The sequence below is a fragment of the Shinella sp. HZN7 genome, assembly GCF_001652565.1.
In the GTDB taxonomy this organism is placed as follows: Bacteria; Pseudomonadota; Alphaproteobacteria; order Rhizobiales; family Rhizobiaceae; genus Shinella; species Shinella granuli.
In genome coordinates this window covers 57,672-115,342 of record NZ_CP015739.1, presented here as the reverse complement: position 1 = coordinate 115,342, position 57,671 = coordinate 57,672, and the positions used below count along the sequence as shown (strand labels likewise).

General features: G+C 65.1%; 52 protein-coding genes (2 of these 52 cut by a window edge). 23 read left to right on the top strand and 29 right to left on the bottom strand.

Annotated elements, in window-relative coordinates:
- Both shn_RS27740 and shn_RS27735 read left to right on the top strand, forming a co-directional pair.
- Positions 1-5 carry the end of a glycosyltransferase family 2 protein gene (locus tag shn_RS27740; protein WP_064333772.1) on the top strand. It extends 829 nt beyond the left edge of the window, so the window shows 5 of its 834 coding nt (coding positions 830-834); the start codon falls outside the window, past its left edge; its stop codon occupies positions 3-5.
- 138 nt (positions 6-143) lie between these two features.
- Entirely contained in the window at positions 144-737 is a 594-nt protein-coding gene (locus shn_RS27735) for a putative colanic acid biosynthesis acetyltransferase (protein WP_064333771.1), read from the top strand.
- On the opposite strand, the gene shn_RS27730 is transcribed toward shn_RS27735, so the two are convergent.
- Genes shn_RS27730 through shn_RS27720 form a run of 3 tightly spaced genes read right to left on the bottom strand, consistent with a single transcriptional unit; the run spans position 738 to position 4,398 of the window.
- Entirely contained in the window at positions 738-1,904 is a 1,167-nt protein-coding gene (locus shn_RS27730) for a glycosyltransferase (protein ID WP_064333770.1), read from the bottom strand.
- Complete coding sequence (locus shn_RS27725; protein ID WP_064333769.1) at positions 1,901-3,142, bottom strand: glycosyltransferase family 4 protein; 1,242 nt, start codon at positions 3,140-3,142, stop codon at positions 1,901-1,903. The genes shn_RS27730 and shn_RS27725 overlap by 4 nt, the downstream gene beginning before the upstream one ends.
- A complete protein-coding gene (locus shn_RS27720; protein WP_064333768.1) occupies positions 3,139-4,398 on the bottom strand; it encodes a glycosyltransferase family 4 protein in 1,260 nt (419 codons plus the stop codon). The genes shn_RS27725 and shn_RS27720 overlap by 4 nt, the downstream gene beginning before the upstream one ends.
- A gap of 258 nt (positions 4,399-4,656) precedes the next feature.
- On the opposite strand from shn_RS27720, the gene gmd reads away from it, so the two are divergent.
- From gmd to shn_RS27690, 6 genes are all read left to right on the top strand, one after another.
- Positions 4,657-5,727 (top strand): GDP-mannose 4,6-dehydratase, encoded by a 1,071-nt coding sequence (gene gmd / locus shn_RS27715; protein ID WP_064333767.1) that lies wholly within the window; start codon positions 4,657-4,659, stop codon positions 5,725-5,727.
- Positions 5,720-6,691: a GDP-L-fucose synthase gene (locus shn_RS27710; protein ID WP_133034956.1), complete on the top strand. Its 972-nt coding sequence runs from the start codon at positions 5,720-5,722 to the stop codon at positions 6,689-6,691. The genes gmd and shn_RS27710 overlap by 8 nt, the downstream gene beginning before the upstream one ends.
- A gap of 308 nt (positions 6,692-6,999) precedes the next feature.
- Complete coding sequence (locus shn_RS27705; RefSeq protein WP_245337503.1) at positions 7,000-7,704, top strand: response regulator transcription factor; 705 nt, start codon at positions 7,000-7,002, stop codon at positions 7,702-7,704.
- A 153-nt stretch (positions 7,705-7,857) separates the two neighbouring features.
- Positions 7,858-9,195, top strand: a complete 1,338-nt coding sequence (locus shn_RS27700) for a glutamate-1-semialdehyde 2,1-aminomutase (RefSeq protein ID WP_064333765.1) — start codon at positions 7,858-7,860, stop codon at positions 9,193-9,195.
- 109 nt (positions 9,196-9,304) lie between these two features.
- Positions 9,305-10,375, top strand: a complete 1,071-nt coding sequence (locus shn_RS27695) for an NAD(P)-dependent oxidoreductase (protein ID WP_064334028.1) — start codon at positions 9,305-9,307, stop codon at positions 10,373-10,375.
- A 9-nt stretch (positions 10,376-10,384) separates the two neighbouring features.
- Entirely contained in the window at positions 10,385-11,716 is a 1,332-nt protein-coding gene (locus shn_RS27690; RefSeq protein WP_064333764.1) for a DUF4910 domain-containing protein, read from the top strand.
- Here shn_RS27690 and rfbC read toward each other — a convergent pair.
- On the bottom strand, positions 11,708-12,238 hold the full coding sequence (rfbC, locus tag shn_RS27685) for a dTDP-4-dehydrorhamnose 3,5-epimerase (protein ID WP_064333763.1): 531 nt from the start codon (positions 12,236-12,238) through the stop codon (positions 11,708-11,710). The two genes, shn_RS27690 and rfbC, sit on opposite strands and share 9 nt — an antisense overlap.
- A gap of 286 nt (positions 12,239-12,524) precedes the next feature.
- Here rfbC and shn_RS27680 point away from each other — a divergent pair, with 286 nt between their 5' ends.
- The 6 genes from shn_RS27680 (at position 12,525) to shn_RS27655 (ending at position 19,662) form a co-directional block, all read left to right on the top strand.
- A complete protein-coding gene (locus shn_RS27680; RefSeq protein WP_064333762.1) occupies positions 12,525-13,820 on the top strand; it encodes a class I SAM-dependent methyltransferase in 1,296 nt (431 codons plus the stop codon).
- Complete coding sequence (locus tag shn_RS27675) at positions 13,817-14,629, top strand: glucose-1-phosphate cytidylyltransferase (RefSeq protein WP_064333761.1); 813 nt, start codon at positions 13,817-13,819, stop codon at positions 14,627-14,629. Before shn_RS27680 ends, shn_RS27675 begins: the two co-directional genes overlap by 4 nt.
- On the top strand, positions 14,626-15,279 hold the full coding sequence (locus shn_RS27670) for a PIG-L deacetylase family protein (protein ID WP_064333760.1): 654 nt from the start codon (positions 14,626-14,628) through the stop codon (positions 15,277-15,279). Before shn_RS27675 ends, shn_RS27670 begins: the two co-directional genes overlap by 4 nt.
- 191 nt (positions 15,280-15,470) lie before the next feature.
- The gene (locus tag shn_RS27665; RefSeq protein WP_064334027.1) at positions 15,471-16,181 is read left to right on the top strand and encodes a response regulator transcription factor; all 711 of its coding nucleotides are present in this window, start codon (positions 15,471-15,473) and stop codon (positions 16,179-16,181) included.
- A gap of 25 nt (positions 16,182-16,206) precedes the next feature.
- Entirely contained in the window at positions 16,207-18,393 is a 2,187-nt protein-coding gene (locus shn_RS27660) for a polysaccharide biosynthesis tyrosine autokinase (RefSeq protein WP_064333759.1), read from the top strand.
- Between the two features lie 12 nt (positions 18,394-18,405).
- The gene (locus tag shn_RS27655) at positions 18,406-19,662 is read left to right on the top strand and encodes a polysaccharide biosynthesis/export family protein (RefSeq protein ID WP_064333758.1); all 1,257 of its coding nucleotides are present in this window, start codon (positions 18,406-18,408) and stop codon (positions 19,660-19,662) included.
- Between the two features lie 104 nt (positions 19,663-19,766).
- Here the strand turns inward: shn_RS27655 and shn_RS27650 are convergent, their stop codons facing one another.
- From shn_RS27650 to shn_RS27635, 4 genes are all read right to left on the bottom strand, one after another.
- Complete coding sequence (locus shn_RS27650) at positions 19,767-20,438, bottom strand: class I SAM-dependent methyltransferase (RefSeq protein ID WP_064333757.1); 672 nt, start codon at positions 20,436-20,438, stop codon at positions 19,767-19,769.
- A gap of 166 nt (positions 20,439-20,604) precedes the next feature.
- On the bottom strand, positions 20,605-21,576 hold the full coding sequence (locus shn_RS27645) for a glycosyltransferase family 2 protein (RefSeq protein WP_064333756.1): 972 nt from the start codon (positions 21,574-21,576) through the stop codon (positions 20,605-20,607).
- Positions 21,577-21,579: 3 nt separating this feature from the next.
- Positions 21,580-23,109, bottom strand: coding sequence for an oligosaccharide flippase family protein (locus shn_RS27640; RefSeq protein WP_084438594.1), 1,530 nt, complete (start codon positions 23,107-23,109; stop codon positions 21,580-21,582).
- A gap of 102 nt (positions 23,110-23,211) precedes the next feature.
- Positions 23,212-24,426, bottom strand: coding sequence for a polysaccharide pyruvyl transferase family protein (locus shn_RS27635; protein ID WP_064333754.1), 1,215 nt, complete (start codon positions 24,424-24,426; stop codon positions 23,212-23,214).
- 199 nt (positions 24,427-24,625) lie between these two features.
- On the opposite strand from shn_RS27635, the gene shn_RS27630 reads away from it, so the two are divergent.
- On the top strand, positions 24,626-25,816 hold the full coding sequence (locus tag shn_RS27630) for a glycosyltransferase family 4 protein (RefSeq protein WP_064333753.1): 1,191 nt from the start codon (positions 24,626-24,628) through the stop codon (positions 25,814-25,816).
- 44 nt (positions 25,817-25,860) lie between these two features.
- A complete protein-coding gene (locus shn_RS27625) occupies positions 25,861-27,204 on the top strand; it encodes a DUF4038 domain-containing protein (protein WP_168168983.1) in 1,344 nt (447 codons plus the stop codon).
- A 12-nt stretch (positions 27,205-27,216) separates the two neighbouring features.
- On the opposite strand, the gene shn_RS36600 is transcribed toward shn_RS27625, so the two are convergent.
- The 4 genes from shn_RS36600 to shn_RS27610 all read right to left on the bottom strand — a co-directional run bounded on the left by shn_RS36600 (position 27,217) and on the right by shn_RS27610 (position 30,899).
- Positions 27,217-27,387: a hypothetical protein gene (locus shn_RS36600; RefSeq protein WP_168168982.1), complete on the bottom strand. Its 171-nt coding sequence runs from the start codon at positions 27,385-27,387 to the stop codon at positions 27,217-27,219.
- Positions 27,388-27,820: 433 nt separating this feature from the next.
- Positions 27,821-28,324 (bottom strand): HPP family protein, encoded by a 504-nt coding sequence (locus tag shn_RS27620; protein WP_064333751.1) that lies wholly within the window; start codon positions 28,322-28,324, stop codon positions 27,821-27,823.
- 71 nt (positions 28,325-28,395) lie between these two features.
- Complete coding sequence (locus tag shn_RS27615; protein ID WP_064333750.1) at positions 28,396-29,601, bottom strand: NAD-dependent formate dehydrogenase; 1,206 nt, start codon at positions 29,599-29,601, stop codon at positions 28,396-28,398.
- A gap of 299 nt (positions 29,602-29,900) precedes the next feature.
- Positions 29,901-30,899 (bottom strand): LysR family transcriptional regulator, encoded by a 999-nt coding sequence (locus tag shn_RS27610; protein WP_064333749.1) that lies wholly within the window; start codon positions 30,897-30,899, stop codon positions 29,901-29,903.
- Positions 30,900-31,140: 241 nt separating this feature from the next.
- Between shn_RS27610 and shn_RS27605 the strand changes: the two genes are divergently transcribed.
- A complete protein-coding gene (locus tag shn_RS27605; protein ID WP_064334026.1) occupies positions 31,141-31,590 on the top strand; it encodes an NUDIX domain-containing protein in 450 nt (149 codons plus the stop codon).
- A gap of 27 nt (positions 31,591-31,617) precedes the next feature.
- Positions 31,618-32,829 carry a DUF2325 domain-containing protein gene (locus tag shn_RS27600; protein WP_064333748.1) on the top strand — a complete coding sequence of 404 codons (1,212 nt, stop codon included), beginning with the start codon at positions 31,618-31,620 and terminating at the stop codon, positions 32,827-32,829.
- Between the two features lie 11 nt (positions 32,830-32,840).
- Here the strand turns inward: shn_RS27600 and shn_RS27595 are convergent, their stop codons facing one another.
- Genes shn_RS27595 through shn_RS27585 form a run of 3 tightly spaced genes read right to left on the bottom strand, consistent with a single transcriptional unit; the run spans position 32,841 to position 37,471 of the window.
- A complete protein-coding gene (locus shn_RS27595) occupies positions 32,841-33,875 on the bottom strand; it encodes an XdhC family protein (protein WP_064333747.1) in 1,035 nt (344 codons plus the stop codon).
- 15 nt (positions 33,876-33,890) lie between these two features.
- Positions 33,891-36,653 carry a molybdopterin cofactor-binding domain-containing protein gene (locus tag shn_RS27590; protein WP_064333746.1) on the bottom strand — a complete coding sequence of 921 codons (2,763 nt, stop codon included), beginning with the start codon at positions 36,651-36,653 and terminating at the stop codon, positions 33,891-33,893.
- The gene (locus shn_RS27585) at positions 36,650-37,471 is read right to left on the bottom strand and encodes an FAD binding domain-containing protein (RefSeq protein WP_064334025.1); all 822 of its coding nucleotides are present in this window, start codon (positions 37,469-37,471) and stop codon (positions 36,650-36,652) included. The genes shn_RS27590 and shn_RS27585 overlap by 4 nt, the downstream gene beginning before the upstream one ends.
- 129 nt (positions 37,472-37,600) lie before the next feature.
- On the opposite strand from shn_RS27585, the gene shn_RS27580 reads away from it, so the two are divergent.
- Together shn_RS27580 and shn_RS36595 are read left to right on the top strand one after the other, a co-directional pair.
- A complete protein-coding gene (locus shn_RS27580; RefSeq protein WP_084438590.1) occupies positions 37,601-38,599 on the top strand; it encodes a LysR family transcriptional regulator in 999 nt (332 codons plus the stop codon).
- 282 nt (positions 38,600-38,881) lie between these two features.
- Positions 38,882-39,028, top strand: coding sequence for a hypothetical protein (locus shn_RS36595; RefSeq protein WP_168168981.1), 147 nt, complete (start codon positions 38,882-38,884; stop codon positions 39,026-39,028).
- A 48-nt stretch (positions 39,029-39,076) separates the two neighbouring features.
- Here shn_RS36595 and shn_RS27575 read toward each other — a convergent pair whose 3' ends face one another.
- Entirely contained in the window at positions 39,077-40,288 is a 1,212-nt protein-coding gene (locus shn_RS27575) for an IS256 family transposase (RefSeq protein WP_064332381.1), read from the bottom strand.
- A gap of 19 nt (positions 40,289-40,307) precedes the next feature.
- Here shn_RS27575 and glp point away from each other — a divergent pair, with 19 nt between their 5' ends.
- Positions 40,308-41,543, top strand: coding sequence for a gephyrin-like molybdotransferase Glp (gene glp, locus shn_RS27570; RefSeq protein WP_064333745.1), 1,236 nt, complete (start codon positions 40,308-40,310; stop codon positions 41,541-41,543).
- Between the two features lie 85 nt (positions 41,544-41,628).
- On the opposite strand, the gene shn_RS27565 is transcribed toward glp, so the two are convergent.
- Positions 41,629-42,204, bottom strand: coding sequence for a DUF2478 domain-containing protein (locus shn_RS27565; RefSeq protein WP_084438586.1), 576 nt, complete (start codon positions 42,202-42,204; stop codon positions 41,629-41,631).
- Between the two features lie 231 nt (positions 42,205-42,435).
- Here shn_RS27565 and shn_RS27560 point away from each other — a divergent pair, with 231 nt between their 5' ends.
- Both shn_RS27560 and shn_RS27555 read left to right on the top strand, forming a co-directional pair.
- Positions 42,436-43,335, top strand: coding sequence for a LysR family transcriptional regulator (locus shn_RS27560; protein ID WP_064333744.1), 900 nt, complete (start codon positions 42,436-42,438; stop codon positions 43,333-43,335).
- A gap of 112 nt (positions 43,336-43,447) precedes the next feature.
- Complete coding sequence (locus shn_RS27555) at positions 43,448-43,948, top strand: nucleoside deaminase (protein WP_064333743.1); 501 nt, start codon at positions 43,448-43,450, stop codon at positions 43,946-43,948.
- Between the two features lie 78 nt (positions 43,949-44,026).
- On the opposite strand, the gene hisN is transcribed toward shn_RS27555, so the two are convergent.
- The 12 genes from hisN to shn_RS27495 all read right to left on the bottom strand — a co-directional run.
- Positions 44,027-44,800 (bottom strand): histidinol-phosphatase, encoded by a 774-nt coding sequence (gene hisN, locus shn_RS27550; RefSeq protein ID WP_064333742.1) that lies wholly within the window; start codon positions 44,798-44,800, stop codon positions 44,027-44,029.
- A gap of 13 nt (positions 44,801-44,813) precedes the next feature.
- Entirely contained in the window at positions 44,814-45,752 is a 939-nt protein-coding gene (locus shn_RS27545; RefSeq protein WP_064333741.1) for a choline/ethanolamine kinase family protein, read from the bottom strand.
- 11 nt (positions 45,753-45,763) lie between these two features.
- Complete coding sequence (locus tag shn_RS27540) at positions 45,764-46,693, bottom strand: phosphotransferase (protein WP_064333740.1); 930 nt, start codon at positions 46,691-46,693, stop codon at positions 45,764-45,766.
- Positions 46,680-47,948, bottom strand: coding sequence for a Zn-dependent hydrolase (locus shn_RS27535; protein ID WP_064333739.1), 1,269 nt, complete (start codon positions 47,946-47,948; stop codon positions 46,680-46,682). Before shn_RS27535 ends, shn_RS27540 begins: the two co-directional genes overlap by 14 nt.
- Positions 47,941-48,699, bottom strand: coding sequence for a DeoR/GlpR family DNA-binding transcription regulator (locus shn_RS27530; protein ID WP_064333738.1), 759 nt, complete (start codon positions 48,697-48,699; stop codon positions 47,941-47,943). Before shn_RS27530 ends, shn_RS27535 begins: the two co-directional genes overlap by 8 nt.
- Positions 48,689-50,512 carry an ABC transporter ATP-binding protein gene (locus shn_RS27525; RefSeq protein WP_064333737.1) on the bottom strand — a complete coding sequence of 608 codons (1,824 nt, stop codon included), beginning with the start codon at positions 50,510-50,512 and terminating at the stop codon, positions 48,689-48,691. The genes shn_RS27530 and shn_RS27525 overlap by 11 nt, the downstream gene beginning before the upstream one ends.
- Positions 50,512-51,420, bottom strand: a complete 909-nt coding sequence (locus shn_RS27520; protein ID WP_064334022.1) for an ABC transporter permease — start codon at positions 51,418-51,420, stop codon at positions 50,512-50,514. The genes shn_RS27525 and shn_RS27520 overlap by 1 nt, the downstream gene beginning before the upstream one ends.
- Positions 51,421-51,430: 10 nt before the next feature.
- Positions 51,431-52,411, bottom strand: coding sequence for an ABC transporter permease (locus tag shn_RS27515; RefSeq protein WP_064333736.1), 981 nt, complete (start codon positions 52,409-52,411; stop codon positions 51,431-51,433).
- Between the two features lie 63 nt (positions 52,412-52,474).
- Entirely contained in the window at positions 52,475-54,040 is a 1,566-nt protein-coding gene (locus shn_RS27510) for an ABC transporter substrate-binding protein (protein WP_064333735.1), read from the bottom strand.
- Positions 54,013-55,482, bottom strand: a complete 1,470-nt coding sequence (locus shn_RS27505; RefSeq protein WP_245337502.1) for an amidase — start codon at positions 55,480-55,482, stop codon at positions 54,013-54,015. Before shn_RS27505 ends, shn_RS27510 begins: the two co-directional genes overlap by 28 nt.
- Before the next feature lie 331 nt (positions 55,483-55,813).
- The gene (locus shn_RS27500) at positions 55,814-57,511 is read right to left on the bottom strand and encodes an ABC transporter ATP-binding protein (protein WP_064333733.1); all 1,698 of its coding nucleotides are present in this window, start codon (positions 57,509-57,511) and stop codon (positions 55,814-55,816) included.
- Positions 57,508-57,671, bottom strand: partial view of an ABC transporter permease gene (locus shn_RS27495; protein ID WP_064333732.1) — the final stretch only. Its footprint extends 736 nt past the window's final position; the window shows 164 of its 900 coding nt (coding positions 737-900); the start codon falls outside the window, past its right edge — the gene reads right to left on this strand; it ends in the stop codon at positions 57,508-57,510. The genes shn_RS27500 and shn_RS27495 overlap by 4 nt, the downstream gene beginning before the upstream one ends.

Below are 57,671 nucleotides of genomic sequence, written 5' to 3'. Positions count from 1 at the left end.
TATGACCGGGGTCAGGGGAGGCCTACCGCCTCCCAAGGCCGCCGTCAGGAGAAGGAAGGACGAGGCTCCTGCTCCTGACGGTCGCACCCCGGGACGGGGTGGATCGGCGCAGTCGTTTCAACATCGAGGAGGCCCGTTCCCCCATGAAGTCCCGTTATGACGATCCGCGTTTCGACGACGTGACCCATGTCTCACCGCTTCTCGGCGGGCCGACCTTCGCGCTGCGTTTCCGGCTGATGCGGCTGGCATGGCTCATCGCATGGCGATGCCTTGCCGCCTGGACGCCCTCGCCGTTCCATCCCTGGCGCAACCGGTTGCTGCGCCTGTTCGGGGCGAAGCTGGATCCGACGGCCATCGTGCATGGCACGACCTCCATCTGGTGGCCGGGCAACCTCATCATGGGGCCCAACGCCTCGATGGGGCCGGGCGTGATATGCTACAATGTCGCGCCGGTGACGCTGGAGGCGCTGGCCATCGTCTCGCAGCGCGCACATCTGTGCACCGGCACGCACGATATCCATCGGGCGGCCTTTCCGCTGGTGTCACGGCCGATCGTGCTGCGACGCAGGTGCTGGATCGCGGCGGAGGCCTTCGTCGGCCCCGGAACGGTGGTGGGCGAAGGGGCCGTGCTCGGCGCGCGCGGGGTGGCGATGAAGCCGCTTGCGCCCTGGACCGTCTATGTCGGAAATCCGGCCCGCGCCGTCGCCGGCCGCCGGCACGAGGACGACGCCGCCTGATTACGCAGCATGCGCATAGGCTTCGTAGAGGCCGGTCGTCAGGCGTGCGATGCGCGGCCAGGTGTAGTTCTCGAAGACCAGGTGCCGCCCGCGCATTCCCATCTTCTCTGCCGCGCCGGTATTCTCCAGGATCTCGATCATGCCATGGGCGATCTCCGCCGGCTCCAGCGTCGTGACGACACCCGCACCGGCGATCGCCACTTCCGGAAAATGGCAGGCATGCGTGATGACGACGGGCGTACCGCAGGCGAGCGCCTCGGTGATCGCGATGCTGAACCCCTCCTGCCGGCTCGGCAGGCAGAAGCAGGCGGCGGCAACGAGCGCCTGCAGCTTCGTTTCGCCGTAAAGCGGCCCGACCATCAGGACACGCTTCTCCAGCCCGAAGCGCCGCACCAGCGTGCGGAAATCGTCTTCCGCACCGCCATCCGGCCCCGCGACCACAAGATCGACGTCGGGGCATTCGGCGGCCACCTGCCGGAAGGCGTGGGCCAGCAGGTCCAGCCCCTTCTTGTAGTGCAGCCGGGAAAGGAAGAGCACGTAGCGCCGCCCGGCCGGCCGGGCAATCAAATCGAGAAACGGTCGCGGCGACGGAAGCTGTTCGAATTCCTCGATGAAGACGCCGTTCGGGATGATCTCGGCCGGAGCGCGCAGGCCCACCGGCTGCATCAGGTCGACCTCGTCCCGGTTGAGCGCGTGGATGAAGGCGGCGTTGTCGAGCATCCGGCGGCAGCCGAGCGCCAACGCCAACCGCTTCTTCCAGCGCTTCTGGGCGAGGCTCCACGTATCGAGCATGCCCGCCGGGCAGACGCAGTAGGGAAGACCGATGCGCCGCGCGATGGTCGCGGCGGAAACGAGGATCGGTTCCCAGACGCCATGCAGATGCAACTGGTCGGCATCGGCGAGCACGTGGCCCAGCAAGCCGCGCGCCTTGCGGCAGAGGATTTCCTCGACGCGTCCCGGCGGGGGAAGAAGATGCCAACTGATCCGCTCGAAACCGGGAATGAACCGGCCGAGCACAGCCATGCGGGCGACGACGTTCCGGTCCGCCTGGCTGACGACCTGGACGTCATGGCCAAGATTTGCCTGTGCGGCGGCGAGCCGCATCACCACCGCCTGCGGCCCGCCCTTGTCCGGATCCATCGAGGTGATGACGTGCACGATCTTCATGACACGACGCCATGGCGCGCATGCAGGCGGGTGAGCACGTCGAGAAGACGGCGGCCGTATTTTTCGACCGTGTTCTCCCGGGCGGTGCGCCGGGCGTTTTCCGACATGCGCGCCCTTGTGTCCTCATCGTCGGCGAGATGGCGGATGGCCTCGACGATCGCCTGGGGATCGCGCTCGCGCACGATGAGGCCCTCCACGCCGTCGCGCACCACGCTGCCGGTGCTGTAGGTGGTAATGACCGGAAGGCCGGCCGCCAGCGCCTCGTAGACGACCGTGGCCGAGCCTTCGCAAAGCGAGGGCAGCAGGAACGCGTCCGCCCAATGGTATTCGGCGGCGATCTGCTGGCGTGGCACGATGCCTTTCAATTCGACCGAGCGACCCAGCCTGCGGCGAAGGGAGGGCGGCAGGCGGTCGGGGCCGACCATGCGGATACGCGCGGCGGCGCCGAGGCGCTCGGCAGCCTGGAGCACATAGGGCGACCCCTTGCGCAGCCCGACCTCGCCGACGGTGAGCACACGGAACGGCCCGGGCGTGCGGCCCGCCGCGCCGAACCGCGCCTCGGCGTCGACGCCATAGGGAACGACGACGCAACGCTCCGCCGGCCCGCCTTCTGCAACGACATGATCGCGGACGAATTCCGACGGGCAGACGATGCAATCCGCAATCCGCCATTCGGCGCGTTCGCGCCCGGCGAGCGTGTCGGCGAAAGGATTTCGCTTCGGCGGCCCGGCCCAGTCGGGAAAGCGGCCCATCTCCTCCGCCAGGATGCGCTCCAGTACGGCGCGCGGCGCGACCATCTGCTCGACGGCGGTCCACATGCCCTGGCGCTTGGCCGCCTGCATCTGCTCCAGCGCGTCGCCGCTATAGGCGTAGAGGCCGGCCGCATCGTGAAACCCACAGCCGGCGACGAGCGTCGAAAAATGACTGCCGGCCCAGACAGCGTGCGAGATCTCCTCGATGTCGTTTTCGACACGAAGCCGCCGAATGCCGGATCTGAGGCCGAACAGCGGGAAATCCGTGATGAGCTCGGCGGGAACACCGCTCGGGATGCGTCCGGTGAGGCGGCGCACCGCCTTCGGCAACAGCCCCGGCGGCAGTTTTCGCAGCAGGGAAGGCCAGCTCTTCGTGCCGCAGATATCGGTGAAGAAATGGCCGAGCTGGCCTTCCCGTGCCAGAATCCGGGGCACGGCATAGTGCATGCGGGCGCCGAGCTGGCTGACGACGATCGTCTCGTTCACGACGGCTCCTCCAGGATGCGGGATCGTGCGGGAAGTGCATCATCCTCGGCGAGCGCGTGAAAGAGGGTGCGCCAACTGACGAGCGCGCGGTCATAGGCGTAGTCCGTTTCCAGCAAGGCCCGCGCCTTCGCACCCATTGCCGCCACGCGCTCCGGCGCGGCAGCAAGCGACGCAATCGTTCCGGCCAGTCGCTCCGGCTCGCCAATGGTGGCCGTGACGCCGCAGCCATGCGCGTCGATGACAGCGGCGACGCTGCCCTTGGGATCGCCGATGAAGAGCGTCGGCCGGCCGGCGGCGAGAACGCCATAGAATTTGCTCGGGACGATGCAATGTTCGAGATGGGGGAGCAGGGAGACAACATGCAGATCCGGCACGCCGAGGCTTTCGGCGATGCGCTCCGCCGGCTGCAAGGGCTTGAACGTTACATTCGTAAGGCCACGCTCGCGCACCGCGGCCATGACCGGCGCCAGCTTGTAGCCGCCGCCGACCATCAGGAAGGCGATATCCGTGCGGTCCTTCAGCGAAGTGGCGGCATCGATCAAGGTGGCGAATTCATGGGCCCTGCCGAAATTGCCGGAATAGCCGACGACGAATTTTTCCTGGTAGCCCCAGGCGGCGCGCAGGGAATTTCGGTCTTTCGCGACCGGCCGGATCTCGGCGGCGTCCGACCAGTGGTGCAGCACCTTGACGCGATCGGCCGGCGCACCGCGCTGGCGCAGGAAATCCGCCATCCTTTCGGTCGGGCATATGCTCAGCCGCGACCGCGCGATCGAACGGTCGCGCAGATGGGCGGCGAGCCGGCCGAGGAAGGGTGCCCTGCGAAAGAGGCCGAGTTCGACGGCGGTTTCGGGGAAGAGGTCCATGATCCAGTTGATCATGTGGCCGCCGCGCAGGCGCACCGGCAACCCGCAGGCGAGCGAGATGAGCGGCGGATCCGTGCAGACGACGACCATATCGCCGCGCCTGACATGGCGCAGCAGCCAGATGAAAGCCATGACGTGGAAGGAGAGGTAGTCCACGGCGCGCCCGGGCAGGGCATGGCGGCCGAAGCGGCTCGTGGCGAGCCGGACGATGCCGACACCAGCATGGGTTTCCTTGCCGGGAAGAGCGCTCTGCGGGTCGTCATGGCGGCTGCGGCTGGCGACAACCGCGACCTCGGTCCCGTGCCGCGCCAGTCCGAAGGCAAGGGCGGAGACCATCCGGCTCGTCGCCGACTGGTCGGGATGAAAATACCGATTGACGAAAATCACCCGCATGATCGCGCCCCGCCCTCAATTCTGGAGTGTACGATCCTGCCAGCCGTGCCGCATCCGGCAAGCTCTCCAAAGGCGCTAGGGAGCATCCGGCTCCCCTATCCGCCCTAAGCCTTCCGCAGGGGGAGCATAAACCTTCGGTTTGCATTCGGCGGCCATCGCCTGATCGGAGGAGGAGAAACGCATCGCACTGCTCGAACGGTCACCTTGTGATCCGGTGCCCGCTCGCTAACTCTCGCAGATTGAGACGGGGAGCGAGCCATGACCGACAAGACAGCCCTGATCATCGGCGTAACCGGCCAGGACGGCTCCTATCTGACGGAGCTGCTGCTGGGGAAGGGCTATCATGTGCATGGCCTGAAGCGCCGGTCCTCATCCTTCAACACGGCCCGGGTCGACCATCTCTATGTCGATCCGCGCACGCCCGGCGCGCGCTTCCAGATGCATTTCGGCGATCTTACCGACGCGATGAACCTTTGCCGGGTCATCCAGGAGGTCCGGCCGGACGAGATCTACAATCTGGGTGCGCAGAGCCATGTCCAGGTGAGCTTCGAGACGCCGGAATATACGGCGAACACCGACGCGCTCGGCACCCTGCGGATCCTGGAGGCGATGCGCATCCTCAAGCTCGGGGCGGATTGCCGCTACTACCAGGCCTCGACCTCGGAGCTCTTCGGTGGGCTGGGGGAAACGGCGCAGCGCGAGGATACACCCTTCCACCCGCGCAGCCCCTATGCCGCGGCGAAACTCTACGCCTACTGGATGACGATCAACTATCGCGAGGCCTACGGCTTCCATGCCTCGAACGGCATCCTGTTCAACCATGAAAGCCCCCGGCGCGGCGAGACCTTCGTGACGCGCAAGATCACGCGCGCCGTCGCGGCGATCGAGTGGGGGATGCAGGACAAGCTCTATCTCGGCAATCTCGAGGCCAAGCGCGACTGGGGTCACGCGAAGGACTATGTGGAGGGCATGTGGCGCATCCTGCAGCAGGATGCGCCCGACGACTATGTACTCGCCACCGGCGAGGTCCACACCGTTCGTGAATTCGTGGAATGCGCCTTCGACGTCGTCGGGCGGACCATCGTGTGGGAAGGGCATGGGGTCGACGAGGTCGGCTACGACCGCAAGAGCGGCGAGCGCCTCATCGAGATCGACCCGCGATACTTCCGGCCCGCCGAAGTGGATTTCCTGCTCGGCGACCCGGGCAAGGCCTGGGCCCGGCTCGGCTGGAGCCCGACGATTTCCTTCAGCAATCTCGTTTCGGAGATGGTGATGTCGGACGTGAACGTCATGATGAGGGAGAAGGGTCGCAATGACCTCCATGGATGAAAGTCCCTATGATCTGCGTGGAAAACGCGTCTGGGTGGCCGGCCATCGCGGCATGGTGGGCTCGGCGCTCCTGCGCCGCCTGGAGGACGAAAACTGCGATCTGCAGACCGTGCCGCGCAGCGAGGTCGACCTGACCTCCCAGGCCGATACGGCGAACTGGATGCGAAAGGCGCGGCCCGAGGCGGTGTTCATAGCCGCCGCACGGGTCGGCGGCATCAGCGCGAACGCCCGTTATCCCGCCGAATTCCTCGTCGAGAACGTGCTCATCCTGGTGAATGTCATCAAGGCGGCCTCGGAACTGGGCGTCGAGAAGCTGATGTGCCTCGGTTCAAGCTGCATCTATCCGAAACATGCCGAGCAGCCGATCCGCGAGGAGGCTCTGCTGACAGGAAGTCTTGAGCCTACCAACGAGGCCTATGCGATCGCCAAGATCGCCGGAATGAAGCTCGCTTCTGCCTATGCGGAGGAATACGGCCACCGGTTCATCTCCGTCATGCCGACCAATCTCTACGGCCGGAACGACAATTTCGACCTCGATCATTCCCATGTCATCCCCGCACTGATCCGCAAGATGCACGAGGCGAAGATCGCCCATCGCGACAGCGTGGTCGTCTGGGGCACCGGCACGCCGCGGCGCGAATTCCTCCATGTCGATGACCTCGCCGATGCCTGCGTCTTCCTCATGAAGCAGTATGAGAGCCCGAAACCCATCAATATCGGCTCGGGAGAGGAGATCGCGATCGGTGAGCTCGCCTTCCTCATTGCCGACATCGTCGATTTCCGCGGCCATATCGTTTTCGACACGCTGAAGCCGGATGGCGCCCCCAGAAAACTCCTCGATTGCTCCAGGCTTCGCGCGCTCGGATGGTCGCCGAGCATCGGCCTCAGGGCCGGCATCGAGGAACTGTACGACCGATGGAAGAAGACGAGTCGTAGCGTGCAAGGGCGGCACGATTATCCTTAGAATGGTGTCGCCTTGCGCAACTCATGATTAATCATAGTACTATTCACACTAAATAATTGCCATATTTACGTATTTTCCGAATCTATTCGGGTCGCGTTCTGGTGATGTATGGTGGAAAATGGACAAATACGGGAAAGCGACGGCGGCCGGCAGGCTGGAAAACCGCTTTTGTCACACTCAATTTTGACGTTGCATCTTTTTTGAGATGTGACGCGGCGGCCAGACATTCCCGACGTTAAGCGTGATGTACCAGGAGTTTCGCTGTGACTGAAGTCAGGGGAATAATCGGGTCTGGCATCGGAAAGGGCTTGAACGGGGCGATCCCGTCCTCCCCTTTCCCATCGTCCGTCAACGTGAAGCCGTCGCTCTACCGGGCGCCGGTGCTCGACATCATCGACGAGCGGGCGCTCGACCGCGAGTGCCTGTCGCAAAGCCTTGTGTCGCACGGTCTCAACATGACGATCGTGCTGTTCAATTCCATCGACGCGTGGATGGCGAAATACTCCGGAGAATCGAGCGGCCTTCTGATCAGCCTCGGTAGCCATGACTTCACCGAGTCCGGCATCGAGGACAGTATCCGCATGCTGGTCACGAAGTTTCCCGAGCTGCCGGTCATCATCCTGTCCGACAATCATGACCTGCGCCAGGTGCTGACGGCGCTGGATCTCGGCGTCAAGGGTTTCATTCCATCGGCAGTCGGCATCGCCGTCTGCGTGAAGGCGATTTCGCTCGCCTTGTCGGGCGGTATCTTCATCTCCACCGAGAGCCTGCCGGAACTGCGCCGCCTGATGTCCGTCGCCGACCAGCAGGAGCGCAAGCGGGCCGAGGTCTTCACCAGCCGCGAGGAGGAGGTCATCTCCATGCTCAAGCTGGGCAAGGCGAACAAGATCATCGCCTACGAACTCGACCTCAGGGAAAGCACGGTCAAGGTGCATATCCGCAATATCATGAAGAAGCTGAAGGTCCACAACCGGACGGAGGTCATCTTCAAGCTCAACGAGCTGTTCAGCTAGGGCATTTCCAGCCGACATGGGGAGCGCCTCTGTGTCCGAAATCGCGGAAGGCGAACGGGCCTACCCCTATCGGCCAGCCCGTCTATCCCAAGGACTTGGATGGCGCGCTACCCCTGCGGTGATAGGTCTAGGAGACCGAGCGGGGGCTGCGCAATGGCCGGGTTCATCCAGAATTTCGACAATTCGAACAGGCTGCGCGACCTCGCGCATTCGATGATCCCGGGCGGCGCGCACACCTATGCCAAGGGAGACGACCAGTATCCCGTGCTCTCCCCCGGCTTCATCGTCAATGGCTACGGCTGCCACGTCTGGGACGTCGACGGCAATGGCTACATCGAATACGGCATGGGCAACCGGGCGGTCGGCCTCGGCCATGCCTATCGCCATGTGCTCGATGCCGTCATGCGGCAGCTCGAATTCGGCTGCAACTTCACGCGGCCCTCGCATATCGAGGTCGAATGCGCCTCCACCTTCCTGGACATGATCCCGACGGCCGACATGGTGAAGTTCTGCAAGGACGGCTCGGATGCGACCTCGGCGGCGGTGCGCCTGGCGCGGGCGGTGACGGGGCGGGACCTCATCGCGCGGTGCAGCGATCATCCGTTCTTCTCGACGGACGACTGGTTCATCGGCACGACCGAGATGAATGCCGGCATTCCCAAGGCCGTCAGCAACCTGACGCTCGGCTTCCGCTACAACGACCTTGACGATGCGCGCGCGCTTTTCGCCCGCCATCCCGGCGCCATCGCGGCGCTGATCCTGGAGGCCTCGCGTGGCGACGATCCCGAGCCTGGCTATCTCCAGGCCCTGAAGGACCTGTGCCACGACAACGGCGCGCTGTTCATCCTCGACGAGATGATCACCGGGCTTCGCTGGGCGCGCGGCGGTGCGCAGGCGCATTACGCCGTGCAGCCAGACCTTTCCTGCTTCGGCAAGGCGCTGGGCAACGGTTTTGCCATCTCGGCCCTTGCCGGCCAGCGGGAATACATGGTGCTTGGCGGCATCGAGCAGGTGGAGAAGCCGCGGGTCTTCCTGCTGTCGACGACGCACGGCGCCGAGACCCACGCCATGGCGGCGGCGATCGCCACCATGCATGTCTATGCGCAGGAGCCCGTCATCGAGCATCTGCGCAGCCAGGGGCTGCGGCTGAAGGCGGGGCTTGACCAGGTCATCGCCCGGCACGGCCTGCAACGCCATGTCAATGTCGTCGGGCACCCGGCCTGCCTGTCCTATGGAACGCGGGATGCGACGGGAAAGCCCTCGCAGGCATTGCGCACCCTGCTCCTTCAGGAAACGATCCGCCGCGGCGTGCTCGCCCCGTCGCTGGTGGTGAGCTACTCGCACGGCGACGACGATATAGACCAGACCGTCGATGCCTTCGACGGAGCCCTCCACATCTATCGGCTGGCGCTGGAAGAAGGGGTCGAACGCTACCTCGTGGGCCGGCCCTCGGAGGTCGTCTTCCGTCGCTACAACAGCCGAAAGGGGTAGGGTATCGCGGCGCCTGCACCGTTCGAGCAGGGGGCGCCGTCTTTGTCCTCAATCGCGGCCGCGACACCCCGCGCCTACCATCCGCGAACATCAGATGGGGGTTTTCGACATGAAGGTGCTTGTGACCGGACACCAGGGCTATATCGGCGCCGTGATGGTGCCCTTCCTCTTGCGCGCCGGGCATGACGTGCATGGCTATGATGCCGGGCTCTACCGGCACTGCGCTTATACGCCGGGCGGCGCGATGTTCGATATCCCGTCCGTGCTGAAGGATGTGCGCGATATCTCCCCCCGCGACCTCGACGGCTTCGACGCCGTGATCCATCTCGCCGCCCTTTCGAACGATCCGCTCAGCAATCTCGATCCCGAGGTCACCTACGACATCAACCACAGGGGCAGCGTGCGGGTCGCGCGCGCGGCGAGACAGGCGGGTGTGTCCCGCTTCCTCCTCGCCTCCTCCTGCAGCAACTACGGCCTTGCCGGCGCCGACCTCGTGGACGAGGATGCGCCGCTCAATCCCGTCTCTGCCTATGGCATTTCCAAGGTGCGGGCCGAGGCCGACATCGCCGAACTTGCGGATGCGCGGTTCTGCCCGGTCTTCCTGCGCCCCGCGACCGCCTACGGCCTGTCGCCGATGCTGCGCTTCGACATCGTTCTCAACAACCTCGTCGCCTGGGCCGTGACGCAGCACCTCATCCTCCTGAAATCGGACGGCACGCCCTGGCGGCCGATCGTGCATGTCGAGGATATTTCCCGCGCCTTCCTCGCAGCCCTCGAAGCGCCGGTGAAGAGCGTCTTCAACGAGGCATTCAATGTCGGCCAGACGGCGCACAATTACCAGATCCGCGAGATCGCCGACGTCGTCGCGCGGATCGTCCCGGGATGCCGGCTGGAATATGCACAGGAAGCCGGGCCGGACGCGCGCTCCTACCGCGTCGACTTCGGCAAGATCGCCCGTGTTCTGCCGGCGTTTCGGCCGCAATGGGACGTGGTCGCCGGCGCGCGCCAGCTTTATGCGGCCTACAGCAGCGCCGGGCTCAGCCTCGCGGAGTTCGAAGGGCCACGTTACCAGCGCATCAGCCAGATCCGCCAGCTCCTCGAAACCGGCGCGATCGACCCGGACCTGCGCTGGCGCCCCGCGGTTCGCAGCCCGGCCGCCATGCGGGAAATACGCGTTTGAGGCGATGGCATGAACGAGGCCACACGATTTCCCCCCGGAGCCTTGCCGGGCGACACGGCCGATCCGGGCCGCGCGCTTTTTGCGCTCGTCGCCCGGCTCTTTCCGATCTGCCGAAGCATCACCGGCAACGGCGTGCGCGAAACCCTCGCCATCCTGTCGGAGCATGTCGACATCGCGGTGCGGGAGGTGCCGACGGGCACGCAGGTGTTCGACTGGACGGTGCCGAAGGAATGGACCGTCCGCGGCGCTTTCCTGCGCACGGCAAGCGGCCGGACCGTGGTGGATTTCGCCGACTCGAACCTCCATCTCATGAATTACAGCGAGCCGGTCTTGCGCCGCCTGTCGCTGGAAGAGCTGAAACCGCATCTCCACACGCTGCCCGACCAGCCGGACCTGATCCCCTACCGCACCAGTTACTACAGCCGCGACTGGGGTTTCTGCATGACCCATCGCGACTACCTCGCCCTGCCCAACGAGGAGTACGAGGTCTTCATCGATACGGAGCTTGCCGATGGGGCGCTGACCTATGGCGAAGTCTTCCTGCCGGGCGAAACGGATCGCGAGGTCCTGCTCTCCGCCCATATCTGCCATCCTTCGCTGGCGAACGACAATTGCTCGGGCCTTGCCGTTCTGACCCTTCTTGCGCAAACGCTGGCGCGGCGGCGCAACCGTTTCGGCTACCGCTTCCTCTTCGCGCCGGGCACCATAGGGGCGCTGTGCTGGCTGGCCGCGAATGAAGAGGCAACGCGCCGCATCGATCACGGCCTGGTCGTCTCCTGCATCGGTGACGGCGGCGGGCCGGTCTACAAGCGCAGCCGCCGCGGTGACGCGGTCATCGACCGGGCGGTCGATGCCGTGCGCTGCGACGGGCGGCGGGTTGCCACGGTGGATTTCAGCCCTTTCGGCTATGACGAACGCCAGTTCTGCTCGCCGGGCTTCAACCTTCCGGTCGGCCTCCTGCAACGCAGCGCCTTCGGCTCCTTCCCGCAATACCATACCTCGGCCGACAACCTGGACCTGGTGCAGCCGCAACACCTGGCATCCTCCTTCCGGATGATCCTCGATATCGTTGAGGTTCTGGAGGGGGACTGGCTGCCGCTGAACCTTTCGCCGAAAGGCGAGCCGCAGCTCGGGCGGCGCGGGCTCTATTCGGCGACCGGCGGGCACAAGGTTACCTCGGATGTCACGATGGGCTACCTCTGGGTCCTCAATCTGGCGGATGGCGCTCATACCCTTCTCGATATCGCCCGCCGTTCCGGCCTGCCCTTCCGCGATATCGCCGAGGCCGCCGCCCGGCTGAAGGCCGGCGGGCTGCTGGCCGATGCGGGGCCGTCAGCCTGAGAGCAACGGCCAGTTCCTGTCCTTGTCCGACATGGCGGAGGGCGTGGCCGGCCAGTCGATGCCGAGCGCCGGATCGTCGTAGCGGAGGCCGCGGCTTGCCGCCGGTTCATAGCGCACCGATATGAGGTAGCCGACCGCGACGTCCTCGGTGAGCGACAGGAAGCCGTGCGCAAACCCCTCGGGAATATAGAGTTGCCGCATGTTCTGCTCGGTAAGTTCCGCCGCCGTCCAGCGAAGATAGGTATGCGACCGCGGCCGCAGATCGACCGCGACATCCCAGATCGCCCCCTTGAGGCAGGACACCAGCTTCACCTCACCATGCGGCTCCTCCTGGAAATGCAGGCCGCGAAGCGTATGCCTTTGCCGCGAGCGGGAAAGGCTGTGCTGCACGAAATGGTGCTCGAGCCCACGCTGCTCCATCTCGTCGATGCAGAAGGTTCGCGCGAAGGAACCACGCTCGTCCGCAACGGGACATGACCCGATCAACCATACGCCTTCGAGATCAGTTTGGGCGAACAACATGACATCCTCCCTTCCGGGGACGCGCTATCCTGCCGCATGCGATGGTGCTGCCAAGTGCTGCTTCCGACGTATTCTGGCGGGCCGGCCGGCCTATAGTTAGGAAAATCTTACCCCCTGGTTCGAAATGCTACGCCTTTCAGACAGGGTGTCTGTTCGCATGGCAGTATCGTAACTGCCGTACCACTCGCCTAATCTGACAGTGGGCCAAGAGACGATTTCAATTTGGAAAGCTGTTCACGTTCAGCTTTTCGTTCCCGTTCTGTCGAATTTTCTGTGGAGACGGTAGATGAGCTCGCAGATTAGTCCTTCGCTTTCGTACGCATCCGATATTTCCCTGAAACCGAGCTGCCGTTTGTGCGGTACGGCACTGAACCATACTGTCGTTGATCTCGGCATGTCGCCGCCTTGCGAGAGTTTTCGTCAGGAAAACGAGCTCGGACGCATGGAGGAATATTATCCGCTCCATGTCCGTGTCTGCGAAGAATGCATGCTCGTCCAACTGGAGGAGTATGTCAGCCGCGAAAGCATCTTTGAGGAGTATGCCTATTTCTCGTCCTACTCCACGAGCTGGGTGGCGCATGCGAAACGCTACTGCGAAGGAATGATCGACCGGTTCGGCCTCGATGGCGAAAGCTTCGTCGTGGAGGTCGCCAGCAATGACGGCTACCTGCTCCAGCATTTCGTGGCGCGCGGCATTCCGGTGCTCGGCATCGAGCCGGCCGCCAATGTGGCGAAGGCCGCCATCGCCAGGAACGTGCCGACGAAGATCGCCTTCTTCGGGCGGCGGCTTGCCGACGACATGGTCGCAGCCGGCCAGCAGGCGGACCTGATCGCCGCCAACAACGTTCTGGCGCAGGTGCCCGACCTCAACGACTTCCTCGCCGGCATGAGCCGCATCCTCAAGCCGCACGGGGTCATCACGCTGGAATTTCCCCATGTCGCGACGCTTCTGGCGCACAACCAGTTCGACACGATCTACCACGAGCATTTCTCCTACTTCTCCCTGCTCACGGTGCAGATCGCCGCGCGGCTGCACGGCCTTGAGGTTTTCGACGTGGAGGAACTGCCCACCCATGGCGGTTCGCTGCGGGTCTATCTCGGCCATGCCGGTGCGCACAGCGTGATCAGCCCCCGCGTCGCCGACCTCCTGGGGCAGGAACGGCGCGACGGGCTCCATACGGTGGAGGCCTATACGTCCTTTGCAGCCAGGGCCCGCAAGGCCAAGCGCAACCTGCTCTTTTTCCTCATCGGCGTGAAGGAGCGCGGTGGGCGCATCTGCGGCTACGGCGCCCCCGGCAAGGGCAACACGCTGCTCAACTATTGCGGCATCGGCACGGACTTCCTCGATTTCACCGTCGACCGCAATCCCTACAAGCATGGCCGGTTCACGCCGGGAATGCACATTCCCATCCTGCCCGTCGACGCGATCGACCGGCGCAAGCCGGATTACATCCTGATCCTGCCCTGGAACCTCAAGGACGAGATCGTCGCCCAGATGCGCCATGTCGGCGAATGGGGCGCGAAATTCATCGTCCCGATCCCCGATGTCAGCATCATCGATCCCTCGGAGGCCTGGTCATGAAGGTCGTGCTTTTCTGCGGTGGCCGGGGCACGCGCATCCGGGAATATTCCGAAAGCATCCCCAAGCCCATGATCCCGCTCGGCACCCAGCCGATCCTGCGTCATGTCATGCAGTATTACGCCTCCTACGGGCATGACGATTTCACCCTCTGCCTTGGCTACAAGGCGGATGTCATCAAGGGATTCTTCCTGAATTGCCGGCCGCAAACCTTTTCGGACTGCGTGGTGTCCGGCGAGGGCCGGGTCGAACTTCTTGGCGAGGCGCAGGAGCAATGGCGCGTGGCGCTGATCGACACAGGCATCTGGCGTAACATCGGTGAGCGCCTGTGGGCCGTGCGCGACCATGTGATGAGTGAGCGAATGTTCCTCGCCAACTACAGCGACGGCCTGACCGATGTCGATCTCGACGACATGGTCGCCCGCTTCGAGGCCAGCGGCAAGATCGCCTGCTTCCTCGCGGTCAGGCCGCCGCTGACCTATCATCTCGCCGACATCGACGCGACCGGCCGGGTGGTCGAGTTCCGCTCGTCGGACACATCGGAAATCTGGATCAACGGCGGCTACTTCCTGATGCGCCGCGAGATCTTCGACTATATGCGGGAGGGTGAGGAGCTGGTGCTCGAACCCTTCGCGCGGCTGATCGCGGACGACATGCTGATGGCCTACAAGCATGAGGGCTTCTGGCGGTCGATGGATACGCTGCGCGACTGGCAGGTGCTGGAGGAAATGGTCGAGCGCGGCGAGATGCCGTGGGTGCGCCGGGCGGCGGCCGGCCGGGTCTCCAGCCTTCGGATGGCAGGCCGTTCATGAAAACGCTGTCGATAGCCTCCGCCGGGCACCCGTTGAAGATCCTTTGCCTCGGCGCGCATGCCGACGACATCGAGATCGGAGCGGGCGGCACGATCCTCGGCCTGATCGCGGCCGGCGTGAAGCTCGACGTCTACTGGTGCGTGCTGAGCGCAACGCCCGAGCGCGCGTTGGAAACCCAACGTTCGGCGGCCGCCTTTCTCGAGGGCGCTGCCGCCGCGGTGGTGGAGGTCTGCGGCTTCGAGGACAGCTACTTTCCGAGCCAGAGCCGCGAGATAAAGCAGTTCCTGCTGGCATTGCGTGCACGCGTGGAGCCGGAGGTGATCTTCACGCATAGCCGCTTCGATGCGCATCAGGACCACCAGGAGTTGAACAGGCTGACCACGAATGTCTTCCGCGACCACCTCGTGCTGGAATACGAGGTTCCGAAATGGGACGGGGACTTCACGGAGCGCAACACCTATGTGCCGCTGCTGCCGGGAATGATCGAGCGCAAGATTGACCTGCTCATGGAGCATTTTGCGACGCAAAGATCGAAGGACTGGTTCCACGAGGACGTGTTTCGAGGCGTTGCGCGCATGCGCGGAATGGAATGCCGTTCGCCCTCGCTGTTCGCGGAGGCGTTTACTGTAAGAAAATTGGCTCTCGTTTAAGTGGATTCACCTTTACGAAACGTTAACGCTAATAAAGCGGAGAGATGCACAAGCGGAAATAGATCAGGACTCGGATTTCGAACCAGGAGTTAGCGAGGGATATCATGGCGAAAGACGAAACATTTTTGGAGAGGCAGTCAATCGATATCTTTCGATCACGGAACTCGCTCGGCGTCGAGCGGCGGGAGGCCGTGAGCGAGCGAGTTGAGTATCCGTCGCAAACCTACGCGGCAAACGATTACCTGGCGATCTTCGACAAACGGAACCTCGACCGGGAATGCCTGGCGAACAGTCTCATTTCCCACCAGATCGGCATCAGCATCTTCACCTTCTCGGGCATCGCAAGCTGGCAGCAATGCAAGTCGACGCTCGGCACCCTCAGGGTCGCATTGATCAACATCGGCAGCAACGACATCACGGATGTTTCGGTTCGCCAGGAAATCACCCAGCTCGTGACGACGCTGGAGCCGGTGCCGGTCGTGGTGCTCTCCAACAGCCAGACGCTGGACCATGTGCTGCAGGCCATCGATCTCGGCGTGCATGGCTTCATTCCAAGTTCCGTCGACATCGACGTGTGCATCGAGGCGATCGGACTGGCGATTGCCGGAGGGCAATTCGTACCGGCAAGCAGCGTGCTTGCGATGCGCGGGCTCGTCGGGGGCTTCGTTGCCCGCAAGGCGATCCGTTCCGCCTTCACGGTACGCCAGACGGCCGTCGCCGAAGCGCTGCGCCGCGGCAAGGCGAACAAGATGATCGCACGGGAACTCAATCTCTGCGAAAGCACCGTCAAGGTGCATATCAGGAACATTATGAAGAAGCTCGGCGCCACGAACCGCACCGAGGTCGCATGCAAGGTCGGCGACCTCCTGCCCGACGCCGAGCATCATCTCGACCGGGTCTAGAACGCCCCGCAACAGGAATAGTGTCATGATCGTGTCGGGGAACCCTGGCGTCTCCGAGGAACTCGCCGTTTCTCGGGCGGTATCGCTTGTCTTGCAGCGCAAATGGCTGATCCTCGCCTTCCTGGCGGCCGGCATGTTCGGCTCGACGGTCGGTTACCTGGACCAGCCTCCGCGCTACTTCGCCGAGGCGGTGCTGGCGCTGGACGTGCGCAAGTTCCAGGCGCTGCCCACAGAATCCGTCGTCTCGCCCCTGCCGCAGGAAAGCCCGGCACTGCGCACCGAAATCGACATCATCAGTTCGAGGTCCATGGGAGAAAAGGTCCTGACGCAGCTCCGGGCGGCCGGCGTCGATGTCGCCAAGGGTCTGGGCCTGACAGGGGAGACCGGCGCCGGCTCCTCGGCGGCAACGACCGCCGAGCCGAGATTCCACCCGGCCATCGACGATCGCATTCTGGTCGATCACTTGCTCTCCGGCGTGCGCGTCGCCAACGACGGCCGGTCCTATACGATCTACATTTCGTTCAGCGGTGCGAACCCGGAATTTCCCGCCATTGTCGCCAATGCCTATGCGGAGGCCTATATCGATTATCAGGTCGACGTGCAGACGACCGCGACGCGGCATGTCAGCGACTGGCTGGGCACCCGTCTGGTGAGCCTGCGCAGCGAGCTCGAACGATCCGAACATGCGGCCACCGAGTTCCGCGAAAAATCCGGCATCGTCAAGTCGGGCGGCACGACCCTGCTTTCGCAGCAGATCGCCGGGCTGAACACGGAGCTGGCGAAGCTGAGGGCGCAGGTCGCAGGCGCGAGCGCCCGGCTGGAGACCGCGCTCGACGTTTCCAAGACAGAAAGCGGCCTCACTCTGTCGGAGGTCCTGAACTCACCGGCGATCCAGCAACTGCGCACCGAGGAGTCGCGCCTCAAGCGCTCGCTCGCGACGATCAGCGAGAGCGGTGCGGTCAAGAACCCGCAGATCCCCGAGCTGAAGTCCCAGCTCGAGACGATCCAGGCGCAGATCGCGGTGGAGGTGGACCAGATCGTCGAGAGCCTGCGCAACGAGATCGAGGTCTCCAAGCGTCAGCAGGCCGGCCTCATAGCGAGCCTCAAGCAGATGCAGACCGAAATGTCCATCGCGAACGAGGCGATCGTCCAGGCCGACCAGCTCGATCGCGAGGCGAGCGCGAACCGCGCGATCTACGAGAGCTATCTTGCCCGCTACAAGCAGACGATCGAGCAGGACGGCATCGCGATGGCGGAGGCGCGGATCATCTCCAAGGCGATGCCGCCATCCTCGCGGGCAGGCCCCGATGCTGCGACCTGGCTGCTCGCCGGGATCGTCTTCGGCCTCGCCGGCGGGCTGCTCGCCGCCGTGCTTCTGGAGCTGCGCTCCGTCTTCCTGCGCCGGTCGACCGCCTATGAGGAACATGCCGGCGTGCCGATCGTCGGGCGCATTCCCGAGCTTTCGCAGCACCAGCGGACCGGCATCGCCAAGCTGATCTGCCAGGGGCATGCGCCCTTCGCCCATGCGGTGGCCGACCTGCAGGGGCGCCTGCGGCTCTCCGCCCGCGCCGGCAACGCCCTGACGGTTTCGGTGACGTCGGCCGGCCCTCGTGAGGGAAAGACCTTCATCGCCTCCTGTCTCGCCCGGTCGCTGGCGGCGACGGGCCTGCGAACCGTCCTGCTCGACGCGAACCTGCTGGCCCCGGCGGTGGCGCGGGAGTTTTCCATCCAGCCCGGGCGCACGCTCGTCGATCTCGTTGCCGCACGCGATGGCATTTCGCTTGACGACGTCCTGCGCCACGACGGCGGATCGGGCATCGATCTCGTCTGTGCCGACGTGGCGGAAGGCCCGGCCGAACACGTTCTCGGCCACGAGTCCTTCGCCCGGCTGCTTGGTACGCTCAAGCAGACCTACGACGCGGTGGTCATCGATTCCGTCCCGGTGGGGAGCGGGTCGGGGGCGCTGCTCGTGTCGGCGCTGGTCGATGCGACCATCTTTGTCATCCCTGCCGGCAGCGACCTCCTGCAGGCGATGAGCGGCCTGCGCAAGGCCGCAGCGGCCGGTATCGTCGTGGACGGTCTGGTCATCAACGAGGCTTCGCGCGGCACATTGAAACGCCGGGCGAGCCCGACCAAGGATCTCCAGGCCGCGAATGAAGGCAGAAAACGAACCGATGCGGCCATCGACATGCCGTCGATTGCCGGAATGTGAGGCTTGAAACAGATGCTGAAAGCGCAAGAGGCCATTCCCACTGCCGCCGGCCGTCGACGAGGCACTATCCGCCTGGCCGCGGTCCTCGGCGCCCTGCTGCTTGCCGTTTCGAGCGGTCCGGACAAGGCGGCCGGCGCCGAATATCCGGTGGGAAGCGGCGACGTGCTGCGCATCACCGTCTATGGCGATACCGGGTTGAGCGGCTCCTTTCCGGTCGGCGCGGACGGCACGATCGGCTACCCGCTGCTCGGCAATCTCCCCGTGGGGGGCAAGAGCATCGAGCAGGTCCGCGCGATCATCGACGACGGGCTGAAGGTGCATATCGCCAATCTCTCCGTCGCGGTGGTGGTGGAGAACTACGCACCCGTCTACATCGTCGGCGAGGTGCAGAAGCCCGGCAAATACGAATTTCACCCCGGCATGATCGCGCTTGAACTGTTCGCGCTCGGCGGAGGACAGAAGGAGGCGCTTGCGGAGGGCGAAAGCGGTTCCGCGCGCCTTACCGGCCTCCGGCAGGAATATGCCGATCTGGGCGTGCAGCTTCTCGGCCAGGACGTGAAGCGGGCGCGCCTCGAGGCGGAACTCAACGGGCGGCCTTTCACCTATGTGGCGAACGACGACATCGGAACGCCCGATGCCCGCGTCGTCCAGCAGGTGGTCGAGGCCGAGCGCACGCTGTTCGAGATGCGGCGCACCTCGCTCGATGCAGAATTGAGCAGCCTGGAGCGGCAGCGGGTTGGTTATGTCGAGGAGATCGACACGCTGGAAAAGAGCGGCAAGCTGCGCGATGGCGAGCTTGCGCTGCTCAACGAGGACGTCAAAGTGGCGAGCGCCATGGTGGAGCGCGGCCTCACCTCGAAAACCCAGCTTCGCGAGAAACAGCGGGAAATATCCGCCACCAACCGCGACGCCCTGGAGTTCGGCTCGTTCCTCGCGCGGGCGCGCCAGAACCTGACGCTGATCGACGGTCGCTTGGTATCGCTGCGCGGGCAGCGCCGCGGCGAGGCGGCAGCCGAGCTGCGCGAGGTGAACATCGACATCCTGCGCCTGCGCCGGAAGATAGCCTACAACATCCAGTCCATGGCGGAGGCAGGCATCGCCCTGCAGAAGAAGGATGGCAGCCGGCAAGCTGCCTTCCGCTTCTCCGCCATCCGGATGCTCGACGGCAAGTACCAGGAAGTCGAGGTCGGCCAGACCGACCCGGTGCTGGCGGGCGACATCCTTCGCGTGAGCATCATCCTGGACGAGGCGAACATCGCCCGCCGATGAGCCGGGCGCGAAACCGTTTCACACATTTGCTGGAAATTATTCCGGAGGCGGGAGCGAACCCTGGCTCGTCGCCCCGGAACGCCTGTCAATGGTGAGCGACACGCTCAAGGCCTGTAGCCGACGGCCCTCACCTGGCTGATCCCCGTCATGAGCCGTCCGTAGACGGTGCAGATGCGGTTCATTGCCCTCTTGCCAACGATGGGGCCAACAACCCACCAGTAGCGCGGCCAGCGGTGGTGGATTGGCGACGCGCTGATTTCCGTAAAACCGGCGCGCTTCAGCAGATTGCCGAGATTGCTGGGCGACCATGTGAACAGATGGAAGTTCGGGTCGTCCTCGCGGTAGCGCATCTTGAAGGTTTCGCTCGGAGTCACGAGCACGATCCGCCCACCTGCGCGAAGCCTGGTGAACATCAACCGCACCATGGCGAGCGGGTCGTCGACATGTTCGAGTGCATGATGGGAAATGATGACGTCGGCCCAGCCTTCCTCTATCTTCTCTATACTGTCGAAAACCTGGATGCCGTTCTTGCGCGCCGCCGCCGCGGCAGCCTCGTTGATCTCGACGCCGACCCTCTCCCTGACATCGAGGCCGGAGAGTATGTAGCCGCCGCCGCATCCAAAATCGATCACGCGATCCGACGGGCCGACAAACTTCTCGAACTTCAGGCGATCGAAATAGGCCGCGTAGCGCTGGTGCGCGAACGTCTTGTCGAAATAGGACGTGTCATAATAGGCGTTCTTTTCGGAAACGGCGGCTGCGTCGGAAACGGTCATGTTCTCCCCCGTAAGGCAAGGCCGGACAGACTGAGCGCCCGTACCCGACACTATAGGAAACCGTTCCGACGGTGTTAACGCGACTGTATGGGGTAGAACCTCCACCGAACGTATAGGAGGCTTACGCCCTGTCGCGAGAGCATCGGCAGGTCGTTCCCGTCAACCACTAGCGCAGCGCCCTGGCAAGGAGCGAGCGGACGCGCGGCATCATATCGCGACGCCGCAGGAGATAGCCGAGGGGCGGCACGAGCGCCGTGAAGGGCGACAGCCGGAAGGCGACGTTCAGCAATCGCAAGGCCTCCGCATTTCCCTGCAGGGCATGGGACACGGCCGACCAGTAGGCGCGCTGGGCGATACCGCGCCGGGCGCGCTTGCGCAGCGCCTCGGCCCCGTCCAGCCATCGACCCTCATGGTGGAAGAAGCTCTCCGCCGCCGCCGCCGTGTGCAGGACATGCAGGCTTTGATGCGTCCACAGGTCTGTCGAACGGTTTGCGGCGTGGGTGCGGATTCCGGCCTGCACGCAATCGAGCGCGGCGACGGGACCGTGCATGGCAAGCCGCAGCCACACTTCGTAGTCGTCGCTGTGCGGAAGGGAGGTCCGGTAGTGGCCGGTGCGCTGCTGGACGCTGGTGCGCACGAGAATGGATGGGCCTGGTATCTGGAAGACGCCGAGATCGCAGAAACGCTCGATGAAGGTGCGGCCGGACATTAGCTCCACCGTCGGGAAAGCAGGCTGCGCCGCGACCTCGGGCAACGGCGCGTCGTCGCAGATCGCGACAGCATGTCCGTAGCAGAAGGCGATCGCCCGGTCTTTCTCCATGACCGCGGTTGCCCGCCGGAGTGCGCCCGGCACGAGAAAGTCATCCGCAAAGAGGAGAAGAAAATAGTCGGCGCGCGCCCAGTCTATGCCGGCGTTGAAGGAGGCGTGGGGACCAAGATTTTCCGGGCGAAGCAGCAGTTCCACCCGCGGGTCCGCAGCCGCAAGGCGCCGGGCGATCGCCACGCTGTCGTCCGTCGAGGCGTTGTCGACGATGAGGACGCGCACGGCGGCGGCTTCCTGAGACAGCGCGCTCGTCACGCAGGCTTCGAGATACCGGCCGTAATTGTAGTTGGGAATGACGACATCGACGCTCGCCATGACCTAGGCCCCTGCGGCGAGGAGCCGCCGCAGCCGTTCGATGCGGCTGCGGCCAAGGCGCAGCCCGATCTGTATTTCGGCAAGGAAGGGATGGCGCGTGAGGTGCAGCCCGGCGAGCCAGCCGATCGCGGCAAGGATGGTGGCCGCAGCAAAGGACAGGAGGTCCGACTGCGGCTGCTCGTTGGAGATGACAAGCGCCAAGGGGCCTGCAAGGGCAAAGGCGGTGACGATGGCGCTCGGCGCAAACGCCGCAACGAGGGCGCGCAGGGAAAAGGGGATATGGCGGCGTACGAAGAAGAAGCCCACCGCCGTCTGGACCGGAAGCGCGATGAACTGGCTGAGCGCCATGGCGATCACCCCGTAGAGGCTGGCGGTGCAAAGGATGGACGCCGCAAAGACGCGGGAAACCAGGCTGGCGAGGAAGGCGTCGCGGTTCTGGCCAAGTGCCAGGAGAAGCGGTCCCGTGACGATCGCCGGCGCCCAGAAGACGGCGGAAAGGCCGAGGATCCGCACGACGGGAATGGCCTCTTCCCACTGGTGGCCGAGCACGATCCGCACGATCTGCGGAGCAAGAAGGCAAACCATGATGGCGGCCGGCCAGTAGAGCACCGAAAGATAGGCCAGCACGCGAAGATAGGTTTTCTCGATGTCGTATCCCTCGCGGATGCTGTTCGCCAGCGCCGGGAAGGCCATGCTGTAGAAGGCGGACATGATGATGCGGTCCGGCACGCCGCAAAGGGCGTTCGAGCGGTTGTAGAGCGCGACGGCGGTCATGGAGGTGAGCCGGCCGAGGATCAGTTGCGGCACGGCTTCCTGGATACGCTCCACCACCAGCGCCGCCCCCTTGAAGGCGCCGAAGGCAAGGACCTCCCGCCAGCGCGAGAGGCCCGGGCGAAAGAATTCCCGCGTCGGCACGGGAGAAAGCATGACGGAGAGGCCCGCGAGCATCATCGCGCCCGCCAGCAAGCCCCAGGCAAAGCTGATCGGACCGAAGCCGAGGACGGCAAGAAGGATGGTCGTCAGCCCGTTGACGAGCGACACCGCAGTGCGGATCGCCGCAAGCGCGCCAAAGCTCATGTTCCTGCGCAGGATGGCGATGACGGGCTGGGCGACGGCCTCCGTGAAACCCGCGACGGCGGCGAGCAGCAGGAAGAAGGAAAGGTCGGGCGTGCCATAGAAGCCGGCGATGAGGCCGGAGGCGAGACCGAGACCGAGGGCGACGGCGGCGCTGCACAGCACCTGCAGCGTCAGGGACGTGCCCACGGCCTCCCGGTCGACGGCATGGCGCTGGATGAGGAACTCCGCCGTGACGAATTCACGCGTCGAGAAGGCGACCACCGCGATGGCCAGCCCCGTGACGGCCTCGCCGATCTCGCCGGGGGTGAGCAGTCGCGCCACGGTCGCAAGGACCGCGAAATTGATGAGCAGGGCGAGATATTGCTCCAGCGATGCCATGATATAGGCGCGGCGAACCATGCGGGTCACACTTTCCGGCGCCGGCGGGCCGGCGGCGCTGCGTTTTCGGAACTGCATCTCATGTCGGTTCACTCCACAATCACGGGGCAACGTACGCCCGCCGCCGGCGCACACCACCTGTCCGTTTAGCCTGGGCCCTCCCCTTCAAGGCGTACGGTGTCAGGCGCACCGCTCCTTCAATATGCCCGACAGCAGAAGCTCTCCCTGCCGGGCGAGCTCGCGACGGATCGCGGCGTTGTGCTGCTCGATCTCCTTGCGGGCGCCATCGAGGTCCGCGAGCGCCGTGCGCACCTGCCCGATCAGGACCTCGACGTCGAAATCCTCGATATGCTGGCAGAAGGCAGCGCGGCCGAACGTCGCCATCAGTTCGTCGTTCTTCTGCGCATATCCGAGCGAAAAGGCCGGCCGACCGGTTTTCAGGGCGCAGAGCAGGTTGTGGTAGCGCGAGACGATGGCGATATCGACCTTCTTGAGCTCTTCCATCACCTGGTCCAGCGAGGTTGTGCGCGCCACCGACACGAAGGCGTGGCTCGCGCCCGCAGGGCGTGGTGCAAGCCCCTGGAAGATATCGTCCAGGGCCGTTTCGTCCGCCTTGTCCCCCATGAAGAGATGAACCCTCCGGCCATCCTCGAGAAGCCGGCCGATGACCGCCGAAAGCTTGTTTATATAGGTGCGGTAGATCGCGTCCCCATCGGCCTGCCCGCGTTTCCAGCCGCGATAGTGCATGACCCCGACGCCGATGGCGGCATGCGGCGGCCGGCGGTCCACGACGGGGTCTTGGGTCGGGGCACGCAATCCGAAGGCAAGATCGGGAAAGCGAAGATCGCGGGACACATCGACGCCGAGATCCTTCACGTAACGGAGCGAGAAGTCGTCGCGGTAGGACCGGTATTCGGCCATCTGCACGGCCGCCTTCAGGAAGCGGCGGCTGAGCGCGTTGTGGATCGGTCCCGCGCCGATGCTGACAAAGGCGATGCGGATGCCGCGCAAACGGGCGGCAAGGCACCACCAGAAGAGGATGAAGGGCCAGCCGAACGGCGCCTCCTGGAAATCGTCGAGGATGCCCGTGCCGGGAATGACAAGGACCTCCGTCCCGGCAAGCGCCTGGAAAATGGCGATCATGCTGCCGATCCGGGAGGGTACGCGCCAGAAGCCGGCGCCGGGCGATCGTACAGACCGGCCCGTTGACGGCTTCTTCCCGCGGATGCTGACGACATCGAGCGCGAAGTCGTCGCGGACTTTTGCCGGATTGGAGCAGATGCACAACAGCCTCGCCTCGGGCCGCGCCTGGCGCAGGAAGCGCACCATGGCTTCCAGCGAGCCGTCATTGCCGGAGTTTCCGGAGCCGAACTGTCCCAGCAGGCCGATCTTCATCCGTAGGTCCCATCCGGAGCGTGATAGCGGCGGGATTATTGCGCCCGGGCGGAGAGCGGAAAACGCCCCCCTTCGACCCACAGCCTCATCCGGAAGGGGTAGATCGGCAGAGGGCTGTCGCGAAGGAGGGCTGTGACGGTACGAACGGGCGGATTCCAATGCCTCCCCGTGCAGCGACAAAGGATGCAGGGGGTTGACCATGAAGCTTGCCTATTTCGTCCTCCCGCATCTCGGCGGCACCTACACCGTGTTCACGCAGCTTCGCAGGGGGCTTGCGCCCTACGATATAGAACTCCGCTGGCTCGGGCTCCGCCACGGGACCGGCGGCGTCGACCCCACGCTTTCGGACGCGGCGGCCCTGGGCGCCGGGATCGATGCGGCCGCCCTTCCCGACGACCGGGAAACGGCCCGCCGCCTCGCCGACGCCATCGTGGCGGAAGGCTTCGATGGTGTCGTCGTCAATGTTCTCAGCGACCGCGTCCAGACCAACATCGTGCGTTACCTGCCGCCCGAGATCCTGCGCTTCATGGTCGTGCACAACATCACGCCCGGCACCTATGCCGCGGCCTGCGCCATCGCGCCGCATGTGCACGCGACCATCTGCGTTTGCCGCCGCGCCCGGGATGATCTCGTCGACCGTCACGGCTTTCCCGCCGGCCGCACCCATGTCATTCCGAACGCCGTTTCGCTGAAGGATTTTCCTTTGCAGGATCGCACGTTACGGTTTGAGGGCCTTCGCCTGCTGTTTCTCGGCCGGATCGAGGATGCGTCGAAGGGCGTCCTGTGGCTGCCGGAGATTTTCGCGCGGTCGCCCGGCACGGCGCGGCTGACGATCGTCGGCGATGGTCCGGACCTGCCCCGCCTCCGGGCGGCCCTGCCCGCCTCGGCGCGGATCGATTTCCTGGGCGCCGTCGGCATCCAGGCGGTGCCAGCGCTGATGGCACGCCATGATGTCCTCCTCATGCCGTCGCGCTACGAAGGGTTGCCCATGGCCCTGGTGGAGGCCATGGCCGCGGGCTGCGTGCCGATCGCTTCCGCCCTTCGCGGCGTCACGGACATGGTCGTCGACGACGGGTATGACGGCCTTCTGTTTCCTGTCGGCGACAGGAGGAAGGCCGCCGACCTCGTCCATGCGCTCGATGGCGATCGTCCGCGCCTCGCGCACCTGTCCGCCGGCGCCCGGCGCAAGGTGGCGCGGAATTTTACCGTGGAGCGCATGGCGATGCGCTATGCCGAGGCGCTGCGCAAGACCGCCTTGAATCCCCCACCGATCGCCCCGTCGCTGCCCATCGAGAACTGGTCGCTGCCCTCGGGTCTGCGCCCCGGCTTGCGGACCTACCTCCCCGGCCCGGTGAAGAACTGGCTGCGCCTGGTTCGCGAGCGGCTGTGACCTGTCGCTTGCGGCCTATGTCGATCCCTTCGAAAGGAACCGCCATGCATGTCCTCCGCCTCGCCCTCTGCGTCTGCCTGCTGGCCAGCCTGTCGCTTCCGGGAGATGCGGCCGGTGCGGAGAATGCGCGGTTTCCCCTGCGCATCGCACCTGACGGCCTCCATCTTGAGGACCAGGCGGGACAACCGTTTCTCATCACGGGAGATTCGGCCTGGTCGATGATCGCGGACCTCTCGGCATCGGAGGCGCAGTCCTACGTCGCCGACCGCAAGGCGCGGGGGTTCAACACCCTCCTGGTCTCGCTGATCGAGCACGAATTCGCCCGGAACGCACCCGCCAATATCGACGGCGTCGCACCCTTTCTCGAACCGGGCAATTTCACGAAGCCGAACGATCCCTATTTCGCGGCGGCCGAGCGCATGCTTGATATCGCGCTCAAGGCGGACATGCTGGTGCTTCTGGCGCCGGCCTATCTCGGCGCCAATGGCGGCCCGCAGGGCTGGTATGGCGAAGTGGCCGCGGCCGGCCCCGAGGCGCTGCAGGCCTATGGCCGCTATGTCGGCAAGCGTTTCGCCCGCTATCCGAACGTCATCTGGGTCCAGGGCGGCGACTATGATCCACCCGAAAAGCGCCTTGTGGAGGCCCTGGCCGCGGGGATCGAGGCGGGAAATCCCGGCGTCCTGCAGACGGTGCACGGGGATCGCGATTCCGCAACCAACCTCTACTGGAAGAACGCAGGCTGGCTGAAGCTCGATACCGTCTACACCTATGGCGACGTGGCCGCGGCGGCTCTGGCGCGCCACCGCTCCGGTCCGCGCCGGCCCTTCTTCCTCATCGAATCGCGCTACGAAAACGAACACGGCGTCGGCGCATCGGAAATCCGCAAGATCGCCTATGGCGCGTTGCTGTCGGGGGCGAGCGGCCAGGTCTACGGCAACAATCCCGTGTGGCATTTCGGCGGCCCCGGCCTTTACGACGCCCCAGTGGGCTGGGAGCAGGCGCTCGCAAGCGAAGGCGCGCAAAGCATCGGCCATCTCGCACGGTTTTTCGAACGTCTCGACTGGTGGAGGCTGCGGCCCGCCGACCCGACATTCGCCGTCAGGGCCACGGGACTGCCCACGGCGACCGCGATCTCGGCCCTTGCGGATGACGGATCCTTCGCCGTCGTCTATCTCTATGATGCGCTTTCCGTGGAGATCGATGCGCACGGGCTTGCGGCTGCGGACCCGGCCTTCGAATGGTACGATCCGTCCACCGGCGCGCTCAGCCGATCCGGCCCGCTGGACAGAAATGCCGGCATCCACCGGCTGCAGGCCCCGTCCACGCAGAACGCTTCGGGCTCCAGCGACTGGCTTCTTCTCGTGCGGGGCGGCGCTTCGCGCCGCTAATGTCCACCGGCCTCACTGGCCGGCGATGCCCATTTCGATTTCGCTGTCGCTCCAGCCTTCGCGCCGATAGCGGAGAAAGAGATCCGCAAGCGTGGCGGCGCTCTTGTCGGTCTTGTCGAGAGCCGCGTCGACCGCGCGCCGCGCGGGTGTGGATGCGATCTTTCGTTCCTTCACTTTTTCCATGAGAAAGCCCCTTCCGGAAAGGATGGTTGCGCCATGGCCGGCCGAACAGCCGCGCCAGGGCGGGAGAGACCCGGAGGACGAGGACACAGGGCGCCTCGGGGTCTCCCCCAACCGTGGCCGGCAAGGATGGGAATCGGGGGCTGCCGGCACGGTTCTGCCCGGCCGATGCTTCCGGCAGAGGGCCAGGTCACGGACCATGCTGCATCGTAAAACTCTCTTCCGCCGAGGCAACGTGGCTGAAAGGTCTAGGCCCTAGCCAAATGGTTTACGCCGGAGGGTTTCCCGGTATCGCCGAAGGCGAATCCGGCGTTTGCTACCGCCGATACCGTTGCCAAGTAGGGTCATCTGCGTGGTGGTGATGGCCGTCGTCGATTTTGCATGGATGGCGGCGGGCCTTCGTCCACACGCGCGATGGTCTCACGCCTGGCACCTTTCATGCAGGATAGACGCGCTTCGAAACGAACCGGTGATAGAGCCAGGCAAGAAGAACAAGGGCTCCGGTTCCCCCGGCGATCGGCAGAAGCAGGAAAGACCAGCCTGCGCCGGCAAGGATGACAACCAAGGGATTGCCCCCGGCCGGCGGATGAAGCGTACCGGTGAACTGCATGAGCGCAATGGCAAGACCGACGCCGAGCCCCATGGCGACGACACCATTGCCGAGGAACGTCAGGACAAGCAGGCCGACAAGCGCGGAGATCAGGTGGCCACCGATGACGTTCCGCGGCCGTGCAAGCGGGCTTTGCGGCAAGGCGAAGAGAAGAACGCAGCTTGCTCCAAATGGTGCGATCAAGAGAACCTGGCCCAGATTCTCCGTCAGCACGGCAAGCAACCAGATTGCGAACGCGCCACCGAGGCCTGACGCGAGGGCGGGAATCGCACTCCTCCTGATATGGAGGAGAAGCGCCTGCGTCCCGGAAACGGGCCTGACGGCTTCCATACCTGGCGACATGTGCTCGCCTCCTCAGGAAAATCGGCCCGCGCATGTCCGTCTTGCGCGGGCCGGGCCGATCAATTGGCCTTCTTGAACTTGACCGCCTCTTCGGAGCCACCGGTCGCATTGCCCTTCGAATAGGAATGCGCGCCGACACCGGCCAGGGCTCCGCCCTGCGCGATCAGATATTCGTTGCGGATCGGCCGACCCTCGAAGAAGCATTCGAGGATTTCGCGCGTGCCGGCCGCATAACGGGCCTGCGCCGAGAGCGAGGTGCCCGAGATATGCGGTGTCATGGCGTTGTTCGGGGCCGTTCGCCAGGGATGATCCTTGGGCGCCGGCTGCGGGAACCAGACATCGCCGCCGTACCCGGCCAGGTGGCCGCTCTCCAGCGCGCGCGCAACGGCGTCCCGGTCGCAGAGCTTGCCGCGTGCGGTGTTGACGAGATAGGCGCCGCGCTTGAAGAGCTTCAGCGTCTCCGCGTTGATCATGTTCTCCGTCTCGGGATGCAGCGGGCAATTCAGCGTCACGATATCGCAGGCCGGATACATGTCTTCCCGCGTCTCGTGCCAGATCAGGCCCAGTTCCAGCTCGACCTCGCGCGGCAGGCGGTGGCGGTCGGTATAGTGGAGATGCATGCCGAACGGCTTCAGCCGGCGCAGAACCGCAAGACCGATACGGCCGGCAGCCACCGTGCCGACATGCATGCCTTCGATGTCGTAGGAGCGGGCGACGCAATCGGCGATGTTCCAGCCACCGTTCACCGCCCAGGCATGCGACGGCGTATAGTTGCGCACGAGGTTGAGGGCGGTCATCACCACATGCTCGGCCACGCTGATGGAATTGCAGAACGTGACTTCCGCGACGGTGATGCCGCGGTCGATGGCGGCCTGCAGGTCGACGTGGTCCGAACCGATGCCGGCCGTGAGCGCCAACTTCAGCTTCGGCGCCTTGGCGATGCGTTCGGCCGTCAGATAGGCGGGCCAGAAGGGCTGGGAGATCACGACGTCCGCATCGGCCAGTTCCCTCTCGAACCGGGAATCCGGCCCGTCCTTGTCGGAGGTAACGATGAAGGTATGACCGTTCGATTCCAGATAGTTGCGCAGACCAAGCTCGCCGGACACGCAACCCAGCAGGCTTCCCGGAACGAAGTCGATCGCCTTCGGTGTCGGCAGGGTCTGCCCGTCGGCATAGCGTTCGATGACCGGCAGGGAATCACGCGCATAGCCGGTCGGATAACCGTCGATCGGATCATCGTAAAGGACGCACACTACTTTGGCCATGACATTTCCTTTCTGAACTTGAGACAACCAGAGACCCTCCCGTACGCGTGCCGCGTACGGGTCAAAGGCCTGCTCGGTACGATCAGGCACGCCGGCCGGTGACCGGCGAGATGCGGGGTTCCTCCTGGAGGCCTCGGGTTAAGAGGTATCTCTTTGACACAGGCATCTTGCATGGCAGCCGATGCGACATCCAATGGATGTTTTTTACGAATCCATAGGCGATGCCGATGAAGTTGCAGCGCAGCAACAAGCAACTTCAATGCCGGTCAGAAAATTTGCCCGCACCTGGCGATCGGCCGTCATCGGCCCTCCCCGACGACACCCAGCTTTCGACCCTGCCGGCCGTGTTCATGCATCGCGGCGTCCCGCAAGGGTCCAGCGCCTCCGCCGAAGGCACGATCGAAATGCCCTTCGATATCGGCGCGCTCCACACAGTCCTGGAGCGCCAGGACCATCGGCGATTGCGGCAGACGGTCGGCGAGCACGAGGCCGATCGCCTGATGGTGAACCGGATCGACCATGTCGAGAAGGACCAGGTCGTCCGCACGGCCGAAGACGAAGCCGAAGGTGTGGGGCACGATCGCGCACCACAATCCGCGGCGCAGATGCGAAGCAACGCCGAGAAAGGAGTTGCTGACCACCTTCGGACGAAGCTCCACTCCCGCGCCTGCGGCAATCCCGTTGAGGATACGCCTGTTCTGCATATCGTCGGACAACAGGCACAGCGGCTGCGTCACCGCCTCCGCCCAGCGCACGGTCTGCGCCTTCGCCAGGGGATGGTCGGACCGGCATGCGAAAACGTAGCGCTCCCGGTAGAGCGGAAAGCGCCGGACATTGTCGAGCGGTTCGTTGTCGAGATAGGTCAGGCCGCCATCGATCTCGAAGGTCTCCAGCGATTTCTCGATCGCCCGTGACGACATCGAGCGGATCTCGATCTGGACCAGCGGATTGCGATCTTCGAACTGCTCGGTGACGAAGGAGACCGATGGCATGGCCGCAGGGATAACGCCGAGCCGCAACGTGCCGGTCAGCCCGCCCTTCTTCTTGCCCCTGAGGTCATCGTGCAGGCTTTCGTAGTCGGCAAGGATCTGCCTCCCCCAGCGCAGGACCTTTTCGCCTTCGGCGGTCAGCGAAAGGAAGCGGTGACCCCGGACGATCAGGGAAAGGTTCAAATCCCCCTCGAGCTTTCGAATGGCCTGCGACAGCGTCGGCTGCGTGACGCTGCACAGCTCCGCCGCCCGCCCGAAATGCTGCTCTTCGGCGAGCGTCACGAAAAACTTCAGATGCCTGATCAGCATTAACGCGTCCCGTATCGTTTCTCGCGTCATCGATCGGAGAGCCGAACGGACTTTCCGCCCGGTCGCGGCCGCCAGCCTCAAGCGGCTGGGCTCAGCGCCGCACGCCACCGCATCGATATCGCTCTTTTCAAATCGTTATATTTCATGAAATATAACGATTAGTGGATTTGCCATCGAAGCGAAAGCGCCTTTGGGCGGCATCCGGCGCGGCAACAACGATTTGAAGGGTCATCGGATCATCATGCAGGAAGAAATCCGGATCGCGGTCGCGCTCATCATCCGAGAAAACGGCGACACGCTTCTCGTGCGCAAGCGCGGCGGGCCGCAATTCATGCAGGCCGGCGGCAGGATCGCGGGCACCGAAACGCCGAAGGCGACGCTTGCCCGGAGATTGCGCGAGGAACTGAGCCTCGACATTCCGCCGGCGCGCATGGCGCCCTTCGGCTGTTTCGAAGCGGAGGCGGCCGACGAAACGGACCACCTCCTCGTCGCCTATGTATTCAGGGTCCAGCTCGAAGACGAGATCATCGCGCCGACCTGCGAGATCGACGAAGCGAGGTGGATGCCGATCCACGACGCGCCGACACTGCCGCTCGCCCCGCTCACACGCAACCACATCCTCACCCTGTACTGGCAGATGCAGTTCGGAACGGATCTGCCCCATCAGCAAGGCCGAGAAGCCGCGGCCTGAGCGCCCCCTGCCAAGATCGGAACATCCATGCCGAGCCTGCCCCGCCTGACATCTCCACAACCAGGCCCTTCGGGTGTTTTCCTGCCCCTGCAAGCGCCTGCGGCGAAAGCCGGCTCGCAGCGCCTGCGGACGTGGGACATCCCCACGACGTTCCACTGCTCGATCATCGGCACATGCCTGACCGCCGGCGAACTCCGCCAGATTCTCGTCAAGGCCGGACAGGAGGACGCACGCACCGCGACGGACCATGCCCTGCACGGGCGCGGCGTGCGTCTTGCCGGCCAGCGCGACCACGCGGCAAAGCTGCTCAACAAGGCGCTCGACAAGCGCCACGAAAGCGCCATCAAGCGCATTCCCCGCCAGGCGGACGAGGCGGCGTTGCGCAGCATCTGGCGGGAATCCTTCGACCGTGGCGACATCGCCGGCCCCTACTGGGCGCTGATGAGCCATCCGGGCAGCCCGCAGGCGCTGATCCGCGACATCTTCGGCGAGGTGCATATGCTTTCGCACCTTGTCGGCAGCGCGAGCCGCCTCGACATCGCCCGCCTGACACGGCTGGAAAAGGACCTCGCGCTTGCGCATGAGAAGAGCGAACGCCAGGAGCAGCGGCTGAGGGCGGCCGCCGACGAGCGTGTCGCCTTGCAGCAGCGCATCCGGCAGCTAGAGGAAAAGCTGGTACAGGCCCAAGCATCCGCCGCCGCTTCTCGCCGGGCATCCCCCGCAACCGGCGCGACGGACCGCGTCGAAACCGGGTCAAACCGCGCCAATACCTTCGCCGAACAGCTCGCCGCGGCCGAGGAGACCATTGGCGGCCTGCAGCGCGCCCTCGACCATTCGCAGGATCTCAGCCATGCCCTGCTTCGGGAAAACGAGGCCCTTGAGGCGATGCTTGCCGAAAGGACGAGGAGCGGGGAGAGGCAGGACGCCGTCGCGATGCCCGGACCTGTTCTCTATGTCGGCGGCCGGCGCAATCTGTTCGATCATCTGCGCGCCTGCGCGGAAAACCGAAGGGTCGATCTGCTCCTTCACGACGGCGGCATGGAAGACAGCACGACGCTCCTGCCCGCCCTCGTCGGTCAGGCGGCGACGGTTCTTTTTCCGGTCGACCACATCAGCCACACGGCTGTGGGCCTCGTGAAGCGCCTGTGCCGGGAACAGGGCAAGTCGTATCTGCCGCTTCGCTCGGCCGGCCTTGCCAGCTTCCTCGCCGCGATCACCGGCGCCTACGGCAGACTGTAAACGGGCCGCCGTCAAAGGGTGACTGTGCCGTCGCGAGAAAGACAACCGACCGGCAAGGGTTGGTTGGCGGGCTCCCAGAGCGGCAACGCAGATGCTTCGCTGCCATCCGTCAACAGGCCGGCTCCGGCTGTTGCACCCACATTCGCCTGCATGATCTCCGCCAGGATGGAGAGAGCGATGGAGGATGCGCTCTTGCCGCTCTCGAACAGGCCGGCCGGCCCGCGGATCCGGCCCAGCTTCTCCTTTTCCACACCGAAGCGCGCCAGGATATCGAGCCGGCGCTGATGGGTCTTCCGGCTGCCCATGGCGCCGACATAGAAGGCGTCCGTCTCGAGGATGAGCGGCAGCAGGTTCGTTTCCCATTCGTGGTCATGGAACATCACCGCAACCGCCGTATGGCGATCCGCATGGATCACCGGCAGGCTCGCCGCGCTCGGAATCGGCACCACCTCCACGCCCGGCGTCTTCAGCACCTCTTCCCGCGTTTCCCTGTCCGGCGAATAGAGCACGACCTCGAAACCGGTGAGCAGGCCGAGCCTAGAGAGTTGAACGGCCGAAGGCCCGATGCCGGCGATGATGAGGCGCGTGCGCGGCGCGTAGATGCGGGTCAATGTCTCGGTCTCGTCGCCCGCAAGCGAAGGCACATGCATCATGGCCGGCAGACGGCGGTGCAGGCGGGAATCGATCGCAACCAGGTCCTCATCCGCGATGCCGACATCGAAAACGAGTTCGATCGCACTGCCGCAGGGAAGCTGGATATCGAAATATTTCGAGCCGCGGCCGTAGCGCACGCGCCGGCTCTCCCCGTCCTGGATGGCGGCGATGGCCTCGGTGACCACGGCCCGCTCGATGCAGCCGCCGGAGAGATAGCCCGTCCAGCGTCCCGTCTCCGAAACCGCCATCTGCGCGCCCAGCGGACGTGGCGAGGATCCCTCGATCTGCACCAGCGTGACGATCGCGATCCGCTCGCCGCGACGCTTTCGATCGATGGCAAAGTCGATGACGTAATCGTCGAACTGATCCCACGATCCGGCTGGCATCTTCATCGCGTGCTCCTCTTCTCAGGCAGGTTCATGAACATCGGCCGGCATCGATACCGACGCGGGCCGCACCTCCATCGCCAGCTTGTAAAGCATGTCGGCCTTGAAGGGCGTCGCGTAGAGGCGGACCCCGATCGCATCCCGAATGGCATTGCCGAGCGCCGCGGCGACCGGATTGTACGGGCTCTCGCTCATCGATTTCGCGCCAAGCGGTCCGATCCGGTCGTAAGTGTCGGCGAAGAAGACCTCGGTGCGCGGAATATCGGCGAAGGCGGGGATGTGATAGCCCCGGAAGGTCGGGTTCGTGACCCGCCCCTCGCCGTCGATCTTGAGATCCTCGTAGAGTGCGGCGCCGATCGCCTGGGCGACCCCGCCTTCCACCTGGCCACGGCACTGCATCGGGTTCATCACCGTGCCTGCATCGGCGGCATGGACGGAGCGCAGGATGCGGATCTCGCCGTAACGGCGATGGACGGCAACCTCGAAACCCTGGACATTGAAGGCGACGGAGCGCGGCGTGCCGCCGCTGCGACCCTGCCCCGAGAGCTTTACCCCCGCCAGGGCCGCTGCCTGCGCAAGCTTCGCAAGCGGGATGCTTCGGCCCGCGGCAATCACGACGCCCTCGCCGAGCCTGCACGCCGATCGCCGGGTGTCGGCGAAGGATGCCGCAAAATCGAGGAGCATGCCGGCAAGGTCCTCCGCCGCCTCCCGTGTCGCCGAGCCGGCGACGACCGTCCCGGTGCTGCCGAAGGCGCCCGTGTCATGCGAGATGTGGTCGGTGTCCGACTGCTTGATGCGCACATGGGAAAGCGTCGTGCCGAGTAGCGAGGCGACGATCTGCCCATGCACGGTCGTCGTGCCGTTGCCGAACTCGGCCGTGCCGGTCTTCAGCTCGTAGGTGCCGTCCGACAAAAGCGTGACCCGGCTTTCGGCCCGGTGGCCGCGCGGCGGGATCGTGTCGATCATGCCGGCGGCGATGCCGCGGCCGATCAGCCAGTCGTCGGAGAGATCGGGATGCGGCCCCTTGCACAGGGCGGCTTCCACCCTGTCAAGGCACTGGTCGAGCCCGTAGCTGCCATATTCAACGTCATGCGGGCCGTCGTCCGCCGCGGTCATCGGGTCGCCCGGCACGACGACGTTGATCCGGCGGAACGCGATCGGGTCCATGCCGATCTGCCGGGCTACCTCGTCCATCGCCGATTCGATCGCGAAATTGCTCTGGCTCAGCCCATAGCCGCGAAAGGCACCGCTCGGCATTTCGTTGGTGTAGACGGCAACGGAATCGACCTTCTTGTTGGGGCAGCGGTAAAGCGCGATGCATTCTCCCGAGCCGTGGTACATGACACCCGGTCCGTGATTGCCATAAGCGCCCGTATTGGAGAGCATGCGCATCGAAATGGCCGTCAGGCGGCCGTCCTTCTTCGCGCCGACCTTCACCGTGATCTTCATCGGATGCCGGCTGGTGGAGGCGGAAAACTGTTCCGTACGCGTATATTCGAGCTTCACCGGGCGCCCGGTCTTGAAAACGGCGAGCGCCACGATGTCCTCGGTGATCATCTCCTGCTTGCCGCCGAAACCGCCGCCGACGCGCTCGGCGAAGACCCGGATCTTATCCTGCGGCAGGTCGAAGAGGGCACACAGCGCGTCGCGCGTCAGGAACGGCACCTGCGTGCTGGTGCGCATGTTGAGTCGCCCGTCGCCGTCGAGCCAGCCGATGGCGCCATGGGTTTCGAGATGGGCGTGCTGCACGCGCTGGATATGGTAGGTGCCCTCGTGGATGGCGTCCGCCTCGGCAAAACCCGTCTCGACATCGCCAAGATGCCCATGCAGTTCGGCGACGATATTGCGCTGCGGATTGGCGATGCGGGACGAGAGGGGCTTGTCATGCACGACATGCGCACCGGGCTTCAGGGCGTCCTCCGGATCGAAGACAGCGGGCAGCAGTTCATATTCGACCGCAATCAGCTTGCAGCCGGCCTCGGCGATCCCCTCGCTTTCCGCAATGACGGCTGCAACCCGCTGGCCGATATGGCGAACGATCGGATCGAGCACCAGCGTGTCGTCGGGGTCGTCCGTATACATCTCGTGGCGCGCGGTGGAAAAATAGCGATCCGGCGCATCCTCGTGGGTCAGCACCGCGACGACGCCCGGCAGCGCAAGCGCGGCGCGCGCATCGATGGAAACGATGCGGGCGGACGGATGCGGCGCACGCAGGATCTTCATATGGGTGAGGCCGGCCAGGTCACCGACGGGCGCGACATCCATCGTATAACGCACACGGCCGGTCACGACGCCAGGCCCCGCAGGGGCCGCGAGATTGCGGCCGCACGCCTCGCCTGCGCCGACGCGCTCGACATGCTTCACGCCTTCGATGGCATCCGCAATCGCCCGGTAGCCGGTGCAACGGCACAGGTTGCCCTTGAGCGCGGCCGGCAGGTCACGGCGCTGGGCCTGGTCGAGCGCCGCCGCCGTCATGATTGCGCCGGCCGTGCAGAAGCCGCACTGGAAACCCTGCGCGTCGAGAAAGGACTGCTGCACCGGATGCAGGTCGTCCGGCGATCCGAGCCCCTCGATCGTCGTCACCTCCAGGCCTTCGGCACGAAATGCCGGCACCAGGCAGCTATGCACCGGCCGGCCGTCGAGGTGGACGGTGCAGGCACCGCAGTCGCCCGCGTCGCACCCCTTCTTGACCCCGAAACAGCCGAGGTCGCGCAGGAAGGTGCGCAGGCACTGGCCCGGACGGGGCGTGGCCTCGTGCTCCGCACCGTTTACGAGATAGGTCATGGCCGCCCTCCGAGTTCGAGCCGGATCTCTTCCGCGAAGACATGCGTCATGTGCCGGCGCCAGTCGGGCAAGCCGTGGATGTCGTCGTAGTAGAGCGCCTCGGGAATTTCGGCTTCCAGGCGGCGCGCGAGCTCCCTCTCGCCCGGAAGAGCGGTAAAAGCGAGCCGGACCGGGCGCCGCGTCGACGCCGTTACCGTGAGGACGAATTCCCCCCGGTTCACAAGCGTTCCGATGAGAAGCACGCCGGAACGGCCGAGCGGCGTGAGGCTCGCGCGGCGAAAGGCCGTGCGGCGCGCCAGCGCTTGCCAGGGCAGGCTGATGCTGCGCAGGATCTCGCCCGGCCGCAGGTCGTTGCTGAGCGGCCCCTTCACGAAATCGACCACCGGAAGCCTTCGCTCGGAACCATCCGGCGACCAGATGGTGCAGACGCCGTCGAGCGCCGCCGTCAGCGAGATCATCGGACCAGCCGGCAGCGACATGCAGAGATTGCCGCCGACCGTCGCCATGTTCCAGATCTTGAAGGAGGCGAGGAACGAGCGGCAGCACGTTCCGATCAGCCGTGCCGCCGGCCAGGCGACCGGCGGTTCGAAGGCATCGAGCGTCGCCACCTTGCATGTCGCTGCAATCGAGAGGCCCGCATCGCTGGCAACAAGGGGCTGCCAGCCGAGATCGGAAAGGTCGACCAGCCGGGAGAGCTTCGGCTGCGGCTCGGAAAACAGCCAGGTCCCGCCGCCGAGCCAGGCATCGCCCTCGCAAAACGGCCAGAGTTCGGCGCGCTCGCGCGGCCTCCTGACGGCGGTGATGGTGTTGATGTCCAAGGCGGCAGCTCCGGTGCGAATGGCGGCGTCCCGTGCCGCGCCATCACTGTCGCGCATCGCAACTGATCTTGCCATTTCCAATTCAAGAGCAGATTGTTGCCGGAAAGGCATCAATGGAATGCATCGCCCATGCGCGCTCCGAAGGAAAAAACCACCCGTCCGTCACCGCCGCGCGAGCGCGCGCTGTCGCCTGCCCTGCTCGCCCGCATGTTCCACCAGCCCGCGATGATCTACTTCCAGACCGTCGCGGAGCTGCTCTCCGTTCGCGAATGCGCCCGCCGGCTCAACGTCGCGTCGTCCGCGGTCTCGCGCCAGATCGCCCAGCTCGAGGATGCGCTCGGCATGGCGCTCTTCCAGCGCGAGGGGCGTGGATTGCGGCTGACGGCGGCCGGCGAAATTCTCTTCCGTCATGTGCGCCGCGTTGCTTCGCCGCTGGAGGCGGCCGTCTCGGAGCTGGACATGCTGCGCGGGCTGAAGACCGGATCGGTGCGCATCGCCACGGTGGAGAGCGTCGGCCTTTCCTTCCTGCCGCCCCTCCTGATCGCGTTCTCGCAACGCTATCCGACGCTCCATCTCAGTGTCGAGGTCACGTCGTCGGCCGACGTCGTCACCCGCCTCGTCGACGAGACCGTGGATGTCGGCTTCGGCTTCGTCACGGTGCCGCCGCGCGAGATCGAAATGGCCGTCCGGCGCGACGTTCGCGTCGGTGCCCTGATGCGGCCGGACCATGCCCTGGCAAGCCGCCAGAAGCTGACCCTTGCCGACTGTTTCGTGCACCCTGTCGCGATCGGGACCCGCGAGCTGTCCATCCGGCGCGCCATCCAGTCGACCCTCGACGCATCTGCATCCGTGCCGCCGCCGCTTCTGGAGGTGGGCTCCATCCGTATGCTGGTCGAGCTGGCGCAGGCCGGGCATCATGTTTCGATCATGACCCCGATCGGCGCGCACACCGAAATCAGCAGCGGGGCTCTGGTGTTCCGCCCACTCGACGATCCCGGGCTTTCCACCAACCGGTTCGGCCTGATGGTGCGCGCCCGCGCCGGTCTGCATTTTGCACCGGCCGTCTTCTACGATCATGCAAAGGAGCACTTCCGGAGCCTGGAACTGCCCGGAACGGTGCTCGCTTGAAGGAGGCGCCCCCCGCGCGACGAAGGGATAGAGGGAAGCGCGGCAGCAAGGCATTCCTGCGGTCCGTCGCGTGCGCGTGCAGTTTGCTGCGATACGGCGGCGACGCAAGTGGTGCCGGTGCGTGATCGGCCTATCGGTTCCAGCGACGCCTCGTTATATTCGACCGAAGCCAACGATAGCGGCGCGCGCGGAGCCACCATTTCGAGGACGACCGCCGCCGTTGCGGACTGACGTGGAACCGGAATGAACTGTTCATTGCAGGCTGCCGGAATGTGAGGGTGCATGGGTATCGAGAAGCCGTTCGGGAAAAGTGCCATTACCGTCGAGGAAGCACGCGGAATGATCACCTCCGCGATACGCCCGGTCGCGGTGGAGACCATCGGCCTGCAAGAGGCATTGGGTCGGGTTTCGGCCGCCGCGGTCAGATAGCGTCCGTCAAGATGGTGTAATTTCGGGTGTGGCCCCGGGCTGTCATGATCAGGCGGCTCTGGGTGTAATCTGAAGTGTGGTTTCCTCCTCGATTGTTGGTGGATTTATCTCGGCCATCGCCTCGACCTGCATGTATCGGCTGAGGAGTTGCCATTCGTCGTTGGCTTCGAGCAGGACCGCGCCGATGAGGCGGACGATGCTGTCCTCGTTGGGGAAGATGCCGACGACATCGGCGCGACGCTTCACTTCCTTGTTCAGCCGCTCCAGCGGGTTGGTGGAATGCAATTTGGTACGGTGCTGCGCCGGGAAGGCCATGTAGGCCAACACATCGGCCTCGGCATTGTCCATGAAGGTGCCGAGCTTGGGCCATCTGGCGCGGAGTTGGTCGGCGACATGCCGCCATGTCTGCACGGCGCTGTCGTGGTCGGGCTGGATGAAAGCCTGCCGGATCGCGGCGGCGACCATGGTGTGCTGGCCCTTGGGAACGTAGGCAAGCGCGTTGCGCATCGCATGAACGCGGCACCTCTGCCATGTCGCGCTGAGGATGCGGGTGATGGCGGCCTTCAGCCCCTCATGAGCGTCGGAGATGACCAGCTTGACGCCGGTGAGACCCCGGCGCACCAGATCGCGCAGGAAGCTCGTCCAGAACGGCTCGGCTTCGGAAGGGCCGATGTGCAGGCCGACGATCTCCCTCTTTCCGTCCGTATTGACGGCCACCGCGATTATCGCCGCCACCGAGACGATGCGCCCGCCCTCGCGCACCTTCAGATAGGTCGCGTCGAGCCAGAGATAAGGCCAGTCGCCCGAAAGCGGGCGCTTGAGGAAGGCGTTCACCCGCTCATCGATGTCCTTGCAGAGCTTGGAAACGGAGGATTTGGAAATCCCCGTCATGCCCATCGCCTGCACCAGCTCATCGACCTTGCGCGTCGAAACGCCGTTGATCCATGCCTCCTGGATCACGGCCACCAGTGCCTTCTCCACCATCTTCCTCGGCTCCAGAAAGCCGGGGAAATAGGCCCCTTGCCGCATCTTCGGTATCTTCAGGTTCAGCGTGCCGAGCCGGGTGTCGAGCGAGCGGTCGCGGTAGCCGTTGCGCCAGGTCTGGCGGCCATCGCCCCGCTCATAGCGGCCAGCGCCGATCAGGCCGTCCACGTCGGCCTCCATGATCAGTTGCAGCACGCTTTCGGCAATGGCCCGCAGAAAATCGCTGTCGCCACTCTTCGCGGCAAGCTCGGCAAGGGGTAATCTATCGTCGGTCATCGGAGTTCCTTTCGGCAGGTTGAAGTCGAACAACTCCACCTTATCCGACAGGCCCGGTGACCACCCGGCGCTCGGCAAAAGCGGCAGCGCATTCTCCACCGCAATTTCCACTCAATGCGCCCCCGAAATTACACCACGAACGTGGACGCTACCCGCGGTCAAGGCACTGACGACGTCGCCGCCCTTCGACGTGTCCGCAATGGATGGTTATGCCGTCCGGGCTGGCGACGTCCCTGCCAGCGGCATTGCGCTTCCCCTCGCGGGCGCGTCGAAAGCGGGACTTGCCGCCGTGCCGACGCTCAGTCACGGAACATGCATGCGTATCTTCACCGGCGCGCCTGTTCCAGCCGGCGCCGATGCGATCGTCATTCAGGAGGACGTGGAGAGCGACGGGGAGCGTATCGTCTTTCGCACCGCCGCCCAACGGGGCCTCTTCATCCGCAAGGCCGGTTTGAACTTTGCCGAAGGAGCCGAGGTCGTCGCGGCCGGGCGCGTGCTGACGGCGCGCGACATCGGATTGCTTGCCGCCTCCGGTCACGACAGCATCCTCGTCCACCGCCGGCCGAGGGTCGCGGTGCTTTCGACCGGCGATGAACTGGTGGCAAGCGGGACCGGCATCGGTCCGGGCCGGATCTTCGACGCGAACCGCCCGGCACTCCTTGCGCTCGTCCGGGCATGGGGTGGCGAGGCATCGGACCTGGGCATTGCCGGCGATGACGACGCCGCGATCACAGCCGCCCTTCAGGGCTTGGATGCGGATCTCCTGCTGATCACCGGCGGCGCCTCCGTCGGCGACCACGACAGGGTGCGGCCGACACTTCAGGCACTCGGCCTGAGCTTCGAATTCTGGAAGATCCGCATGCGCCCCGGCAAGCCGCTGATGTTCGGCACGCTCGGCGACATGCCGGTGCTGGGACTACCCGGCAATTCGGTATCGGCCCTGGTCTGTGCCGTGCTTTTCCTCAAACCCGCCATCGGCGCGCTGGCGGGCCACGACGCTTCCGGCCCGCGGTTCGAGAATGCTCGTCTTGTTTCCCCAATCGGCAAGACGGGAGAGCGGGACGATTATTTGCGAGCAACGGTCTCCCTTGATGATGGTGCGCTCTTAGTCGAAGCGTTCTCCGAGCAAGACAGTTCGATGCTGGCCGTGCTCGCATCCGCCAATGCGCTCCTGTTTCGGCCGGCGGGGGCTGCGCCAGCCGTGGCGGGTGAAACCGTCAAGGTCGTCAGGCTTGACACGCTCCCCGGTTTCTAGAGCAGTTCCAGCAAAAGTGCGAAGCGGTTTTGCGTCCAGAATTGCGTCAAAATAATCCAAGTGGCATGACCAAGGGGCCATCGCCTCAGCGCGGACGAGGTGCCACGAGACGCGCCGCCCGCCACCAGCCGTCGATCGCTTCGGCATCCGGCTGCAGCCCGATCGCCGACGGCGCCCACGCGTTCCAGGCCTCCATATGCCTGGGCGAAACGGTCGTCAGCAAAGGCATGCCAGCCTGCACGGCGAATGTGAACGCATCCCAAAGGCCCTGCCGCATCGCTTCCAGCTTGCCGAACTTGCTGAGCACCAGGACGTCGGCGGAAGCGATACCAGCCATCAACACGCTGCAGACTTCCTCCACGCCGCGGGCGTCGAGGTGGCACGAGGTGGCGGCAGGCGGTGCATCCAGATGGATCGAAAACCGACGGCCGGTCGCGATGTCGCGCAAATGGCCCGCGCTGCACGCGCCTTCCCCTTCGTAGCCTTCTGCGAGCACCCCTGCAACGCGGGCACCCTCATCGCGCCACCGTGTCACGGCGTCCGCAAGCAGCACCTGCGGATGATGCGCATCGTGACTGGAGATAACGGCGATATTGCTTTGTATTGTCATGATGGCGTTATAGCGCACAAGTTCGCCTTTGGCTTGGTCGGCAATCAGCAATCGCGGGACTGCCGAGCCTGTTTCTCCGAAGATCGAGGAGGCCGCCTGCCGCTACGCACCTCGCTTGCAAGTCCCTCGACTGTTCGATCAACGGCGGCGGCGAGGAGAGCGTCTCCATGCGCAGCACCACGGAAAGGCCGGTTCCGAGAATGCCCGACAACAGGGAACAGGAAGGCAAACGGACCTAAATGCGTTATAAGCACAAAAAAATTGCATTGAACGGGGCTTCGCATGGATATCGACCGGGCTCGCACCTTTCTTGAGATCGTCCATACCGGCAGCTTCCTGAAGGCGTCGGAGCGGCTGCACATCACCCAGACGACGGTGAGCGCGCGCATCCGCACGCTCGAAGAAGCGCTGGGGCGCAAGCTTTTCGTGCGCACGCGCAACGGCGCGGCGCTGACGGCGGCAGGGCGGGAATTCGAGCGCTTCGCCCAATCCTTCGTGCAGGTCTGGGAACGGGCGCGCCAGCAGCTCACCGTGCCGCCCGGCCGCACCGCCGTCGTGGCCGTCGGCGGGGAGGTGAGCCTGTGGAACCCCCTCATGCTCGAATGGCTGGTCTGGATGAAGGGGCATTGCCCGAGTATCGCGGTCCATGCCCGCATCGGCATTCCCGACCAACTGCTCGAACAGTTGCGCACAGGGGTGCTCGACATCGCCGTGCTCTACGCGCCGAAGCTGATGCCGGGCTTCCGGGTCGATCTTCTGGAAGAAGAACAGCTCGTCCTGGTGCGCAGCACCACCGGCTTGAAGGAGGGCGAGGAACCGGACCATGTCCATGTCGAATGGGGGCCGCAGTTCGCCGGCCAGTCCGGTTTCGGGCAGGCCGGCTTTGCCGAGCCGGCGCTACAGGTGGATTTCGGCCTGCTCGCCCTCCACTATATCCTGCGTGTCGGCGGCACCGGCTATTTCCGCAAGGGAACGGTGGCGCCCTATCTGAGGGCCGGCACGCTCGAAAGGATCGAAGGCGCCCCCGAATTCACCTATCCGGTCTACGCCGTCTACGCGGACTCATCGGGGACCCGGCGGGATATACAGGACGCGCTCTCCGGCCTGCGACAGGTTTCCCACCAGCCGGCCGGCGGTGTGCCGGCGATCAACACGAGCGGCCCCGTCTGGCTTGGAAAGTGAGTGTTTTCAAGCGGGCGTGAAGGGACGCCAGGTCGCGCGCATCATTGGCGCAAGCCCCTTTCTCGCGCATTCTGTGACTGCAGGAATTTCAAGCGTTGAGGAGGAGGAAGAAATGATCGGCAAACAGAACAAGGGACAGGCAACCGACATCGACCTGCGCAACCTGCGCGAGGCGATGAAGATTGCGGAGGAAAGCCGTGCGACGGGCAATCACCCGTTCGGCGCGCTGCTGGCGGGGCCGGATGGCGCCGTGCTCCTCACCGCGGGCAACACATTCAAGGACGACAAGGGCGTCGGCCATGCCGAGATGAATGTCGCGCGCAACGCCGCAAAGGCCTATTCGCCGGAATTTCTAGCCGAATGCACGCTCGTCACCTCGGTGGAGCCGTGCTGCATGTGCTCGGGCGGCACCTATTGGGCGGGTATCGGCCGTCTCGTCTACGGCATGACGGAAAAGCGCCTCGCGGAACTCACGGGCGACAATCCGGAAAACCTGACGATGGACATGCCCTGCGAGCGCATTTTCGATGCCGGGCAGCGCCGGGTGGAGGTCGTCGGCCCCGTCCCTGCGCTCGAAGAGGAGATTGCAAAGGCTCACGAAGGCTTCTGGTGAACAGGACGGGAGCCCGTCGCTAGCCGATTGAATCAAAAAGACCGGGCTACAAAGACAGCGGATGCCTTGCACGGAAGCTCAGGCAGACGCCAGGAAGGCGAGCGCCTGTGAATGCAATCCGGCAGAGCCGGCCGCGATGATGGAGCCGCCATTTTCCGCAGGCCCGCCGCTCCAATCCGTGACGACGCCGCCCGCCTGCTCGATGATCGGAATGAGGGCGACGATGTCGTACGGCTGCAGGCCCGCCTCGACAACGAGATCGACCTGCCCGGCGGCGAGCATGCAATAGGCGTAACAATCCGTGCCGTAGCGCGACAGGCGAACCTGCCGCTCCAGCCGGTCGAACGCGGCTCTCTGCGCGGGCTCGAAGATCGCGGGCGTGGTCGTGCAGAGCATGGCGTCGGCGAGGCTTTCCGTTGCCCGCGTGGCAAGCCGGGTGCGGCCATGCGGCCCTTCATAGTGCGCGCCGTGGCCAGTGGCGTAAAACAATTCGCCGATGAACGGCTGCACCATCATGCCCGCAACCGCATCGCCCTCGTCCGTCAGGCCGACAAGCGTGCCCCAGAGCGGTATCCCGGCAATGAAGGAGCGCGTTCCATCGATCGGATCGACCACCCAGACATACCGGTTCTCCGCTCCCTCCGCGCCGAACTCCTCGCCGAGAATACCGTGGTCCGGAAACTCGGTCCGGATCAATGCGCGGATGGCCTTTTCCGTTTCGCGATCGGCTTCCGTCACGGGGTCGAAGCCGGCCGCAAGCTTGTTGGCGACAAGACCTGCCTGCCGGAACCGCGGCAGGGTCTCGCGCGCTGCGACCGCGGCGAGCCGGTGCATGAAATCAACGGGGATCATTGCTTCGCCTTCCTCAAACGGCCTTCAACCATTCCGCCCAGCGCGGATCGCTCATCACGAAGCGCGCCCGCATGTGCTTCCAGAAGCCGTATTTGAAGAAATCGAAATCGAGCCGGGAGATCCGGTTCTGCACCATCGCCCAGGTCGACCATTTCAGATCGACCAGCGCCTTGAACAGGCAGACCCGCGCCAGGAGAGCCGGATCGAGACGGCCGTAATATTCCTCGATCATCTCCGCCTCCACCTCCGGCGAGAAGCACATTTCGCTGAACCACAGGGCAAGTTCGGCCGCCCGGTCGTTTGTCGAGGCATATTCGAAATCGACGAGCATGACCCGCTGGTCGGCATGGAGCAGGAAATTCCCGGCGAGCGTATCGTTCATGCAGGGGGCGAGGTCGAGGCCGGACGCTTCCAGGGCCTGCCGCGCCTCGCGGTAGCGCGCATTGAGCCAGCCGAAATCGCCGGGAAACTCGCCGCCCAACACCAGGGCCTGCTCGAAATGCTCGTCGATCATGTCGAAGGTCGTCTTGCGCTGGGAGAGCGGCGCGCTGTCATTGAAGGCCTTCAGGGCGCGCAGGCCGTTGAAGCGCACGACCGGGTCGAGAAAGTCTGCATTGGTGGATGTGCGCAGCCCCTCGACGAACTCGCTGATCTCCACGCCGGTCTCGGGGAAGAAGTCGATGATGCGCGCGCCGACGCCGGCGGCATGCGCCTTGCGGCCGGCCTCGTTCGCCGTCCGGCGATCGATGAACATTTCCGTGCCTTCGCCCGGAATCTTGACGAAAAAGCTGTGCGGCGTGCCATCGACATGCACCCGCCAGTTCGGATTGCTGATGCCGCCAGGCACCGGCTCGTAGGAAACCGGCCGCTCCCGCCAATCCGCGACGGCGAGAATGGCGGCCTCGATCGCCCGCTCCGCCGGAGATACGCCTTCACCCAGACTGCGCCGCATCCGCCCCTCCCTCAGACCTGTTTCAGCCACGTTTCGAAGCGCGGCCCCTCGATCACGGTGCGCGCCCTGAGCAGCCGCCATTCGGCATACTTGAAGAACTCCACGTGCTTTCGCGGCGAGCGCGCCGCACTGATGAAGCCCCATAGCGCCCACATCAGATCGTCCGCCGCACCATAGAGACGCGCGCGGGCAAGGATCTGCCCATCCGGTTTTCCGGTCGCGATCTCGATCGCCAGCAGCGCTTCGCCATCGAAGGGAAGCAGTTCGGCGAGCACGGTTCCAAGATCATGGACGGGGTCCGCCTGTCGCGCCCATTCGAAATCGACCAGCCGGACGGCGTCTTGCGGCCCGACCATCACGTTCGACGACACGCCATCGGCATGGCAGGCGACGCGATCGACGCCGGCCGCCGCGATCGCCGCGCCAATCCGCTCGACGGCCGCAGCGACGGTCCGCACCGGCGCGGGCAGGATCACGCCGGGCGCTTCGGCAAGCCTTCGATAGGCAGCGACGAGATCGAACACGCTGCGGTCTTCGGCAAGCGGTTCCGCCTCCTGGAAGCGGCGCTTGGCGGCAAGCAGGTTTTCGAGCACCGCGGGACGGCGAAGCACATCCGCCCGGCCCCATGCCCATTCCTCGCCCAGCACGTCGAAGACGAGGACACCGCGTGCGGGATCGGCATGCAGCAGCCGGGGCGCGATACCAAGCTCTCCCGCCTTGCGGCTGGCCTCCGCAACGCGGTCCAGCGCGATGAAATCGGCCATGTCGTCGCACCGGTGCTTGATGAAGACTGGCGGCCGGCCGGGCGCCGTGGCGAAAAGGCAGGTGTTCTCAACGGCCCGGTGAATGGGAGAAACAATGCCCCCGATCGACGGAGAAAGCGCCGCACCAGACAGGCCGATGGCTGCAAGCGCGGGCAGGATCGCCTCATCGTTCTGCATGAAATCCTCCCTCGGCGAGCTGCCGCAACAGTGCTGTCAGAACCTTGAGACCCGCCTTCATGTCCTCCGGATGGGTCAGTTCGTCGGGATGGTGCGCGATGCCGTCGACGCTCGGAATGAAGATCAGGGCCGAGGGAATGCCGGCATTTTGCAATGCCACGGCGTCATGCCCGGCAACCGAGCGCATGATCAGCGGATCGAAACCGCAGGCACGTGCCGTGTCGCCGGCAAGCGCCGACAGACGGTCGTCCATGCGGGCGGGCGCGCGCAGCCCATTGGCGGCAATCTCCAACCGCGTGCCGGTTTCGCGCGCCGCCTTTTCGAAGGCCGCGATCACCGCCCGGCCAGCGATGTCGAGTTCGGCGACGTCGAGACCGCGCAGTTCGAACCAGACCGTCGCGCGCTCGACCACGACGTTCGGCGAATTCGGCTCGATGACGAGGCGCGCAGCCGAGCGATGGAGGTGGGGATGATGCGCGGCGACGAGGGCCTCGAAGGCCGTAATACCCCGCGCGACGGCAAGAAGCGCATCGCGCCGGTCCGCCATGGGTGTCGGTCCCGTATGGGCGGCGCGGCCGGTCCAGGCCGCGGTGATCTTGCGGGCCGCCCAGGTCCCCTCGACGATGCCGATCCGCCGCTCGGCCTCCGTCAGGACCCGGCCCTGCTCAACATGCAATTCGACATAGGCTTCCGGGCGAGGCGGAACGCTTCCCGTTTCGCCGGCCACACCGATCGCATCGAGGGCGGCGCGGAGCGCAATGCCAGCCCCGTCCTTGAGAGCAAGCGCATCGTCCAGCGGCAGGGCGCCCGAAAAGACGCCGCTGCCGGTGAGGCTCGGCTGGTAGCGCGCACCTTCCTCGTTCGTCCAGTTGACGACAGCGAGATTGCGGCTTGGGCGAAAGCCGCCAGCGCGAATCTCCGCATCGAGATCCAGCGCCGCGCAGCCGGCCGCGAGCACGCCAAGCGTGCCGTCGAAGCGGCCGCCGCGCGGCTGGCTGTCGAGATGCGAGCCGGCAAAGACCCAAGGCCCCCCCTCACCCGCCCAGTCGAAACAGGCGAACTGGTTGCCGATCGCATCCTGCGCGATGCGGGCGCCACCCCTCGACATCCAGTCGGCAAAGAGGCGGCGCGCCGCGCCATCCTCGGCGCTTGCGGCCAGCCGCGTGATCCCTGCCCCGGGATGCGCGCCGATCGCGGACATCCGATCGAAAATCGTCGCCAGATCGGAGCCGGCCATAGCCGCTGCGCTATCCATGGATGATCTCCAGTCCCTCGGCCTGGACAGCCGTGACGAGAGCGGGCGGAGGACGGCGGTCCGTCACCAGCGTATGAACCCGGCCGAACGGCGCAGTGATGACGTTGCCGACCTTGCCGAACTTGGAGTGATCGGCAAGCATCACGCTTCGCGACGTCTGCTTCAGCAGCACCTGGCGGATGCGCGCCTCGTCCTCCTCGAAGTCCATGAAGCCGTAATCGGCATTCACGGCGGCCGCGCCCATGAACACCATGTCGAAATGGAACTGCTGGATGTAGGCGATCGTGTCGTAGCCGACGAGATCCTGCTCCACCGGACGCAGGTGCCCGGGCGTCATCAGCACCTGAACGCCGAAATGCTCGCAGGCCGCCTGCGCGATGCGCAGCGAGTTGGTATAGAGCCTGAGTTTCTTGAAACCGACGAGCCGGCGGGCCAGCGCCAGCGTCGTCGTGCCGGTGTCGAGGAAGATGACGCAGTCGTCGACGATGAGGTCGCGCGCGAGGCCCGCGACCTCATCCTTCTCCAGCGCATTCAGCTTGATGCGCTCGGTGATCGGCGTGTCGGCGGTGCGGCCCGCCGGAATGGCACCGCCATGCACACGCCGCACGGCGCCCTCGGCCTCCAGATCCTTGAGGTCGCGCCGGATCGTTTCACCGGAAACGCCGAATTCGGCCGAAAGCTCGAGCACGCTGACGCGCTGATCGCGGTCCAGGCGCTCCAGGATGACCTCCTTGCGGATCTCACTCGACATGAACGGCTTCCTCCTCATGCGGCGCCTCGTGCCGGTGCAGGCAGGCGGCGTAGTTGCCGCCGGCAAGGGCCAGCAGCGGCGGGTCGGTTTTCTCGCAGTCGCCTTGCGCGCGCGGGCAGCGCGAGCGGAACGAACAGCCGAGCGGCAGATCGATCGGGCTTGGCGGCTCGCCGTCGAGCAGGTAGCGCGGGCGCGGAAAACGGTTGTCCTCCAGCGTCGGCATGGCGCTCAGCAGCGCCCGCGTATAGGGGTGGTGCGGCTGTTCGAAAAGCGTGCTGTTGTCTGCCAATTCCACGATGCGCCCGAGATACATGACGGCGATACGGTGGCACATCCGGCGCACGAGCGCGAGGTCGTGCGAAATGAACACATAGGAAAATCCGTGTGTTGCCTGGAGCCGGTTGAAGAGGTCCAGAAGCTCGGCCTGCTCCACCTGGTCGAGCGCCGACAGCGTCTCGTCGAGGATGAGCAGGCGCGGCTTCAGCACCAGCGCGCGGGCGATGTTGATGCGCTGGCGCTGGCCGGCGCTCAGACCCACCGGCAGCCGGTCGGCAAGCTCCATGTCGAGCCCCACCTCGGCCATCGCCTCCTGTGCCCGTTTCGCCGCCTCCGCCCGGCCGACGCCGTGAATGAGCAAAGGCTCCTCGATCATGCGCTGGAGCGGCATGCCTGACGGCAGCGAACCGTAGGGGTCCTGCAGAAGAAGCTGGAAGGACCGGCGCATTTCCGTCAGCGAGCGGGCGGAAAGGTGCGAAAGGTCCTTGCCGAGGAAGGCGATGCGACCGCCGTCCGGCTGCTCCAGCCAGGCGAGGAGGCGGGTCAGGGTGGATTTGCCGCAGCCGCTTTCGCCCACGATGCCGAAGTTCTCGCCGGCCTTCACGGTGAAGGAGACGTCGCGCACCGCCTTCACCTCGTTATAGGCGTTGAAGGAGCCCCGCCGGCGCACCAGGTAGGAGCGCATGACGTTGTCGACGGTCAGCACCGCCTCGCCTTCCTGCGCCGCCGGGGCCGCCACATCCTTCCAGATCGAGGGGATGCGCAAGATGAGCGCGCGCGTATAGGATTGCCGGGGACGCGCGGCGATCTCCGCCGTGCGCCCCTCCTCCACGATGCGGCCGCGCTGCATGACGAGCGTGCGCTCGGCGATCTGCGCCACCACCGGCAGCGATGACGAGATGAAGAGGAAAGCGGTATCCAGGCTCTGCCGCAGCCCGTCGATGAGGCGGATGATCTGCGCGGCCACCGTCACGTCGAGCGGCTGGGTGATGTTGTCGGCGATGACCAGCGACGGATCGGAAACAAGCGCATCGACGATCATCACCCGCTGCATCATGCCGCCGGAGAACTGGAACGGCGCCTCGTGGAAGCGGGCGCCCGGCGAAGGAATACGCACGCGGGCGAGCAGGTCGAGCACCTTGTCGCGCGCCTCGGCCCGGCCGATCCCGGGTCGCACGCAGCGCAGCTTCTCGACGATCTGCTGGCCGATCGGCAGACGGGGATCGAGCGACCCCATCGGATTGGCGCCGATGAAACCGATGCGGTTGCCGCGGATGGCGGAGAGCGCACGCGGCGGCAGCGACAGGATGTCCTTGCCCTCGAAGACGACCTTGCCGGCGGCGATCTCCAAGGGCGTGGAGACGGCGCGCACCAGCGCACGGGCAAGCACCGACTTGCCGGAGCCGGCCTCGCCGACGAGGCCGAGCACTTCGCCGGGCGCCAGGGCGAAGCTGACATCGTCGACGACGCGCCGGCTGCGCCCTTCACGCTCAAGATCGACGCTGAGATTGGAAACGGCAAGAATGGGACCGGCCATCACGCTTCTCCCCGCAGCACGGCATTGCGCGCGCGCTCCAGCGCCGATCCCATCAGGTTGAGGCAGGTGAGCGAAACCAGCATGAAGACGCCGGGCATGGTGGCGATCCACCAGGCGTTCAGAAGGTATTTTCGCGCATCGGCGATGACATTGCCGAAGGTGGGCGTCGGCGGCTGCACGCCGAGGCCGAGAAAGCCGAGAATGGATTCGAAGATCATCATGCGGGCGATGTCGAGCACCGCGACGAAGGCGATGGGCGGCAGAACGACCGGCGCGACGAAGAGCAGCATGATGCGCAGGTCCGAAGCCCCGAGCACCCGCTCGCCCAGCACATAGCCGCGGCTGCGCTCGCCGAGCGCCACGGAACGGGCGACGCGGGCATAGAGCGGCCAGCCGGAAAGCCCCAGAACGAGGATGATCGCCGGCACCGTCGGGCGGGAGACGCCGAGAATGGTGATGGCGAGGATGATCATCGGGATCGAAAGCTGCGCATCGGTGAGCCGCATGATGACGGCATCGACCCAGCCGCCGCGAAAGCCGGCATAGAGCCCGAGGCTGCAGCCGACGACGAACATCAGGACGACGGTGGTGATGCCGATCAGCAGCGAATAGCGCAGGCCCACCAGACAGCGCATCAGCACATCGCGGCCGAGCTGGTCCGTGCCGAGCAGGTAGGGCCACTTCCAGCCCTCGGCGGGGAACGGCGGCAGCAGCTTGGAACCGTAGGCGATCTTGATCGGATCGACCGGGCTCACCAGCGGCAGCAGGATCGCAAGGCCGACGAGCACGGCAAAGCCGACGAGGCCGATGCGGAAATCCGTACGCGCCGCAGCGATCTGGAGCATGCGCCGGGTGGGCGTGACGCCCCGTTTGGCCGCGGGGCGCGGGGCGACATTCTCATGGGCGATATCGGCCACGTCAGTACTCCAGTCTCGGATCGATGGTCATCGCGATGAGGTCGACGAGGACGTTGATCATCACGAACATCACGGAAATGAAGATCGCGATGCCCTGGATGAGCGGGAAATCGCGTTGCAGCACGGCATTGATCGTCAGGAGGCCAAGGCCGGGATAGTCGAAGATGAACTCGATGACGAGGACCCCGCCGAGCAGCATGCCAAGCTGAACACCGAGCAGGTTGATGAGCGGGATCGCCGAATTGCCCAGCGCATGGGAGAAGATCGTGCGGCTGCGCGAGAGGCCGCGGATCGGCGCGAGCTGGATGAAATCCTCGCGCATCACCTGCGCCACCGAGACGGTGAGCGTGCGCAGGATGAACGGCACGATCTCCACCGCAAGCACGATCGCCGGCAGGATGGTGTAGCTGAAACCGCGATAGCCGATGGCCGGAAGCAGTTTCAACTTCACCGACAGGAACAGCGTCAGCACGATGCCGAGCCAGAAATTCGGCGTCGACACGCAGATGGAGCCGATCGCAAGCGCCAGCTTGTCCGGCCAGCGCCCCGGATAGAGCCCGCCCAAAGTACCGAGCGGCACGGCCACGAGCAAGGCGAGCGCCAGCGCCACGGCCGCAAGCTGGAGCGTCATCGGCAGGGTCGCGAGGATGAGGTCCAGCACCTTGGCGCGCTCCTCGCGCGTCGCATCGTCGAAGGACGAGCCTCCGAGGCTGGCGCCGCTTTTCGGGCGCACGAAGGACGTGCCGAGATCGCCGGTCACGAGATCACCGAGATAGGAGACGAACTGCACGGGAATGGGCCGGTCGAGGCCGAGTTCCTTCGCTTTCATCACCACCACCTCGTCGGGCGCCATGCCGCCGACGATGAGGCGTGCCGGATCGCCCGGCACCACACGCAGCAGCGTGAAGATGATGAAGGTCACGAGCAGGATGATGAGCGCTCCCTGCAGGAGCCGTCTCAACAGGAACGACAGGACGAACATGCGGTTTCCCTTGCGCTGATCGGTATGGAAGCGGCCGCCCTTGACGGCGGCCGCCGCGTGCCATCAGGCCAGGGTCGCCTTGTTCGCGTCCATCATGCCGTTCGGGTAGAAGTACATGCCGTCCAGCCCGTCGCGCATGGCGTGGATGAAGACCGAGGTGAACAGCGACAGCGCCGGCACCTTGTCCGCCAGCATCGGCATCACCTCGTTCTGGATCACCGCCTTGCGCTCCGCCGGATCGAGCGTGTTGCGCTCCTTGTCGAGAACCGTATCCAGATCCTTGTCCTCGATGCCGCAGATGCGCTTCGAGCTCGAATGGAAATGCGTACGCAACACGAGGTCGGGTTCCGGCGAGCCCGTCGACCAGCCGCAGTCGATCATGTGGCCCGGCCCGCCGCCCGGCCGGTCATAGAGCCGCTCGTTCCAGGCCGCGACCTCCATGACATTGAGCTTCACCGGGAAACCCTGTTCCTGGAGCATCGCCGTGATGACCTCGCCATATTCCTTGGTCTTCGGATAGAAGCCGACCGAGGTGATGTATTCGAGTTCCGGCAGGCCCTCGCCCTTCGGGAAGCCGGCTTCGGCCAGAAGCCGCTGGCTTTCCTCCGGATCGTATTCCGGATAGTTCGGCGTATCGACATAGCCGAACTTCACCGGCGAGATCCACGCCTTGGACGCGTGGCCGGAGACGCCAAGGATGTCGAGCAGCACGGCGCGGTCGATGGCATGGGCGGCCGCCTTGCGCACGCGCGGATCGTTGAACGGCGGCTTGGAGCAGCGGAACCAGAGATATTTGTTCTCGACGGACACCGCCTTGCTCAGCTTGTAGCCGCCGGTCTCCTCGATGGTCTGGACCTGTTCGGCCTCAAGACGCTCGATGAGGTCCGCCTCCCCGTTGAGCAGCGCCAGCGTGCGGGTGGTCGCATCGCCGACGAAGCTGAAATTGATGCCGGGAATGGCCGGTTTGCCGAGATAGAAGCCGTCGAAAGCCTCCAGCACCGTCGTGTTGCCGTCCTGGCGGGCGAACTTGAAGGCGCCGGTGCCGTTGGGACGGGAGGACAGCGTCTTCGGGTCGGCGACGTCCTTTGCGGACATGATCGGCAGGAAGGCCGACAGGAACCAGAAGAGGCTCGCCGGGTAGCCGGCCTTGTCGGTCCTGATGCGGGCGACATGATCGCTCACCACCTCGACCTCGCATGGGCCGGGATACCATGCCGCCGGCCGGTCGGGCTGGCTGGCATATTCGAAGGTCGCCTTCACGTCTTCGGCGGTGAAGGGCTTGCCGTCATGGAAGGTCACGCCCTCGCGCAGCGTGAACTCCAGTGTATGCTCGTCGACGAGCTTCATGTCGGTCGCCAGTTCCATCACCAGTTCGTCCGGGTTGTCCGGCCGCATCGGCGCGCGGGTGAGATAACCGAAGACGAAGCTCTCCAGATTGATCTGGGCGAGCGTGGTGTGCGAGGACGGGTCCCAGTTGCCGGTCAGGTTCTCCGCCGACATGAAATTGAGGACCTTGCCCTCGGCGGCATGCGCCGGATCGACGAAAAAGGCGGTATTGAGGACCGGCAGGCCGACGGCGACGCCAGCGAGCGCAGAACTCTTTAGGAATGCTCTCCTGTTGAATTGCATGACGATATCTCCGCAGTTGGATTGCTGGGTGTTCCCCACCCCGCTTTGCCGCCAGCAACGACAAGCGGAGGTATTTTATTCTGGAAAAGATGGTCTTCGGCCTGCTGGCAGAAGGCCATCACAAGCGCATCGGCATGCCGCCGGCCAACGACCTGAAGACCGACCGGCAGGCCATTCGCCGTCAGCCCGCAGGGCAGCGAGGCTGCCGGGTTGCCCGACAGGTTGAAGGGATAGGTAAAGGGCGTCCAACCCGTCCAGGCCAGCACCTCGGACGGCGACGTGAACCCTTCGGGCGCCTCGCGGTCGGCAGCGAAGGGCTCGACCGGCACGGTTGGCATGAGCAGGAGGTCGATATCCTCGAAAAGCGCATGGACGCTGCCGGCGAATTCGGCGCGCGCCTTTGCAGCCGCAAGATAATCGGCGAGATCGTAGCGCGCCGAAGCCTCGACGAGACCGCGGAAACCGCTCCCGAAAGCCGAGAGGTCTGCCTGCGCGCCATAGGCGACGCCACGACCGGCGACCCAGAGCGTTTCGAAAATCCCGATCGGGTCCTGCCAGTCGAGGACGACCGGGCGGATGTCGATGCCGAGCGTCGTGGAGAGGGTCGCAACGGCTTCCCGCACCACCCGCTCGATTTCGGGCGCGACGGAAAAGCCGAACAGGCCGGGTACGAAACCGACGCGCAACGACCCGAGGGATCGTGGTGTCGTATAGTCGGCGCCGTCATCGGGCAGCGCCTGATGGTCGCGCGGATCCGGCCCCTTGAGGATGTTGAACAGGAGGGCGCTATCCTTCGCCGAAAGGCTCATCGGACCGGCATGGGAGAGCATTTCCGTTGCGCTCCACGGCCAGGCCGGTATGCGCCCCAGCGAACCCTTCATGGCGAAAATTCCACAAAAGGCTGCCGGGATGCGCACGGAACCGCCGCCGTCGGACCCCAGCGTGAAGGGAACCATCCGCGCGGCGAGCGCCGCACCGGAACCGGAACTCGAGCCGCCACTCGTCAGTTCCAGGTTCCAGGGATTGCGGGTCGGCCCGTAGAACTCCGAGCAGCCGGATCCGGACCAGCCCATTTCCGTCGTCGTCGTCTTGCCGATCATGATCGATCCGGCATCGATCATCCGCTGGACAATCGGTGCCGTCGCCTTGGGAGCGAAATTGCTGTAGGCGGCCGAGCCTCGCTGACAGAGCCGGTCCGCCACGAAGAAGAGGTCCTTCACCCCCATGGGGATGCCGTGCAGCGGGCCGCGCAGGCGTCCTTCCGCCCGCTCCCGGTCGCAGGCGCGCGCCTCCTCCAGAGCCTCCTTTTCGTAGACCTGGCTGAAGGCGTTGACGACCGGGTTCAATCGCCGGATGCGCTCCAGGCTTTCCTGCACGAGCGCCTCGGAGGTGAGGCTGCCGGAAGCAATTGCCGATCTGAGTGCAAGAACCGAAAAATCCACGACCTTCATCTCCAGTTATGTGGATTTATGTTGGTTTTGTGGGAATTGTCAATATGCAGAAAATCAACAAAACACAGCCAAATCGGCATGTCCCGCACACCGGGGACCACTGTGTTGATTTCCAATAAGAAAATTTTCCACGCTTGGAGCGTGATGCGCGTCGACCACGGCTCGTCCCCGAACTGCCATGAAACGAAAGCCGACCTTTCTTGCCGGAAGGCTACCCTTCCCCGGCGCTCAAACGCTCGGGCATCATGCTCGCATCCGTCCCGTTCGAAGCACTCGTTACAATGCCGAGGACTCTCCACCGACATCGACAAGCGATCCGATGTTATTGTGGACTCGTCTCAAGCTTCGGAACGGCAGCGAGCAGCATCTGCGTATAGGGATGCCGGGGCGCGGTAAAAACCTGCCCCGCCGGGCCCTGTTCGACGATCTCGCCATGGCGCATCACGACGACGCGGTCGCACAGGTGATGCACGACCGAGAGATCGTGGCTGATGAACAGCAGCGTGATGTTGAGGCTGCGGCGCAGTTCCATCAACAGGTTGATGACCTGCGCCTGGATCGAGACATCGAGCGAGGCGACCGGTTCGTCGCAGATGATGACTTCCGGCTGCATCGCCAGCGCCCGGGCGATGGCGATGCGCTGGCGCTGTCCGCCCGAGAACTGGTGCGGATAGCGATCGGCCAGCGCCGGGTCGAAGGCGACGGCGCGCAGCCAGCGATTGACATAGTCGCGCGCATCGGCGCGCGTGCAGAAACCGTGGGCGATCGGCCCTTCGGCCACCGACTGGAAGATCGTGCGGCGCGGGTCGAGCGAGGCGAAGGGATCCTGGAAGATCATCTGCACATGGGTGCCGAGCTTGCCCGTCGCCGAGCGCACCGGTTTGCCGCCGACGCGGACCGTGCCGGAGGTCGGCGGATAGATGCCGCACAGGATGCGCCCGAGCGTCGATTTGCCGGAGCCGGATTCGCCGACGAGGCCGAGGATCTCGCCGCGGGCGATGGCAAGGTTTGCCGAGATCACCGCATGGACGGGGCCGGGCTGGCGCAGCAAGCCCCAGCGTATGCCGAGGCCCCGCAGGAAGCCGATGCGCGGGGCGAAGATCTTCTCGATCGCCTCCGCCTTCACGAAGGCTTCGTCGGGTGCGGCCCCGATCGCCGCGCCGCCGAGACCGTCGAGGTCCACGGGGCCGGCCGCCTCGGTCGCGGCGGACGCCAGCGGCTTTCCGGGGGTCGAGCGCGACGGCAGGGCGTCCAGCAACCCTTGCGTATAGGGATGCTGCGGGTTGTGCAGCACTTGCCGTGCAGGACCGGCCTCGACGATCTTGCCGCGCCGCATCACCGCGATGGTGTCGGCGATCGAGGAAACGGTGGCAAGGTCGTGGCTCACCCAGATCAGGGAGGTCCCCATCTCGGCAACCAGCGCTTTCACCATGCGCAAGATCTCGGCCTGCACCGAGACGTCGAGCGCGGTCGTCGGCTCGTCGGCGATGACGAGTTGCGGGCGATGCAGGAGCGCGATGGCGATCGCCACGCGCTGGCGCATGCCGCCGGAAAATTCGTGCGGATACTGGTCCACCTTGCTTTCCGGATCGACGATCCTCACCCGCTCCAGCGCCTCGACCGCGCGGCGGCGGATTTCGGCCTCCGAGACCGGTTCATGCGCCCGGATCGCCATGCCGATCTGGTCGATGATCCGGACCACCGGGTTCAGCGTCATCATCGGATCCTGGAACACCATGGAGATGTCCTTGCCCCGGATCTTGCGCAGTTCCCGGCCGTCGAGCCCGACCAGTTCGCGCCCGTTGAACCGGATGGAACTGCCCTCCTGGATGCGGCCGGTCTCGTCCAGCAGGCCGATCAGCGAGAAGCCGGTGATGGACTTGCCCGAGCCGCTCTCCCCGACGAGGCCCATGACCTCGCCGCGCTTCAGCGTGAAGGAGATGTCGTCCACCGACTTGACGGTGCCCCTGTCGGTCGCAAAATAGGTCCGCAGATTGCGGACATCCAGAAGATCGCTCATTTGCGCAGCCTCGGATTGAGCTGATCCCTGATCTGGTCCCCGACCAGATTGATCGCCATGATGAGGATGATGAGGGCGACGCCCGGATAGATCGCGATCCAGTAGCGCCCCGACATCAGGTACTGGAATCCGTTGGCGATCAGCATGCCGAGCGACGGCT

Coding starts and splice junctions, on each gene's coding strand:
- shn_RS27655 (WP_064333758.1), top strand. CDS start 18,406: ATGCTGAAAGCGCAAGAGGCCATTCCCACTGCCGCCGGCCGTCGACGA.
- shn_RS27720 (WP_064333768.1), bottom strand. CDS start 4,398: ATGCGGGTGATTTTCGTCAATCGGTATTTTCATCCCGACCAGTCGGCG.
- gmd (WP_064333767.1), top strand. CDS start 4,657: ATGACCGACAAGACAGCCCTGATCATCGGCGTAACCGGCCAGGACGGC.
- shn_RS27625 (WP_168168983.1), top strand. CDS start 25,861: ATGCATGTCCTCCGCCTCGCCCTCTGCGTCTGCCTGCTGGCCAGCCTG.
- shn_RS27580 (WP_084438590.1), top strand. CDS start 37,601: ATGCGCGCTCCGAAGGAAAAAACCACCCGTCCGTCACCGCCGCGCGAG.
- shn_RS27575 (WP_064332381.1), bottom strand. CDS start 40,288: ATGACCGACGATAGATTACCCCTTGCCGAGCTTGCCGCGAAGAGTGGC.
- shn_RS27730 (WP_064333770.1), bottom strand. CDS start 1,904: ATGAAGATCGTGCACGTCATCACCTCGATGGATCCGGACAAGGGCGGG.
- shn_RS27695 (WP_064334028.1), top strand. CDS start 9,305: ATGAAGGTGCTTGTGACCGGACACCAGGGCTATATCGGCGCCGTGATG.
- shn_RS27500 (WP_064333733.1), bottom strand. CDS start 57,511: ATGAGCGATCTTCTGGATGTCCGCAATCTGCGGACCTATTTTGCGACC.
- shn_RS27630 (WP_064333753.1), top strand. CDS start 24,626: ATGAAGCTTGCCTATTTCGTCCTCCCGCATCTCGGCGGCACCTACACC.
- rfbC (WP_064333763.1), bottom strand. CDS start 12,238: ATGTTGTTCGCCCAAACTGATCTCGAAGGCGTATGGTTGATCGGGTCA.
- shn_RS27525 (WP_064333737.1), bottom strand. CDS start 50,512: ATGGCCGGTCCCATTCTTGCCGTTTCCAATCTCAGCGTCGATCTTGAG.
- shn_RS27615 (WP_064333750.1), bottom strand. CDS start 29,601: ATGGCCAAAGTAGTGTGCGTCCTTTACGATGATCCGATCGACGGTTAT.
- shn_RS27735 (WP_064333771.1), top strand. CDS start 144: ATGAAGTCCCGTTATGACGATCCGCGTTTCGACGACGTGACCCATGTC.
- shn_RS27540 (WP_064333740.1), bottom strand. CDS start 46,693: ATGCAGAACGATGAGGCGATCCTGCCCGCGCTTGCAGCCATCGGCCTG.
- shn_RS27515 (WP_064333736.1), bottom strand. CDS start 52,411: ATGTTCGTCCTGTCGTTCCTGTTGAGACGGCTCCTGCAGGGAGCGCTC.
- shn_RS27510 (WP_064333735.1), bottom strand. CDS start 54,040: ATGCAATTCAACAGGAGAGCATTCCTAAAGAGTTCTGCGCTCGCTGGC.
- shn_RS36600 (WP_168168982.1), bottom strand. CDS start 27,387: ATGGAAAAAGTGAAGGAACGAAAGATCGCATCCACACCCGCGCGGCGC.
- shn_RS27605 (WP_064334026.1), top strand. CDS start 31,141: ATGCAGGAAGAAATCCGGATCGCGGTCGCGCTCATCATCCGAGAAAAC.
- shn_RS27595 (WP_064333747.1), bottom strand. CDS start 33,875: ATGAAGATGCCAGCCGGATCGTGGGATCAGTTCGACGATTACGTCATC.
- shn_RS27700 (WP_064333765.1), top strand. CDS start 7,858: ATGGCCGGGTTCATCCAGAATTTCGACAATTCGAACAGGCTGCGCGAC.
- shn_RS27640 (WP_084438594.1), bottom strand. CDS start 23,109: ATGCAGTTCCGAAAACGCAGCGCCGCCGGCCCGCCGGCGCCGGAAAGT.
- shn_RS27690 (WP_064333764.1), top strand. CDS start 10,385: ATGAACGAGGCCACACGATTTCCCCCCGGAGCCTTGCCGGGCGACACG.
- shn_RS27530 (WP_064333738.1), bottom strand. CDS start 48,699: ATGTCGAGTGAGATCCGCAAGGAGGTCATCCTGGAGCGCCTGGACCGC.
- shn_RS27620 (WP_064333751.1), bottom strand. CDS start 28,324: ATGGAAGCCGTCAGGCCCGTTTCCGGGACGCAGGCGCTTCTCCTCCAT.
- shn_RS27710 (WP_133034956.1), top strand. CDS start 5,720: ATGGATGAAAGTCCCTATGATCTGCGTGGAAAACGCGTCTGGGTGGCC.
- shn_RS27555 (WP_064333743.1), top strand. CDS start 43,448: ATGATCGGCAAACAGAACAAGGGACAGGCAACCGACATCGACCTGCGC.
- shn_RS27680 (WP_064333762.1), top strand. CDS start 12,525: ATGAGCTCGCAGATTAGTCCTTCGCTTTCGTACGCATCCGATATTTCC.
- shn_RS27545 (WP_064333741.1), bottom strand. CDS start 45,752: ATGCGGCGCAGTCTGGGTGAAGGCGTATCTCCGGCGGAGCGGGCGATC.
- shn_RS27645 (WP_064333756.1), bottom strand. CDS start 21,576: ATGGCGAGCGTCGATGTCGTCATTCCCAACTACAATTACGGCCGGTAT.
- shn_RS27650 (WP_064333757.1), bottom strand. CDS start 20,438: ATGACCGTTTCCGACGCAGCCGCCGTTTCCGAAAAGAACGCCTATTAT.
- shn_RS27660 (WP_064333759.1), top strand. CDS start 16,207: ATGATCGTGTCGGGGAACCCTGGCGTCTCCGAGGAACTCGCCGTTTCT.
- shn_RS27560 (WP_064333744.1), top strand. CDS start 42,436: ATGGATATCGACCGGGCTCGCACCTTTCTTGAGATCGTCCATACCGGC.
- hisN (WP_064333742.1), bottom strand. CDS start 44,800: ATGATCCCCGTTGATTTCATGCACCGGCTCGCCGCGGTCGCAGCGCGC.
- shn_RS27610 (WP_064333749.1), bottom strand. CDS start 30,899: ATGCTGATCAGGCATCTGAAGTTTTTCGTGACGCTCGCCGAAGAGCAG.
- shn_RS27670 (WP_064333760.1), top strand. CDS start 14,626: ATGAAAACGCTGTCGATAGCCTCCGCCGGGCACCCGTTGAAGATCCTT.
- shn_RS27675 (WP_064333761.1), top strand. CDS start 13,817: ATGAAGGTCGTGCTTTTCTGCGGTGGCCGGGGCACGCGCATCCGGGAA.
- shn_RS27635 (WP_064333754.1), bottom strand. CDS start 24,426: ATGAAGATCGGCCTGCTGGGACAGTTCGGCTCCGGAAACTCCGGCAAT.
- shn_RS27600 (WP_064333748.1), top strand. CDS start 31,618: ATGCCGAGCCTGCCCCGCCTGACATCTCCACAACCAGGCCCTTCGGGT.
- shn_RS36595 (WP_168168981.1), top strand. CDS start 38,882: ATGGGTATCGAGAAGCCGTTCGGGAAAAGTGCCATTACCGTCGAGGAA.
- shn_RS27590 (WP_064333746.1), bottom strand. CDS start 36,653: ATGACCTATCTCGTAAACGGTGCGGAGCACGAGGCCACGCCCCGTCCG.
- shn_RS27535 (WP_064333739.1), bottom strand. CDS start 47,948: ATGGATAGCGCAGCGGCTATGGCCGGCTCCGATCTGGCGACGATTTTC.